This is a genomic window from Brevundimonas sp. KM4, assembly GCF_000964075.1.
In the GTDB taxonomy this organism is placed as follows: Bacteria; Pseudomonadota; Alphaproteobacteria; order Caulobacterales; family Caulobacteraceae; genus Brevundimonas; species Brevundimonas huaxiensis.
The window spans coordinates 54,892-110,543 of the sequence record NZ_JZRG01000010.1 but is presented as its reverse complement, the minus strand read 5'-3'; the positions used below and the strand labels follow the sequence as shown (position 1 = coordinate 110,543).

General features: G+C 67.2%; 56 protein-coding genes and 1 riboswitch (2 of these 57 only partly in view). Of the genes, 36 read left to right on the top strand and 20 right to left on the bottom strand.

Annotation, left to right across the window (positions count from 1 at the left end; genetic code table 11):
- Nucleotides 1-740: the 3' end of a TonB-dependent receptor gene (locus VH88_RS07370; protein ID WP_045810678.1), read on the top strand. Its footprint begins 2,110 nt before the window's first position; the window shows 740 of its 2,850 coding nt (coding positions 2,111-2,850); its start codon lies beyond the left edge, outside the window; it ends in the stop codon at nucleotides 738-740.
- Between the two features lie 178 nt (nucleotides 741-918).
- Nucleotides 919-2,325, top strand: coding sequence for a dihydrolipoyl dehydrogenase (gene lpdA / locus VH88_RS07365; RefSeq protein WP_045810677.1), 1,407 nt, complete (start codon nucleotides 919-921; stop codon nucleotides 2,323-2,325).
- 59 nt (nucleotides 2,326-2,384) lie between these two features.
- Here the strand turns inward: lpdA and mutS are convergent, their stop codons facing one another.
- A complete protein-coding gene (gene mutS, locus VH88_RS07360; RefSeq protein ID WP_045810676.1) occupies nucleotides 2,385-5,066 on the bottom strand; it encodes a DNA mismatch repair protein MutS in 2,682 nt (893 codons plus the stop codon).
- 50 nt (nucleotides 5,067-5,116) lie between these two features.
- Nucleotides 5,117-5,326: riboswitch (cobalamin riboswitch) on the top strand.
- A 145-nt stretch (nucleotides 5,327-5,471) separates the two neighbouring features.
- Here mutS and VH88_RS07355 point away from each other — a divergent pair.
- Nucleotides 5,472-7,295, top strand: coding sequence for a TonB-dependent siderophore receptor (locus tag VH88_RS07355; RefSeq protein WP_045810675.1), 1,824 nt, complete (start codon nucleotides 5,472-5,474; stop codon nucleotides 7,293-7,295).
- Here the strand turns inward: VH88_RS07355 and VH88_RS07350 are convergent.
- The 3 genes from VH88_RS07350 to VH88_RS07340 form a co-directional block, all read right to left on the bottom strand.
- Entirely contained in the window at nucleotides 7,279-8,199 is a 921-nt protein-coding gene (locus VH88_RS07350; protein ID WP_197071015.1) for an aldo/keto reductase, read from the bottom strand. The genes VH88_RS07355 and VH88_RS07350 overlap by 17 nt on opposite strands.
- Nucleotides 8,200-8,294: 95 nt before the next feature.
- Complete coding sequence (gene maiA, locus VH88_RS07345; protein ID WP_045810674.1) at nucleotides 8,295-8,930, bottom strand: maleylacetoacetate isomerase; 636 nt, start codon at nucleotides 8,928-8,930, stop codon at nucleotides 8,295-8,297.
- On the bottom strand, nucleotides 8,927-9,595 hold the full coding sequence (locus VH88_RS07340) for a fumarylacetoacetate hydrolase family protein (RefSeq protein ID WP_045810673.1): 669 nt from the start codon (nucleotides 9,593-9,595) through the stop codon (nucleotides 8,927-8,929). The genes maiA and VH88_RS07340 overlap by 4 nt, the downstream gene beginning before the upstream one ends.
- 137 nt (nucleotides 9,596-9,732) lie before the next feature.
- On the opposite strand from VH88_RS07340, the gene VH88_RS07335 reads away from it, so the two are divergent.
- From VH88_RS07335 to VH88_RS07305, 7 genes are all read left to right on the top strand, one after another.
- A complete protein-coding gene (locus VH88_RS07335) occupies nucleotides 9,733-10,077 on the top strand; it encodes a YqjD family protein (protein ID WP_017506144.1) in 345 nt (114 codons plus the stop codon).
- Nucleotides 10,077-10,487 carry a hypothetical protein gene (locus VH88_RS07330; protein ID WP_045810672.1) on the top strand — a complete coding sequence of 137 codons (411 nt, stop codon included), beginning with the start codon at nucleotides 10,077-10,079 and terminating at the stop codon, nucleotides 10,485-10,487. The genes VH88_RS07335 and VH88_RS07330 overlap by 1 nt, the downstream gene beginning before the upstream one ends.
- Before the next feature lie 97 nt (nucleotides 10,488-10,584).
- The gene (locus VH88_RS07325; RefSeq protein ID WP_039243970.1) at nucleotides 10,585-10,764 is read left to right on the top strand and encodes a DUF1328 domain-containing protein; all 180 of its coding nucleotides are present in this window, start codon (nucleotides 10,585-10,587) and stop codon (nucleotides 10,762-10,764) included.
- A 140-nt stretch (nucleotides 10,765-10,904) separates the two neighbouring features.
- Nucleotides 10,905-11,528 (top strand): hypothetical protein, encoded by a 624-nt coding sequence (locus VH88_RS07320; protein WP_045810671.1) that lies wholly within the window; start codon nucleotides 10,905-10,907, stop codon nucleotides 11,526-11,528.
- 2 nt (nucleotides 11,529-11,530) lie between these two features.
- Nucleotides 11,531-11,833, top strand: coding sequence for a transcriptional regulator (locus VH88_RS07315; protein WP_045810670.1), 303 nt, complete (start codon nucleotides 11,531-11,533; stop codon nucleotides 11,831-11,833).
- Between the two features lie 21 nt (nucleotides 11,834-11,854).
- Nucleotides 11,855-12,634 carry a tyrosine-protein phosphatase gene (locus VH88_RS07310; protein WP_045810669.1) on the top strand — a complete coding sequence of 260 codons (780 nt, stop codon included), beginning with the start codon at nucleotides 11,855-11,857 and terminating at the stop codon, nucleotides 12,632-12,634.
- Nucleotides 12,631-13,938: an anthranilate synthase component I family protein gene (locus tag VH88_RS07305; protein WP_045810668.1), complete on the top strand. Its 1,308-nt coding sequence runs from the start codon at nucleotides 12,631-12,633 to the stop codon at nucleotides 13,936-13,938. The genes VH88_RS07310 and VH88_RS07305 overlap by 4 nt, the downstream gene beginning before the upstream one ends.
- A gap of 2 nt (nucleotides 13,939-13,940) precedes the next feature.
- On the opposite strand, the gene VH88_RS07300 is transcribed toward VH88_RS07305, so the two are convergent.
- From VH88_RS07300 to VH88_RS07290, 3 genes are read right to left on the bottom strand one after another with little or no spacing between them, the layout of a single operon-like run.
- Entirely contained in the window at nucleotides 13,941-14,492 is a 552-nt protein-coding gene (locus tag VH88_RS07300) for a TadE/TadG family type IV pilus assembly protein (RefSeq protein WP_045810667.1), read from the bottom strand.
- Nucleotides 14,482-15,027, bottom strand: coding sequence for a TadE/TadG family type IV pilus assembly protein (locus tag VH88_RS07295; protein WP_045810666.1), 546 nt, complete (start codon nucleotides 15,025-15,027; stop codon nucleotides 14,482-14,484). The genes VH88_RS07300 and VH88_RS07295 overlap by 11 nt, the downstream gene beginning before the upstream one ends.
- An 8-nt stretch (nucleotides 15,028-15,035) precedes the next feature.
- Nucleotides 15,036-15,458 carry a pilus assembly protein N-terminal domain-containing protein gene (locus tag VH88_RS07290; RefSeq protein ID WP_045810665.1) on the bottom strand — a complete coding sequence of 141 codons (423 nt, stop codon included), beginning with the start codon at nucleotides 15,456-15,458 and terminating at the stop codon, nucleotides 15,036-15,038.
- Nucleotides 15,459-15,695: 237 nt separating this feature from the next.
- Between VH88_RS07290 and VH88_RS07285 the strand changes: the two genes are divergently transcribed.
- From VH88_RS07285 to VH88_RS07245, 9 genes are all read left to right on the top strand, one after another.
- Nucleotides 15,696-15,878, top strand: coding sequence for a Flp family type IVb pilin (locus VH88_RS07285; protein WP_045810664.1), 183 nt, complete (start codon nucleotides 15,696-15,698; stop codon nucleotides 15,876-15,878).
- 99 nt (nucleotides 15,879-15,977) lie between these two features.
- Nucleotides 15,978-16,496, top strand: a complete 519-nt coding sequence (locus tag VH88_RS07280; RefSeq protein ID WP_045810701.1) for a prepilin peptidase — start codon at nucleotides 15,978-15,980, stop codon at nucleotides 16,494-16,496.
- A 118-nt stretch (nucleotides 16,497-16,614) separates the two neighbouring features.
- The gene (gene cpaB / locus VH88_RS07275; protein WP_045810663.1) at nucleotides 16,615-17,532 is read left to right on the top strand and encodes a Flp pilus assembly protein CpaB; all 918 of its coding nucleotides are present in this window, start codon (nucleotides 16,615-16,617) and stop codon (nucleotides 17,530-17,532) included.
- An 11-nt stretch (nucleotides 17,533-17,543) separates the two neighbouring features.
- Nucleotides 17,544-19,079, top strand: a complete 1,536-nt coding sequence (locus VH88_RS07270) for a type II and III secretion system protein family protein (protein WP_045810662.1) — start codon at nucleotides 17,544-17,546, stop codon at nucleotides 19,077-19,079.
- A gap of 8 nt (nucleotides 19,080-19,087) precedes the next feature.
- Nucleotides 19,088-19,765, top strand: coding sequence for a CpaD family pilus assembly protein (locus VH88_RS07265; RefSeq protein ID WP_045810661.1), 678 nt, complete (start codon nucleotides 19,088-19,090; stop codon nucleotides 19,763-19,765).
- Nucleotides 19,766-19,767: 2 nt separating this feature from the next.
- The gene (locus tag VH88_RS07260; RefSeq protein ID WP_052689522.1) at nucleotides 19,768-21,354 is read left to right on the top strand and encodes a cellulose synthase operon protein YhjQ/BcsQ; all 1,587 of its coding nucleotides are present in this window, start codon (nucleotides 19,768-19,770) and stop codon (nucleotides 21,352-21,354) included.
- A 3-nt stretch (nucleotides 21,355-21,357) separates the two neighbouring features.
- On the top strand, nucleotides 21,358-23,025 hold the full coding sequence (locus tag VH88_RS07255) for a CpaF family protein (RefSeq protein ID WP_231576611.1): 1,668 nt from the start codon (nucleotides 21,358-21,360) through the stop codon (nucleotides 23,023-23,025).
- A 4-nt stretch (nucleotides 23,026-23,029) separates the two neighbouring features.
- Nucleotides 23,030-24,007: a type II secretion system F family protein gene (locus VH88_RS07250; RefSeq protein ID WP_045810659.1), complete on the top strand. Its 978-nt coding sequence runs from the start codon at nucleotides 23,030-23,032 to the stop codon at nucleotides 24,005-24,007.
- Nucleotides 24,008-24,017: 10 nt separating this feature from the next.
- Nucleotides 24,018-24,998, top strand: a complete 981-nt coding sequence (locus VH88_RS07245) for a type II secretion system F family protein (RefSeq protein ID WP_045810658.1) — start codon at nucleotides 24,018-24,020, stop codon at nucleotides 24,996-24,998.
- On the opposite strand, the gene VH88_RS07240 is transcribed toward VH88_RS07245, so the two are convergent.
- Together VH88_RS07240 and VH88_RS07235 are read right to left on the bottom strand one after the other, a co-directional pair.
- Nucleotides 24,995-25,429 (bottom strand): SRPBCC domain-containing protein, encoded by a 435-nt coding sequence (locus VH88_RS07240; RefSeq protein ID WP_045810657.1) that lies wholly within the window; start codon nucleotides 25,427-25,429, stop codon nucleotides 24,995-24,997. The genes VH88_RS07245 and VH88_RS07240 overlap by 4 nt on opposite strands.
- 46 nt (nucleotides 25,430-25,475) lie before the next feature.
- Nucleotides 25,476-25,832, bottom strand: coding sequence for a hypothetical protein (locus VH88_RS07235; RefSeq protein ID WP_045810656.1), 357 nt, complete (start codon nucleotides 25,830-25,832; stop codon nucleotides 25,476-25,478).
- Between the two features lie 90 nt (nucleotides 25,833-25,922).
- Between VH88_RS07235 and VH88_RS07230 the strand changes: the two genes are divergently transcribed.
- Complete coding sequence (locus VH88_RS07230; protein ID WP_045810655.1) at nucleotides 25,923-27,224, top strand: amidohydrolase; 1,302 nt, start codon at nucleotides 25,923-25,925, stop codon at nucleotides 27,222-27,224.
- Between the two features lie 171 nt (nucleotides 27,225-27,395).
- On the opposite strand, the gene VH88_RS07225 is transcribed toward VH88_RS07230, so the two are convergent.
- Complete coding sequence (locus VH88_RS07225) at nucleotides 27,396-28,238, bottom strand: hypothetical protein (RefSeq protein WP_045810654.1); 843 nt, start codon at nucleotides 28,236-28,238, stop codon at nucleotides 27,396-27,398.
- 188 nt (nucleotides 28,239-28,426) lie between these two features.
- Nucleotides 28,427-29,614, bottom strand: a complete 1,188-nt coding sequence (dapE, locus tag VH88_RS07220; protein WP_045810653.1) for a succinyl-diaminopimelate desuccinylase — start codon at nucleotides 29,612-29,614, stop codon at nucleotides 28,427-28,429.
- 82 nt (nucleotides 29,615-29,696) lie between these two features.
- Here dapE and VH88_RS07215 point away from each other — a divergent pair, with 82 nt between their 5' ends.
- Nucleotides 29,697-30,986 carry an MFS transporter gene (locus VH88_RS07215; protein ID WP_369796271.1) on the top strand — a complete coding sequence of 430 codons (1,290 nt, stop codon included), beginning with the start codon at nucleotides 29,697-29,699 and terminating at the stop codon, nucleotides 30,984-30,986.
- A gap of 63 nt (nucleotides 30,987-31,049) precedes the next feature.
- Here VH88_RS07215 and VH88_RS07210 read toward each other — a convergent pair whose 3' ends face one another.
- Complete coding sequence (locus tag VH88_RS07210) at nucleotides 31,050-32,075, bottom strand: 2'-deoxycytidine 5'-triphosphate deaminase (protein ID WP_045810652.1); 1,026 nt, start codon at nucleotides 32,073-32,075, stop codon at nucleotides 31,050-31,052.
- 81 nt (nucleotides 32,076-32,156) lie between these two features.
- Here VH88_RS07210 and apaG point away from each other — a divergent pair, with 81 nt between their 5' ends.
- Complete coding sequence (gene apaG / locus VH88_RS07205) at nucleotides 32,157-32,564, top strand: Co2+/Mg2+ efflux protein ApaG (protein ID WP_045810651.1); 408 nt, start codon at nucleotides 32,157-32,159, stop codon at nucleotides 32,562-32,564.
- Between the two features lie 186 nt (nucleotides 32,565-32,750).
- Here apaG and VH88_RS07200 read toward each other — a convergent pair whose 3' ends face one another.
- Entirely contained in the window at nucleotides 32,751-33,287 is a 537-nt protein-coding gene (locus VH88_RS07200; RefSeq protein WP_045810650.1) for a GcrA family cell cycle regulator, read from the bottom strand.
- A 273-nt stretch (nucleotides 33,288-33,560) separates the two neighbouring features.
- Between VH88_RS07200 and VH88_RS07195 the strand changes: the two genes are divergently transcribed.
- The 4 genes from VH88_RS07195 to argF all read left to right on the top strand — a co-directional run bounded on the left by VH88_RS07195 (nucleotide 33,561) and on the right by argF (nucleotide 37,825).
- Nucleotides 33,561-34,391 carry an ABC transporter permease gene (locus tag VH88_RS07195; RefSeq protein ID WP_045810698.1) on the top strand — a complete coding sequence of 277 codons (831 nt, stop codon included), beginning with the start codon at nucleotides 33,561-33,563 and terminating at the stop codon, nucleotides 34,389-34,391.
- Nucleotides 34,392-34,433: 42 nt separating this feature from the next.
- Nucleotides 34,434-35,459, top strand: a complete 1,026-nt coding sequence (locus tag VH88_RS07190; RefSeq protein ID WP_045810649.1) for a M28 family metallopeptidase — start codon at nucleotides 34,434-34,436, stop codon at nucleotides 35,457-35,459.
- A gap of 117 nt (nucleotides 35,460-35,576) precedes the next feature.
- Nucleotides 35,577-36,770: an aspartate aminotransferase family protein gene (locus VH88_RS07185; RefSeq protein WP_255360404.1), complete on the top strand. Its 1,194-nt coding sequence runs from the start codon at nucleotides 35,577-35,579 to the stop codon at nucleotides 36,768-36,770.
- A gap of 140 nt (nucleotides 36,771-36,910) precedes the next feature.
- Nucleotides 36,911-37,825 (top strand): ornithine carbamoyltransferase, encoded by a 915-nt coding sequence (gene argF / locus VH88_RS07180; protein WP_045810647.1) that lies wholly within the window; start codon nucleotides 36,911-36,913, stop codon nucleotides 37,823-37,825.
- Nucleotides 37,826-37,832: 7 nt separating this feature from the next.
- Here the strand turns inward: argF and VH88_RS07175 are convergent, their stop codons facing one another.
- From VH88_RS07175 to VH88_RS07165, 3 genes are all read right to left on the bottom strand, one after another.
- Nucleotides 37,833-38,618: a hypothetical protein gene (locus VH88_RS07175; RefSeq protein WP_045810646.1), complete on the bottom strand. Its 786-nt coding sequence runs from the start codon at nucleotides 38,616-38,618 to the stop codon at nucleotides 37,833-37,835.
- A gap of 93 nt (nucleotides 38,619-38,711) precedes the next feature.
- Nucleotides 38,712-39,209, bottom strand: a complete 498-nt coding sequence (locus VH88_RS07170) for a pyridoxamine 5'-phosphate oxidase family protein (RefSeq protein WP_045810645.1) — start codon at nucleotides 39,207-39,209, stop codon at nucleotides 38,712-38,714.
- A 61-nt stretch (nucleotides 39,210-39,270) separates the two neighbouring features.
- Nucleotides 39,271-39,489, bottom strand: coding sequence for a hypothetical protein (locus VH88_RS07165; RefSeq protein WP_045810644.1), 219 nt, complete (start codon nucleotides 39,487-39,489; stop codon nucleotides 39,271-39,273).
- Nucleotides 39,490-39,705: 216 nt separating this feature from the next.
- On the opposite strand from VH88_RS07165, the gene VH88_RS07160 reads away from it, so the two are divergent.
- From VH88_RS07160 to VH88_RS07150, 3 genes are all read left to right on the top strand, one after another.
- Nucleotides 39,706-42,561 (top strand): hypothetical protein, encoded by a 2,856-nt coding sequence (locus tag VH88_RS07160; protein ID WP_231576609.1) that lies wholly within the window; start codon nucleotides 39,706-39,708, stop codon nucleotides 42,559-42,561.
- 97 nt (nucleotides 42,562-42,658) lie between these two features.
- On the top strand, nucleotides 42,659-43,582 hold the full coding sequence (locus VH88_RS07155; RefSeq protein ID WP_017506607.1) for a sulfite exporter TauE/SafE family protein: 924 nt from the start codon (nucleotides 42,659-42,661) through the stop codon (nucleotides 43,580-43,582).
- Entirely contained in the window at nucleotides 43,582-44,391 is an 810-nt protein-coding gene (locus VH88_RS07150) for a TIGR02186 family protein (RefSeq protein WP_045810643.1), read from the top strand. Before VH88_RS07155 ends, VH88_RS07150 begins: the two co-directional genes overlap by 1 nt.
- Here the strand turns inward: VH88_RS07150 and gluQRS are convergent.
- Nucleotides 44,375-45,238 carry a tRNA glutamyl-Q(34) synthetase GluQRS gene (gene gluQRS, locus VH88_RS07145; RefSeq protein ID WP_045810642.1) on the bottom strand — a complete coding sequence of 288 codons (864 nt, stop codon included), beginning with the start codon at nucleotides 45,236-45,238 and terminating at the stop codon, nucleotides 44,375-44,377. The two genes, VH88_RS07150 and gluQRS, sit on opposite strands and share 17 nt — an antisense overlap.
- 78 nt (nucleotides 45,239-45,316) lie before the next feature.
- On the opposite strand from gluQRS, the gene VH88_RS07140 reads away from it, so the two are divergent.
- The 3 genes from VH88_RS07140 to VH88_RS07130 all read left to right on the top strand — a co-directional run bounded on the left by VH88_RS07140 (nucleotide 45,317) and on the right by VH88_RS07130 (nucleotide 47,337).
- Entirely contained in the window at nucleotides 45,317-45,967 is a 651-nt protein-coding gene (locus VH88_RS07140; RefSeq protein WP_045810641.1) for a DNA-3-methyladenine glycosylase, read from the top strand.
- Entirely contained in the window at nucleotides 45,964-46,623 is a 660-nt protein-coding gene (locus VH88_RS07135) for a trimeric intracellular cation channel family protein (RefSeq protein ID WP_039244011.1), read from the top strand. The genes VH88_RS07140 and VH88_RS07135 overlap by 4 nt, the downstream gene beginning before the upstream one ends.
- Nucleotides 46,624-46,776: 153 nt before the next feature.
- Entirely contained in the window at nucleotides 46,777-47,337 is a 561-nt protein-coding gene (locus VH88_RS07130) for an HNH endonuclease (protein WP_026108602.1), read from the top strand.
- Here the strand turns inward: VH88_RS07130 and VH88_RS07125 are convergent.
- The 3 genes from VH88_RS07125 to VH88_RS07115 form a co-directional block, all read right to left on the bottom strand.
- Nucleotides 47,334-47,795, bottom strand: coding sequence for a hypothetical protein (locus VH88_RS07125; RefSeq protein WP_045810640.1), 462 nt, complete (start codon nucleotides 47,793-47,795; stop codon nucleotides 47,334-47,336). The two genes, VH88_RS07130 and VH88_RS07125, sit on opposite strands and share 4 nt — an antisense overlap.
- Before the next feature lie 93 nt (nucleotides 47,796-47,888).
- Nucleotides 47,889-48,653 (bottom strand): ligase-associated DNA damage response endonuclease PdeM, encoded by a 765-nt coding sequence (gene pdeM / locus VH88_RS07120; protein ID WP_045810639.1) that lies wholly within the window; start codon nucleotides 48,651-48,653, stop codon nucleotides 47,889-47,891.
- Nucleotides 48,650-51,172: a ligase-associated DNA damage response DEXH box helicase gene (locus tag VH88_RS07115; RefSeq protein ID WP_045810638.1), complete on the bottom strand. Its 2,523-nt coding sequence runs from the start codon at nucleotides 51,170-51,172 to the stop codon at nucleotides 48,650-48,652. Before VH88_RS07115 ends, pdeM begins: the two co-directional genes overlap by 4 nt.
- A gap of 58 nt (nucleotides 51,173-51,230) precedes the next feature.
- Between VH88_RS07115 and VH88_RS07110 the strand changes: the two genes are divergently transcribed.
- A complete protein-coding gene (locus VH88_RS07110) occupies nucleotides 51,231-54,086 on the top strand; it encodes an ATP-dependent DNA helicase (RefSeq protein ID WP_045810637.1) in 2,856 nt (951 codons plus the stop codon).
- A gap of 1 nt (nucleotide 54,087) precedes the next feature.
- Nucleotides 54,088-54,561, top strand: coding sequence for a Cys-tRNA(Pro) deacylase (gene ybaK, locus VH88_RS07105; protein WP_045810636.1), 474 nt, complete (start codon nucleotides 54,088-54,090; stop codon nucleotides 54,559-54,561).
- Nucleotides 54,562-54,593: 32 nt separating this feature from the next.
- On the top strand, nucleotides 54,594-55,652 hold the full coding sequence (locus tag VH88_RS07100; RefSeq protein WP_045810635.1) for a DUF2125 domain-containing protein: 1,059 nt from the start codon (nucleotides 54,594-54,596) through the stop codon (nucleotides 55,650-55,652).
- A protein-coding gene (locus tag VH88_RS07095; RefSeq protein ID WP_045810634.1) for a hypothetical protein crosses the window boundary here: on the top strand, nucleotide 55,652 shows a 1-nt sliver of it. 686 nt of this gene lie beyond the right edge of the window; a 1-nt sliver of its 687-nt coding sequence is all that appears in the window; the start codon is cut by the window's right edge — 1 of its three bases falls inside, at nucleotide 55,652; its stop codon lies off the right edge, out of view. The genes VH88_RS07100 and VH88_RS07095 overlap by 1 nt, the downstream gene beginning before the upstream one ends.

The following is a 55,652-nucleotide window of genomic DNA, read 5'->3' as shown; positions in this document are numbered from 1 at the left end:
ATACCGACATCGTTCCGCGCGTTCTGGAAACCACCGACAGCGGCCGCACGACGGTGACGCGCGGCAATCCCGATCTGAAGCCGACCCTGTCGAACAACGTCGATCTGGGCCTGGAATACTATCTGCGTCCGCTGGGCGTCATTTCGGCCAACGCCTTCTACAAGGACCTGTCGAACTACCGCTTCACCCTGGTGACGGACGGCGTGCCCTATGTGACCCCGACCACCACGGTCGCCCAGGTCACCGAGGCCCGCAACGCCCGTGACGGCCATATCGCCGGCATCGAGTTCAACTGGCAGCAGACGTTCGACTTCCTGCCGGGCTGGGCTTCGGGCTTCGGCGTCTTCGCCAACTACACGCTGACGGATGCGGAGATCAAAACCAGCCGCGCCTTCGCCGGTCGCGACACCTTCGTGCTGCCGGGTCAGTCGGACGAGACCTATAACGCCGCCCTGTTCTACGAACGGTACGGCTTCAGCGCGCGCGTCTCCTACACGCACCGCAGCGACTTCCTGGAGGCGATCGACGCGACCAACCCCGGCAAGGATCTGTATGTCGAGGGTCGCGGCCAGCTGGACTTCACCGCCAGCTACGACTTCGGCAACGGGGTGGAAGTGTTCGGCGAAGCCAAGAACCTGACCGACAGCGCGGGCGTGCGCTACTACGGCGTCAAGGAGCGGACCTATGAGTACGAGAAGTTCGGCTACAACGTCTTCCTGGGTGTGCGCTTCAAGCTCTGAGCGCGGCGGTCAGACATGATCGAAGGGGCCGGGCGGCGACGTCCGGCCCTTTTTCGTGGTTTCCGCCTCTCCAATTGGTCGAAACGCGGCCCCATATGGGCTCCAGCGGTTGACCCGTGCGGGGTCGGCGCTAGTGTCCGCGCGCCTTTCCCCGCGCGCCAGAAGACCAGAGGATACCATGGCCGAAGCCACCGCCGCCTACGACGTCGTCATCATCGGCGGAGGCCCTGGCGGCTATAACGCCGCGATCCGGGCGGGCCAGCTGGGCCTGAAGGTCGCCTGCGTGGAGATGCGTTCGACGCTGGGCGGCACCTGCCTGAACGTCGGCTGCATGCCGTCCAAGGCCCTGCTGCACGCCTCGGAACTGTGGAACGCCGCGAATACCGAGTTCGCCAAGATCGGCATCGAGGTCCAGCCCAAGCTGCACCTGGACCAGATGCACAAGGCCAAGGACGACAGCGTCACCGCCCTGACCAAGGGGATTGAGTTCCTGTTCAAGAAGAACAAGGCTGACTGGATCAAGGGCAAGGGCAAGATCGTCGGAAAAGGCAAGGTCGAGGTGACCGCCGCCGACGGTTCGGCCCAGACGCTCGAGGCCAAGAACATCGTCATCGCCACCGGCTCGGAGCCGACCCCGCTGCCGGGCGTCGCCTTCGAAGAGGGCAAGGTGATCGATTCCACCGGCGCCCTGTCCCTGCCGGCCGTGCCCAAGAAGCTGATCGTGGTCGGCGCCGGCATCATCGGCCTGGAGCTGGGCTCGGTCTGGCGCCGTCTGGGCGCCGAGGTGACGGTGGTCGAGTTCCTGGACCGCATTACGCCCGGCATGGACACCGAGGTCGCCACCGCCTTCCAGCGCACCCTGACCAAACAGGGCATGACGTTCAAACTGGGCGCCAAGGTCACGGCCGCCAAGTCGGGCAAGGACGGGGTGGAACTGACCGTCGAGCCGTCGGCCGGCGGCGCCGCCGAGACGATCAAGGGCGATGTGGTGCTGGTCGCCATCGGCCGTCGTCCGTACACGGATGGTCTGGGTCTGGAGAGCGTCGGCGTGACGCCGGACAAGCGCGGCTTCATCGATCATGACCACTTCAAGGTCGCCGATGGCGTCTGGGTGATCGGCGACGTGACCCACGGCCCGATGCTGGCGCACAAGGCGGAAGAAGACGCGGTCGCCGTGATCGACACCATCGCCGGCAAGTATGGCCACGTCGACTATGCGCTGGTCCCCAGCGTCGTCTACACCTTCCCCGAAGTGGCCTGGGTCGGTCAGACCGAGGACCAGCTGAAGGCGGCCGGCGTTCAGTACAAGAAGGGCAAATTCCCCTTCACCGCCAACAGCCGCGCCAAGATCAATCACGAGACCGACGGCTTCGTGAAGGTTCTGGCTGACGCCGCGACCGACAAGGTGCTGGGCGTCCACATCATGGGCCCGCAGGCCGGCGAGATGATCCACGAAGCAGCCATCACCATGAGCTTCGGCGGCGCGTCGGAAGACATCGCCCGCACTTGCCACGCCCACCCGACTCGTTCGGAAGCCGTCCGTCAGGCGGCGATGGATGTCGAAGGCTGGATGATGCAGGCCTGATCCGAAACGGATCGAGACTTAAGCTAGGCCCGGACGGCGACGTCCGGGCCTTCGTCACATCAGGCCAGACCCTTCAGCCGATAAAGCGCCTCCAGCGCCTCGCGCGGGGTCAGGTCGTCAGGATCGACGTCGCGTAGGGCCAGTTCCAAGGGCGAGGGGCCGCGCATCGGTTCCGGCTCGGCGACGGCGAACAGGGGCAGGTCGTCCAGGCGGGCGGCGGCGGCCTTTTCGCCTTCCAGCCGGTTCAGCACCGAGCGGGCGCGGGCGACGACGGAGGCGGGGACGCCGGCCAGTTTCGCGACCTGGACGCCGTAGGAGCGGTCCGCCGCGCCCGGCGCCGCCTCGTGCAGGAAGACCAGTTCGCCGTTCCATTCGCGCGCGACCATGGACAGGTTGCAGACGTGGTCCAGTCGCGTCTCCAGCTGGGCCAGCTCGTGATAGTGGGTGGCGAACAGGGTGCGCGCCCGGTTGGTCTCGTGCAGGGCCTCGGCCGTGGCCCAGGCGATGGCCAGACCGTCGTAAGTGGCGGTGCCGCGCCCGATCTCGTCCAGAACGACGAAGCTGTGGGGCGTGGCTTGGGTCAGGATGGCGGCGGTCTCGACCATCTCCATCATGAAGGTGGAGCGGCCGCGGGCCAGGTCGTCGCCGGCGCCGACACGGCTGAACAGCCGGTCCACGACGCCCAGCCGCATCGCGCGGGCAGGCACGAAGGCGCCGGCCTGGGCCAGGATCACCAGCAGGGCGTTCTGGCGCAGGAAGGTCGACTTACCGGCCATGTTCGGCCCGGTGACGATGGCCAGGCGTGAGCCGTCCTGGCCCGACCCGTCCAGCCGGGCGTTGTTGGGGGTGTAGGGATCGCCGCCCGCCTTGACCGCCGCCTCGACCACCGGGTGGCGGCCGGCCTCGACGCAGAAGGTCAGGGTGTTGTCCACGATCGGGCGGGTCGCGCCGACTTCCTGGGCCCATTCGGCGAGGGCGGCGTGAGCGTCCAGTTCGGCGAGCGCCTCGGCGACGGCCTGCAGCGGCTGGGCCAGGCGGGCGGCCTCGCGTCGCCAGCCCTCGAAGGTCTCGCCTTCGATGGCGAGAGCCCGGTGGCCGGCCTGGCTGATCTTGGCGTCCAGCTCCGACAGTTCGACGGTGGTGAAGCGGACCTGATTGGCCAAGGTCTGGCGATGGATGAAAGGACTGTCGGGACCGGCGCGGAGCAAGGATTCGGCGGCCTTGGCGCTGGTTTCGAGGAAATAGCCCAGGACGGCGTTGTGCTTGATCTTGAACGGCACGCCGGACTCGGCGACGGCGCGGGCCTCCAGATCGGCGACGACGCGGCGGCTGTCGTCGCGCAGGGTGCGGGCGGCGTCCAGTTCGGGGCGATAGTCGGGGCGCACATAGCCGCCGTCACGCGCCAGATGCGACGGCTCGTCCACAAGGCCGGCGATCAGGTCGGCCTTCAGCCGCGAGACGTCGGGGGACAGGGTCAGGCGGTCCAGCGCCGAGGCGATGCGGGGAGGCTGGCCGGTCAGGGGATCGACCTGGCCCACGAACAGCCCGGCGACGCCCTCGGCGATCGACAGGCCAGTGCGCACGGCGGCCAGATCGCGCGGGCCGCCCCGACCCAGCGCCAATCGTCCGACGGCGCGGGCGATGTCGGAGGAGGCTTTCAGCGCGTCGCGCAGATCGCGACGCAGGTCGCGGCGCTCCAAGAGCCATTCGACGGCATCGAGCTGTTCGTTGATGGCCAAAGGATCGCGCAAGGGCCGGGCGATGCGTTCGGCCAGGGCCCGGGCGCCGCCCGAGGTGACGGTGCGGTCGATGCAGGCGAGCAAACTGCCCTCGCGCTCGCCGCGCTGGGTGCGGTCGATCTCAAGGCTGGCGCGGGTCGCCGGGTCGATGGCCAGAAAGCCGCTTTCGCCCAGGCGGCGGGGCGGGGCCAGGGCGGGGACCTTGCCGGCCTGGGTCGTCTCCAGATAGGCGGCGATCAGACCCAGGGCCGAGACCTCGGCCTCCTCGAAGGCGCCGAAGCCGTCGAGCGCCGAGACGCCGTACAGCCGTTCGACGCGGGCGCGCGCGGCCTGGGGTTCGGCGATGGCCGAGGCCAGCGCCTGGACCACGCCGCCCGAGCCGTCCAGGGCGTCGCGGGTGGTCTCGTCGGAATACATCCGGTCGGTGACCAGGACTTCGGACGGGCGGAAGGCGGCCAGGGCCGCGCCCAGGTCTTCGATAGAGCAGGCGACGCTGTCGACCGCGCCGGACGACAGTTCGACCACAGCGACGGCGGCTCGACCCTTACGCACCGCGACCGCCGCGAGACGATTGGCGCCGCGCGCGTCCAGCAGGCTGTCTTCGGTCAGGGTGCCGGGGGTGACGACCCGGACCACGCCGCGATGCACCACGGCCTTGCCGCCGCGCTTCTTGGCCTCGGCGGGGTCTTCCAGCTGTTCGCAGATGGCGACCTTGTGGCCGATGCGGATCAGGCGGGCGAGATAGCCCTCCATCGCATGGACCGGCACGCCGGCCATCGGAATGTCCTCGCCCTGATGCTTGCCGCGCTTGGTCAGGGTGATGCCGAGCGCCGCCGCCGCGACCTCCGCGTCCTTGAAGAACAGCTCGTAGAAGTCGCCCATGCGGAAAAACAGGATGGCGTCGGGCTGGCCCGCCTTGGCGGTCAGATATTGCGCCATGAACGGCGTCGCGCCCTCCAGCGAGGCGGCGATTTCGGGGGGATGAGAGACGGGGGCGTTCATGTGGCTGCAGGGTGACGGATCGCGCCCGGCGGCTCAAGGCCGTTGACCGGCTCTTGCACAGGCTTGTCGGCCCTGCGATAGGCCGCGTCAGGCGGTTAAGGGAACACGGTCTGACGCCGTGGCTGTGCCCGCAACTGTAGGCGGCGAGAGCGTCGTCCGTCCGGGGTTTCGATCCCGGCGCCACTGGGTGACTGGGAAGGCGAGGACGGCGGTTTACGACCCGCAAGCCAGGAGACCTGGCCGCCGACGTCGCTCGCTCCTGTCCGGGACCAGACAGCAGCGCGGTTTCTCCGTGGAAGCGACCCGACCTTGCGCCGTCCAGACCCTGAAGCGGTCTGGCGGGTCGGTTCGCTCATGACGGTCTCTCGCGCGCATTCGCGGGACCGAACACGGGGGTATCGCTCAATGAAGCGTTCCATTCTTCTTTCGACGGTCGCGATTGCGGCCGCCTTCGCCGCGCCTGCCTTCGCCGAGGACGCGACCCAGCTGGACGAGGTGATCGTCACGGCCACCCGCATCCCGGCCATCGTCGCCGATACGCCCGGCGCCCGCATCATCGACGGCAAGACCATCGAACAGCGCGGCGCCATCTTCGCCGCCGACATCCTGGCCGATGTACCGGGTCTGTCGGTGACGCGCTCGGGCGCTTTCGGCGGCGTGGCCCAGGTGCGGATGCGCGGTGCGACGCCCGGAAAGACCCTGGTCCTGGTCGACGGCGCGCCGGTCAACGACGCGGCCGAGCCGAACGGCGCCTATGACTTCTCCAGCTTCGAACTGGCCGATATCGCGCGGATCGAAGTGCTGAGCGGCCCGCAGTCGTCTCTGTGGGGATCCGACGCCATCGGCGGGGTGATTTCCTTCACCACGCAAGAGATCGACGGCCTGCGCGCCGAGGCCGAGGCCGGCAGCTTCGACACCGTGCGCGGCCGCGTGTCGGCGGGCGTCGCCAACGAGACCTATGCCTTCAGCGCCTATGCCTCGCGCTTCGACACCGACGGGATTTCGGCGGCGGACGAGGCCGATGGCAACACCGAGGCCGACGGGTTCCGCAGCACGACGCTCGGCGCCAAGGGGCGATATGTCCTGTCCGATGCGGTCAAGGTCGATGGATCGGTGCGCTGGAACAAGTCCAAGGCCGATATCGACGGCTTCCCGGCGCCGACCTTTGCGTTGGCCGACACCGACGACACGCAGGAAAGCGAGCAGTGGTCGGGCCTTGGCCGGGTGACGGCCAAGGCGTTTGGCCTGACGCATCAGTTCAGCGTTTCGGCGTCGGATCTCGATCGCAGCTCGGTCAGCGGCGGCTTCGGCTCGTCCTTTACCGGCGACCGTCAGGCCTATCGCTGGCAGGCGAACGGCCAGGCGCAGGACATCGACTATGCGTTCGGCGTGGAGCGGAACGAGGCCTCGGCGGCGCTGTCGTCGGGCCTGTCGCGCGACCTGTCGATCACCTCGGTGTTCGGCGTGGCCCAATACGATGTCGGCGCGCTGAACCTGACCGGCGGGCTGCGTTACGACGACACCGACGATTTCGGCTCCAAGACGACGGGGCGGGTGTCGGCGGCCTATGATCTGGCCGGCGGCTTCATCCTGTCGGGCGCCTACGGCACGGGCTTCAAGTCGCCGACGGTCAGCCAGGCGGTCTGCGACTTCTGCTTTGCGCCTCGGCCCTATCCCGAGCTGAAGCCGGAAACGGCCGACAGCGTCGAGCTCGCCTTGGGCTGGGCGTCGGCCGATGGTCGGTTCGACGGGCGGGCGACCCTTTATCGCCTGAACGTCGAGGACCAGATCACCTATTCGGCCGGTCGCTACATCAACGTCGCCAAGACGCGTTCGGACGGGTTCGAGCTGGAAGGCCGCGCCCTGCTGGGCGGCGGGTTCGACCTAACCCTGGCCTATGCCTGGACCGACGCGACGGATCGCACGACGAGCGCGCGCCTGCTGCGCGTGCCGGAACACGCCGGTTCGGCGACCCTGGGCTGGACGGGCGACCGTCTGTCTGGCGCGTTGACGGTGCGGGCGGAAGGCGATCAGGACGACAGCGGCGGCTTCTCGACCGTGGCGCGCGACGGTTTCGTCACCGCCAATCTGAACGCGGCCTATGAACTGACCGACCAGGTCACCCTGACGGCGCGGATCGAGAACCTGGGCGACGAACACTATCAGCAGGTGTTCGGATACGGCGAGCCGGGACGGTCCGGCTATGTCGGGATCAGGCTGCGCTACTGATCCGGGCGCGGGCGTCGGCGGTGAAGGCCGCCGGCGCCTCGAGCGCCAGGGCCGCCCAGTCCAGATTGGGGCAGGGGGCGTGGGCGGCGGCCAGTATGGCGCGCAGTTCGGCGGCGGAGGCGACGCTGGCCACGACCTTGTCGACGCCGGGCAGGGCCAGGGCGTAACCCAGAGCCGCCTGCATCGGATCGCAACGCTGCTCGGCCAGACGCCGGCGGGTGCGCGACAGGGCTTGGGCGTGACTTGCCAGTTCGGCGGGCAGATCGTCGCCGCCGGCGAACAGCAGGCCGCCAGCGAAGACCGAAGACAGATGGACCGAGGCGCCCGTGTCGGCGATGGCTTCCAGCACGCCGTCCTGGGCCGCGCGCTGATCCAGCAGGCTGCACGGCACTTGGACCACGTCGGCTTCCAGACGACGCGCCAGAAGCGCGGGCCCGTCCTCGATCGTGGCGCAGAAACCGATGCGGCGGAACAGGCCGCGATCCTTCAGGCTGCGGGCACGGTCCCACAGGGCGCGGCCCTCGGCGCCGGCCAGATCGGCGGCGTTGGAAATCAGCAGAACATCGCCGCGCGGCAGGCCCATCCGCTCCAGCGAACGACGCGCGCGGGCCTCGACCCGGTCCAGACCTTCGCTGAGCGGCACGGTGCGGACCGTGACCTGGAAAGGCGAGGGGAAGGGCCAGGCCTGGCCCAGCAGGCGTTCGCCGTCGCCCTCGGGCCGGGTGGCGATCAGTTTGACCCCGGCGTCGGCCCCGGTTTGCAGCAGGAAACGCATGGCTTCTTCGCGAGCGCCGGAGGGCGCGCTCATGAAGGCGCCGGGCGCGCGCTCGGGCTCGGTCACCACGGCGAGGGCCAGGCGATGGATGGGCGACGACGCCGAAGGTGTGGCGGGGGAATACGACACGTCCGGCACTATGATCGCCAATGCTTAAGGGACGCTGAGCGAGACCTTAAGCGAACCCTACTTATCCACCGCTGATATGCGCTCTGAGGCGAAAATCAGGCGTCGGCGTCAGGCTGCAAGTCCGGGTGGGCCGAGGCGAAGGCGGGGTGGGCCAGGGCGGTCTGTTCGACCGCCAGCAGGCGGGGCCAGGGCGACAGGTCCATGTTGAAGCGTCGTGCCGAATACATCTGTGGAATCAGATAGCAATCGACCAGGGTCGGGGCGTCGCCGAAGCTCCAGCCGGCGCCGTGACGCGCGACCAGCGCCTCCAGTGCGTCGAAGCCCGGTGCGATCCATCCTGCGGCCCAGGCGTCCACGGCGGCCTGATCGGCGTTGAACTCAGACCGAATGGCCTTCAACACGCGCAGATTGTTGAGCGGATGAATGTCGCAGCCGATCAGCGCGGCCATGGCGCGCACGGTCGCCCGGTCGTTCGCCCCCTTCGGCAGCAGGGCCGGTGCGGGGTGGGTTTCCTCCAGCCATTCCAGAATGGCCGGGCTTTGGGTCAAAATCAGATCGCCATCCTGAAGCGCGGGGACCATGCCCTGCGGGTTCAGCGCCACATAGTCGGCCGCCTTCTGCTCGCCCTTGCGCAGGTCGTGAGCGGCGTTGTCGAAGGCCAGCCCCTTAAGGTTCAGGGCGATGCGAACGCGGTAGCTGGCCCCCGACCGCCAATAGCCGTGCAGGATCATGGCTGGATCTCGAAATTGAGCGTCTCCAGACCGTCGATGGTGACAACGACGCGGTCGCCCGCCTGAACCGGGCCGACGCCGGACGGCGTGCCGGTGAAGATCAGGTCCCCGGGTTGCAGCGACCACAGGGCGGCGGCGGCCGCGACGATCCGGTCGGGGTTCAGAATCATGTCGTTCAGGACGCTGTCCTGTCTGGTTTCGCCATTGACGCTCAGGCGGATGGCGCCGTCGGGCGACGGCAGGGCGCCCAGGGTGATGGACCCGCAGGGCGCGGACTGATCGAACCCCTTGGCGGCGTCCCAGGGCCGGCCGGTCTTTTTGGCCTCGGCCTGAAGATCACGGCGGGTCAGGTCGCAGCCGACGGCCCAGCCGATAATGGCGACTCCGCCGTCTTCACTCGGCCCGATCGCGGCGACCAGTTCGGCCTCGTAGTGCAGGTTTGCGGTCGCAGACGGATAGGACGGGTTTGCGCCGTCCGAGACGATGGCGTCGCCCGGCTTGGTGAAGAAGAAGGGCGTCTGCTTGTCGGGGTCCGACCCCATTTCGCGCGCATGGGCGGCGTAGTTCTGGCCCACGCACAGGATGCGGCGAACGGGGAAGCGCTGGTCCGATCCGACGATCGGCAAGGACGGGGCGGGGCGGGGCGCGAACAGCCATTTGGTCATGGCGACCGTTCTAGTGCGGCGAAAAGCCCGTGGCGAGAGGCGCACGTCCGACCCAACTAAAGGAACCTCGTTGCGCATGTGGCGTTGCAACACGGGGTTCTCTATTCTACCGCCAAGCTTTCAACGGAGCGCGCACCATGGCCACCACCAAGGCCCGAGAAGATATCAAGGCCGACCTGAAGACCCTCAAGGAGGATCTGAAGACCGGCGCCCGCGAAGAGACCCAACGCCTGCGCGACAAGGCCGCCGAGGCTGAAGCCAAGCTGCGCGCCAAGAGCGACGAAGTCCGCGAGCAGGCCCGCAGCTATTACGACGAGGCCCGCGTGAAGGGTCGCGAGTATTACGACGACGCGGCCGAACGCTTCGACGAGGCGCAACGCTATGTCGTCGAACGCGTGCAGGAGCGTCCGCTGCAATCGACCGCCGTGGCGCTCGGCGTCGGCGTCATCCTCGGCATGCTGCTGGCCGGCCGCCGCCGCTGATGTTCAAGAGCATCGTCAAAAAGCTGGTGGCGACGGCTGTCGTCGCCGCCAGCGTGTTTCTGGCCGTCGTGTTTCTGGGCGTGGCTATCTTCTATGCGCTCAGCCTGGCGCTGACGCCGCTCGGCGCGGCGGCGGTGACATTCGGTCTGTTCGCCCTGGTCGCCCTGATCGTGGCGCTGGTCTTCCTGAAGGGCGACAAGCACGACGAGGCGGACGAAGAGGACGAGCCGGAAGGTCTGCTAGGCAAGATCATCCACATCGTGCGCGAGCGTCCGGTCGTGGGCGCCGTGGGCGGTTTGGGCGCGGCCTTCCTGCTGCTACGCAACCCGGCCTTGGCGGCGATCGTCGCCAGCATGGTCGCGGATCGCAAGATGGATCAGGGCGGCTATTCGCGGCGTCGCCGTCGATAGGCGATGGAACGGTGGGGCGACCCTGGCGTTGATGATACAGACCGACGAACGGCTCCCGGGTCGCCGACGGCAACATCAACTCAGGAGAGCTAAACCCATGATGCGCTGGGCAATTATCTTCCTCGTCGTGGCCCTAGTCGCGGCCGTTCTCGGCTTTGGCGGCATTGCGAACTTCTCGTTCGAGATCGCCAAGTTCGTCGCCGTCGTGGCCATTATCCTGTTCGTCATCGCCCTGGTGGCCGGCGGACTGCGTGGACGCGGCGCACCACGACTTTAGGCTGCAGACACGAAGTCGAATGAGGGGCGGAGCCGAAGGCTTCGCCCCTTTTTCATGCGCAGCGTGGACGCGAAAGAAAGAACTTTACAACACAAAGCAAATGGGCGATCCTGTCTCAACGGTTCGAGGAGGAGAGCATCATGACCCGCGAGACCCAAGCCATTCAGGACGACATCGCCTATATGCGCAGCCTGGCCCACGAAGGGCGGCACGCACCGCTTTTGGCCGGCCCGATCCTGGTGACGGCCGGCATCGTGTTCGGAGCGACCAGTCTGATCCAATGGGCCATCCAGTCGGGCCTCATTCGGCTGAACCCCTGGTCCCAACTGTGGGTTTGGATCGTCGCCGGCGTGGTGTTCGCCATCGCCCTGACCGTCCTGATCGGCCGCATCAAGTCCAAGCCCGGCGTCAACTCCGCCGGCAACAAGGCGGTCGGAGCGGCGTGGGAGGGCGTGGGTTACGGGATCTTCGTCACCTGGCTGGCGCTTGTCGCTCTATCCCTAAAGACCGGCCAGTGGTCCTGGATGGCGGTGATGCCCACAGTGGTTCTGGTCGCCTATGGTTCGGCCTGGATGATCGGCGCGGCCATGACCAAAACGCGCTGGATGTCCTACACGGCCTTGGCTTCCTACGTCGGCGCCGTCGCCGTCGCCTGGTTCATGGGCAGCGCCACGATCTATCCGGTCTTCGCCGTGATCCTGTTGGCCGTGGCCCTGGTCCCCGGCATCGTCCTGATGCGTCAGGAACCGTCGGAGGTGGTCTGAGCATGGCCGACGACTTCGACATCAGCCGGATCGACGACGTCATTCACGGGCGCATCCGGCTGGGGATCATGGCCTATCTGTCCGGGGCCGGATCGGCCGACTTCACCACCCTGAAGACCCGGTTGCAGACCACGGACGGCAATCTGTCGGTCCACCTGCGAAAGCTGGAAGAGGCGGGGTTCGTCGCCGTCTCCAAAAGTTTCAACGGTCGCAAGCCGCTGACGGAGGCCAGTCTGACCGATCAGGGACGCGACGCCTTCGTCGCCTATCTGGACGCGATGGCAGGCCTGCTGCCACAGCGGTGAACATAGGCTAGAAGCGCGGTCATGACCGACCGCCTTCACGCCTTCGAGGCCATCGACAACTTTCGGGACTATGGCGACTACGCCAGGGCGGCCGGGCGGCGCATAAAGCCCGGTCGACTGCTGCGTTCGGCCCACCACGCCCGGGCCAGCGAGGCGGACCTGGAGCGGCTGAAGGCGCTGGACATCGGAGCCGTGGTCGATCTGCGCCGCCCCGGCGAGCGCCGCGACCAGCCATCACGCCGGCCCGACGGCTTCAGCGGGCAGATCATCGAAGGCGGCGTGGACGACGGCGCCGAGGCGCCGCACATCACCTTTCTGAAGACCGCCGACCTGACGCCGGACTCCGGGCGGCGCTTCATGACCCAGACCTATCGCAGCCTGCCGTTCGACGCCTCGCATCAGGACGTGTTCGGCCGCTATTTCCAGGCCCTGGCGGATCAGGACCGGACGGTGGTGATCCATTGCGCGGCGGGCAAGGATCGGACGGGTTTTCTCGCCGCCCTGACCCACCACCTGCTGGGCGTGTCGCGCGACGACATGGTCGAGGACTATCTGCTGACCAACACCGCCGTCGATCTGGCGGGCCGGGCGCCCGGCATCGCCAAACAGTTGCACAAGATGACGGGTCGGGTGGCGTCGGACGACGCGATCGTGGCCTTCCTGGGGGTCGAGGTTGCCTATCTGGACGCCGCGTTCGCCGAGGTCGAGGCGCGGCACGGGTCGGTGGACGCCTATCTGAAAGAGGCGCTGGGCGTCGATACGGCGCGTCGCGATCGGATCGTGGAGCGGCTGACCGCGTGAGCGAGGTTTTCAGCCACACCGTCACGCGCGACGCGCCCTGGATCGATCCGGTCGCGGTGGCGGCGGGTCTCGGCGGCGATGACGGCGCCTTGGCCCTGCTGTCGGACGGCGGGCCGGGCGGCCGGTGGTCCCACGTCGCCCAGGCGCCGGACGTGGTGCGGGTTGGCCCGATAGATGACGCCGCGCCGTTCGAGGCGCTGCGGGATCCGCTGTTCGCCGCCGGCGTCGTGGGTCTGGCCGCCTATGACGCGGGCGCCCGGCCGGCCACCGGACCGCGCGAGACGGTCTGGCCCGACCTGATGCTGGCGCGCTATCCCGCCATGCTGAGTTTCGATCATCTTGAGCGCTCAGTGTGCGCCACGGGAAGAGGTGCGACGGCGGAGCAGGCGACAGCGGCGGCCGAGCGGGCCCTGGCCTGGCTCTCGACGGCCGCACGGGTCGTGACACCCTCTGCGCCGGCCGACCAGTTTGAGGCCGAGGCGCCGGCGAGCGCCTACCGCGACGCGGTCGCGGATGTGGTGGAGCGCATCGGGGCGGGGGAGCTGTTTCAGGCCAATATCGCCCGGGCCTGGTCCGGGAAGCTGAGCCCCGGCCGCGATCCGTTCGACGTGTTCCTGCGACTGCAAAAGGAGCGGGCGTCGCCGTTCGGGGCCTATTGGCGGGTCGGGAATCGGGCGCTGGTGTCGAACTCGCCCGAACTGTTCCTCGCCTTCGATCCCGCCAGCCGCCGCATCGAGGCGCGCCCGATCAAGGGCACGCGCGCGCGTGCGAGCGACCCCGATCAGGACCAAGCTCTGGCGAGCGAGCTTCGGGCCAGCCTGAAGGATCGAGCGGAAAACCTGATGATCGTGGACCTGATGCGCAACGATCTGGCGCGCGTGTCACGGCCCGGATCGGTCCAGGTGGAGACGCTGTTCGAAGTCGAACACCATCCGACGGTGCATCATCTGGTCTCGACCGTGACGGGCGAGGCCCAGCCCGCAGCGGGTCCAGCCAACTTGCTTGAGGCGACCTTCCCGCCCGGCTCGATCACCGGCGCGCCCAAACATCAGGCGATGAAGGTGATTGCCGCGCACGAACGGCCGCGTGGGCCTTGGTGCGGTTCATTGTTCCTGATCGCGGACGGCGGCGCCCTGACCGCATCGGTCTTGATCCGAACCGCCGGTTTCGAACGGAAAGACGGCGTCTGGAAATATCGCACCCTCGCCGGCGCCGGCATCGTCGCGGACAGCGATCCGGCCGCCGAAGAGGCGGAAACGGACGTCAAGATTTCAGCAATGCGACAGGCGCTGGTCGGCTTTTGAGCCTAGCAGTCAGTGCAGACGATCAAATCTGTGGTGCGAGGACGCAAATAGGCCATTCGCTTGAAGCGAGTGGCTGAGGGCGCGATCTGATCGAAGGGCGAGTCGAAATCGTAGTTGGCCTCGGCGATGATGACCGACTCGTTGGCGGCCAGCATGTCGGCGGGGATCTTCGCCTCCGCCACTGTCAATTTGTTCGTAATCCCGTCCCCAATGCTCCAATCGACCCGGTAGCTGTTGGTGTCTACGCGGGTGACGCTGCTCACCCTCTGCCTCAGGGTCGTTGCAGCAAAGGGCGACATAATCACATTGCCGATGGCGAAGACGTCACCCATCTGGGCCTTAGTAATCCTGTCATTCTGCGATGTCAGATCGGCGACCATCGCCGCGACGTGGTCAGTACGTTTCAACGCCATATAGGCCTGACAGTATTCGACCATGCTGAAATACATGATGATCAGGATCGGGGCGAGGAAGGCGAATTCGGTTGCAGCGACACCGCGGGTATCGAGCGCTAGCATACGCCAGCCAAACTGCCTGCTGGGTTTAGGACGCATTCCACGGCTCGTTCTGGAAAGCAGTGGCAGCCGTCAGCAAAACTTTGCCGGTGCCAACGCGCGACACGGCTTGGCTAACGAAGGGTGTGGCGAGGGGATGCACATACCAGACACGCACCAGAACGATGTTTCCTGGTTTGCCGCCATTGTAGATAGTTTTGGTGTCGTCCAGGCCGCCATTCGCAACCGGATCGGTGGTGTCCGGCTTCGAGAACGCCGGGATGACCCGCACATCGACGGTGGCGCGGCTGGTGCAATCGTTCTTGAACAGGATCATGCGATTGCAAAGTTCGGTCTTGAACGCCGCCTTGTCGAACCCCTTCGCCTCGGCCTGTCCCGTTCGGATCAGGCGACCGCTCTCCATCGTCGCCGTTTCCAGAACGGAATCCAGAATGAAGACGACGCCCAGTTCCAGGATCGAAAAGATCATGAGGAAGAAGGGAATGGCGACCATGGCGAACTCGACCGCAGCCGCGCCTTCGCGTTTGCGCTTCGAGCGCGCCGGATGCGATGTCGATGATCTCCAGGCCGGCATGACGGAAGTCAGGGCGCGGTCGAAGCGGCGGCGGCCGACGAGGATGAGGATCGGACGCTGGGCGTGCAGGAGGCGCCGCAGGCCATTTCTGTGGCCTGGGCTCCGCGCCAGACCCGAACCGAACCGGTCGAGCCGCCTGTCACCACGACCTCGCGCTGGAACAGGGTGCGACCCACGCCGTCGACAGCGACGACTTCGGTCACGCCATAACCCTTGCCGACGATGAACATGGTGTTGGCGTCCACCAGCGAGACATCGGCGATCTGGGGGTTGCCGACGATGATGGACGCCGCTGCGCCGCGAAGCTGAACGCGCGCCGAGCGATCGATCTCGACGTTCAGCGCGCCATCCTGGGCGTTGACGGCCATGGGGGCGGCCAGGGGGGCAGCAACGAGGGCGGCGGCGATCAGGAAAGACGGGATGCGAGACATCGGCGGCTCTTGATAGTGGCGCGTGTGAACGCGGACGCGCGCATGATGCAGCCGTGATCCTCAACAAAGGCTGAAGCGTCGGTATGAGAATTTTCTTTGGTAAATCTGCGCGTAACCAAACCTCGTGACTCAGATTTAACGGGCCTCGTGCATTTTGATCCTGCGTTTGGGGGTCAAGCGGGCTACCGGCTCCCCCCGCCAAGTTGCTCGCTAGACCATTTGAAAAAGGAATAACCCATGACCAAGTTCATCTCGCGCTTCGCCAAAGACGAATCGGGCGCCACCGCCATCGAATACGGCCTGATCGCTGCTCTGATCGCCGTCGCCCTGATCACCGTCCTTGGCACCATGAGCGGAAGCCTGAAGAACACCTTTACGAAGGTTTCGACCAAGCTGGACGCCGCAAACAACGCTGCATAACAGCGAAGATTGCTACATTGCGAGGGCCGGGACGCAAGTCCCGGCCCTTTTCGCATGGTGGAAACCCAACCTTAAGTCCTGTCGAACAAGATGCCGGTCATGGATATTCTGCTGCTCACCCTGCTCGGCGTCTTTCCGGCCCTGGTCATCGTCGGCGGTCTGCACGACCTGATCACCATGAAGATCCCAAACTGGATCTCGCTGGCTCTGATCGGAGCCTTCTTCCCCATCGCCTTTCTGATCGGCGCCGCGCCGATCGATGTCGCCGTCCATGTCGGCATCGGGTTCGCAGCCTTGCTGGTCGGCATGGGCATGTTCGCCGCCGGCTGGATCGGCGGAGGCGACGCCAAGCTGTTGGCCGCGAGCTGCCTGTGGATGGGGATGAGCGGCGTCGCGCCCTTCTTGATCTACACCGGCATCGCGGGCGGGGCCTTCTGCCTGCTGCTGATGACCGCGCGTCAGTATTTTCCGATGGTCGCCCCGTCGGTGTCGCAGGGCTGGGTTATCAATCTGATGCAGCCCAAGGGCGACATTCCTTACGGCGTCGCCATCGCCATCGGCGCCCTGCTGGCCCTGCCCGAGAGCGGGCTGCTGCTGACCTTCGCCTCGGGTCGCTGACACCCCGTTGACCGGCGTTCGCGGCGCTTAGGAAGCGTTAACCCGCAAGGCCCATGATCGTTAACGGTAGGCGTCGGGGGATGAATCCGAAACACAGCGCCTGCTGGAGACATCCTGGATGAAGCCCGCCCGCATCGTTGTCATCTGCATCGCCGCCGTCTCGGCCATTGGTCTGGCCCTGGTGGTCCGGGCCATGGGGTCATCGTCGAACGAACCCGCTGCACCCGCCGCCGCCGCTCCCGTCGAAGTCCGCCCGATGGCCAAGGTTCTGGTCGCCGCCAAGGACCTGGAACCCGGCAAGCGTCTGGTTGAGGCTGACCTCGAATGGAAAGATTGGCCCGTCGATGAAGTGAATCCCGTCTTCATCACCGATGGCTCCACCCCGGTTCCGGCCAAGCCCGCTGCGGAAAGCGCGGCAGAGAAGGCGACGGACGCCGTGAACCGCGTGACCAAGGCGGCGACGGAGTTGGCCACGACCGGCGCCAAGTCCGACTATATCGGCTCGGTGGTCCGCGAACCCATTCTGGCCGGAGAGCCGATCGTGTCGCGCAAGATCGTGCGCGCCGGCGACAGCGGCTATCTGGCCGCCTATCTTGAGCCCGGCATGCGGGCCATGGCCATCGCCGTGACGGTCGAATCCGCCGCCGGCGGCTTCATCCTGCCGGGCGACCGGGTCGATGTGGTGCTGACGGCCGAGACCAATCGCGACGGCGCCGTCGAGGGCGCGACCAAGTCCAAGTTCGCTTCGGGCGTCGTGCTTCAGAACATCAAGGTCCTTGCCATCGACCAGGCCACCCGCGTCGGCGACGACGCCCAGGCGGTGGTTGGCGCTACCGCGACCCTGGAAGTCCGACCGCAGGACTCGGTGCTGCTGGCCCAGGCCAAGTCCGAGGGCGAACTGTCGCTGTCGCTGCGATCCTATGCCGACACCGCCGGGCCGTCCGGCGCCACGCGCCGCCCTTCCGCAGCCGTTTCCCAACCCCAGGCCGTGCGCATCTATCGCGGCGGCGCGCCCGAAGTGGTGGCCGTGCCATGAGGACCCAACCGATGCGCCGACCCACGATGCGCAAGGCCGCCGCCGCAGCCGCCTGCGCCCTGCTCGCCACCCTGGCCGCCGCGCCTGCCGGCGTCGCCCAGACCCGCGCCGCCGTATCGACGGGTGCGGCGCAGCGACTGATCAACCTGCCGCGCGGCACCTCGTTCGCGGTGGATCTGCCGGCCGACGCCCGCGACGTGATCGTCTCCAATCCGCAGGTGGCCGAGGCCATGCTGCACTCGCCGCGCCGCATCACCGTCATCGGCATCGCGCCGGGTGAGACCGACGCCGTCTTCTTGGACGCAGCCGGCCGCACCATCCTGAGCCTGCGCGTTCGGGTTGACGCCGGCACCAGCGCGCTTCAGGACACGCTGGATCGTATGATCCCAGGGGGCGGCGTCAGGGCCGAGGCCGTCAACGACAGCATCATCCTGAGCGGCGTCGCCGAAAATCCGGCCCAATCGACTCAAGCCAGCCGCATCGCCGCCGCCTTCGTTTCGGCGCCGGAGAAGGTTCTGAACCTGATTACCGTGCCGGGCTCGGATCAGGTGACCTTGAAGGTGCGTGTGGTCGAGGTGCAGCGCAATGTCATCAAGCAACTGGGCTTCAATACCTCGGCTGTGCTGGGGCAGTTGGGTGATGCACAGTGGCTATTGGGCAATGCCGCGACCTGGGGCGTCAACGGCGCCCTGCTAGGCGGCATCAGCGCCGGAACGTCGATAGACACGACGAAAAACTATCAGATGCAGCGTCCATGCGTTGGAGCGGGCTGGCAGCCCGGAGCCCTGTGCCCGTTCACGGTCAGAGGCCCGGAGGATTCTGTGAACTGGGATACCGCTCAACCCGGCACGGGGCCTGGATCGGATGGGCTGAACAAGGGCGAGGCTACCCTCAAGGCGTTTGAGCGTGTGGGCCTGCTGCGCACCCTGGCTGAGCCGAACCTCACTTCCGTCAACGGCGAAGCCGCAAGCTTCCTGGCCGGGGGCGAGTTCCCTGTGCCGGCCAGCCGCGACTCGCAGGGTCAGATCACCGTCCAGTACAAACCCTATGGGGTCGGCCTGTCTTTCCGCCCGGTGGTTCTGTCCGGAGGGCGCATCAGCCTGCAGGTCAAGGTGGAGGTGTCCGAACTGTCGTCGCAAGGCGGGCTGACGATTGGCGCGGGGACGCCTTCGTCGATCACCTTGCCGGGTCTGACGGTTCGCCGCAGCGAGAACACGATCGAAATCCCCTCGGGCGGATCGATGATGATCGCAGGCCTGCTTCAGGAAAACAGCCGCCAGACGGTGGACTCTCTTCCGGGCGTCACGAACCTGCCGGTGCTGGGATCGCTGTTCCGCTCGCGCGACTACCTCATGGGCGAGACCGAACTGGTCGTCATCGTCGAGCCCTATATCGTCAGCCCGACCTCGCCGTCGCGGATGCAGACCCCGGCCGATGGCCTGCGGATCGCCGAGGACAGCCAGACCATTCTCTTTGGCCAGTTGAACCAGGTCTATGGGCTACCGAATGCGCCCCCGGCGGGTTCAGTCGGCTATGTGATCGAGTGAGCACATCCATGACTCGCACCCTGATTGCCACACTTCTGACGACCACGGCCCTGGCGTTGGGCGCCTGCGTCGGCGGGCCCGCCAGCCTGGGCGGCGAGCCGCCGCTGACGCCGACCTCACGCTACCAGCTTCAGGTCGAGCCGGATCTGGACCGGATCGCGCTCGCGGTTCACGACAACGGCCTGTCGCCGGCGCAGAACGGCGCGTTGCAAGAGTTGGTCAGACGCTATCGCTACGTCGATGCCGTGCCGCTGGTGATCGAAGCCCCGGCCGGGAACGATCCAGTGGCGCTGAAGACCGCCTATGACGTTCAATCGGCCCTAGCAGCCTATGGCGTATCGCCGGACCGGATCACGCTCGTCAGCTACGCCGCGCCGGATCCGCGCGCGCCTGTGGTCGTGGGCTATCAAACGATCCGTGCGGCGGTGCCGCGATGCGGCGCGAACTGGGGCAATCTGAGCCGGACGGGCGACAATCAGTCGGCGTCGAACTTCGGATGCGCCGTGACAGCCAATCTGGCGGCCCAGATCGAAGATCCTCGCGACATCCAGCGCCCACGCGCGATGACGCCGGCGGATGCCGGGCGCCGCACCGTGGTGTTCGATCTCTATCGCACCGGCAAGCCGACGTCGGCCGAGCGTGAGGAACTGATCAGGGATAACTCGGTATCCCGTGCGGTGAACTGACCATGAGCACAGCCCCCGCCCCTCGCGAGTTCGACACCTTCGATGACGCGTTCGATGTCGATATGGAATTCGCGCCCCCAGTTGACGACGGCGCCGCGCCGCGCAGCCCGCTTCAATTCACGCCTGCAGCGTCGGCGCCGCCGGCCGGGGGGGCGCCTCAGCCGCAACCGCCGCTTCATGCTGCGCCCTTGGCGCCGGTCCCGGCCGCCCCGGCCTATGCGCCCGACGCCGCCGGCTTCAATCCGGTCGGTGACGTGGTCGCCCAGGCGCAGGCCAGTCTGATGGACACGGGGCTGGCCTTTACCGGTCTGGCCCCCGCCAGCAACATCGGCGAAGTCTCAGTGCCGCGCATCGCCATCCATGTCTTCGCCGAACGGCAGGACACCCTGGCCTCGGCCGAGCGAGCGGCCCAGGATCGGCGCCTGTCGCGCGCCACGACCCAAATCCGCATCGGCGGCGTCTCCGCGGCCGTCGAGACCTATCAGCATGAGCCGACGCCGCCGCTGATCATCGTCGAGTGCCTGAAAGACCCCCAGACTCTGCTGTGGGAAGTCGATCAGCTGGCCGAAGTCTGCGACGCCGGCACAAAGGTCGTGGTGATCGGCGCGACGAACGACATCATCCTGTTCCGCGAACTGATGCGGCGCGGGGTCAGTGAATATCTGGTCGCGCCGGTACAGCCGCTGCAGCTGATCGCGGCCATCGGCGGCCTGTTCAACGATCCGGCCCAGCCTTTCGTGGGGCGCACCATCGCCTTTGTCGGCGCGCGGGGCGGGGCGGGGGCCTCGGCCGTGGCGCACAACACGGCCTATGCGATTTCCGAGCGGATCGGCGCCAATACGGTCATCGTCGACTACGACCTGCCGTTCGGTACCGCCGGTCTGGACTTCAATCAGGATCCGCTGAACGGCGTCGCTGACGCCTTGGGCCAGCCCGACCGGCTGGATTCGACGCTGCTGGACCGGATGATGGTCCGCTGCACCGACAAGCTCAGCCTGTTTGCGGCGCCCGCCAGCCTGGATACAGACTGGGACATCTCCACCGAGGCGTTCGAGGAGGTCACCAACCAGATCCGCGCCACAGCGCCCTTCGTCGTGCTGGACCTTCCGCATCTGTGGTCGCCGTGGATGCGCCGCACCCTGATCAGCGCCGACGAGGTGGTGGTCGTGGCCACGCCGGACCTGGCGTCCCTGCGCAACGCCAAGAACATGATCGACCTGATCCGCCAGGGCCGCCCCAATGACGCGCCGCCGCGCCTGGTGCTGAACCAGGTCGGGGTGCCGGGTCGCCCCGAGATCTCGGCCAAGGACTTCGGCGCGGCGCTCGGCGTGCATCCCAGCCTGATCATTCCGTTCGACGCCAAGACCTTTGGAGCCGCGGCCAATAACGGCCAGATGATCCTGGACGCCGGCGCCAAGACCAAGTCGGCCGAGGCCTTCCAGACGCTGGCCCAGATCGTGTCGCGCCGCGAACTGCCGATGGTGGCCGGACCCAAGGCCAAGCCGGCGAAGGCTGGCAAGGCGGAGAAGGCCAAGCCGGCGGATGGGGCGTCGAAATCCCTGTTCGCCAATATGTTCAAGAAGCGCTGACGGATGTTTGGCAAACGCACAGGTCAGCCCGGCGCCGCCCCTGCGCCGCTGCGGCCGGCCCCGGCCCCCGCGCCGGCATCCGCGGCTGGCGGCGAACCTGTGTCCGTGTTCAGCATGCAGGCGGCCGCCGCGCCGACGGCGGCGACGACCAACGCATCAGCCTTTGCCTATGCCGACGAGGATCTGGAACCGGCGGCCGACGCCTTCGACCGCGCGTCTGCCCCAACCCAGCCGGCGCCGGCCAATCGTCTGGACGCTCTGGCGTCGCGTCCCAAGCCCAAGCCGGCGCCTGAGGCCCCGCGTCCCACCGGCAACGTCGCCGGCACCGGGCCGAAGGCCACGGCGGGTCTCGAGCAGCTGAAAAAGGCCCAGGCGGTCGCCGAGATCGTCCGCGAACAGAGCGACTATTATCACGCCACGAAGACGACGATCTTCAACGCGTTGATGAACACTATCGACCTGGCCCAGCTGGCGCATCTGGACCAGAAGGCGGCGTCGGAAGAAATCCGCGACATCGTCGCCGAACTGGTGGCGATCAAGAACGTCTCCATGTCGGTCGCCGAGCAGGAGCATCTGGTTCAGGACATCGTCAACGACGTCCTGGGCTATGGTCCGCTGGAGCCGCTGCTGAGCCGCGACGACATCGCCGACATCATGGTCAATGGCGCCGGACGGGTCTTCATCGAGGTCGCGGGAAAGGTCCAGCTGACCAATGTCCGTTTCCGCGACAACACCCAGCTGATGAACATCTGCCAGCGGATCGTGAGCCAGGTCGGCCGCCGCGTGGACGAGTCGAGCCCCATCTGCGACGCTCGCTTGCCGGACGGTTCGCGCGTCAACGTCATCGCTCCGCCGCTGGCCATCGACGGCCCGACGCTGACGATCCGGAAGTTCAAGAAAGACAAGCTGACGATGAAGAATCTGGTGGAGTACGCCTCCATCAGTCCCGAGGGCGCGCGCGTCCTGGGCGTCATTGGCGCGTCGCGATGCAACCTGGTCATCTCGGGCGGCACCGGCTCGGGCAAGACGACCCTGCTGAACACCCTGACGGCCTTCATCGACCCGACCGAGCGCGTCATCACCTGCGAGGACGCCGCCGAACTGCAACTGCAGCAGCCGCACGTCGTGCGTCTGGAAACCCGCCCGCCGAACCTGGAAGGCCAGGGCACGATCACGATGCGGGATCTGGTCAAGAACTGTCTGCGGATGCGTCCCGAGCGGATCATCGTCGGCGAGGTGCGCGGACCCGAGGCGTTCGACCTGTTGCAGGCCATGAACACGGGCCACGACGGCTCGATGGGCACGCTGCACGCCAACAGCCCGCGCGAAGCCATCAGCCGGATGGAGTCCATGATCACCATGGGCGGCTACGGCCTGCCGTCCAAGACGATTCGCGAGATGATCGTCGGCTCGGTCGACGTCATCATCCAGGCCGCCCGCCTGCGCGACGGTTCTCGCCGCATCACCCACATCACCGAGGTCGTGGGCCTGGAAGGCGATGTGATCGTGACCCAGGACCTGTTTGTCTACGACATCACTGGCGAGGACGAGAACGGCAAGATCATCGGCCGTCACCGCTCGACCGGCATCGCCCGTCCCCGCTTCTGGGACCGCGCCCGATACTACGGGCTGGAGCGCGAGCTGGCCGACGCCCTGGACGCGGCGGAGTAGGACGATGCTTCCAATCCTCGCCGCCGTCCTGGCCTTCATCACCATCGGCGGACTGGGCTGGGTCTTCGTCGGCGGAGACGATTCCTCGGCCCAGGCCGTCAAGCGCGCCCAGAGCATGGGCGAGGGCAAGAAAAATCCTGCGCTTGCCCGCAAGGCCGCCGCCGCCAACACGCCCGAGGCGCGCCGCAAACAGATTCTGGTTCAGTTGCAGGACGCCGATCGCCGTGAGCGCAAGGCGCGCACGACCCTGGCGTCGCGCCTGAAACAGGCAGGCCTGAGCCTGAGCGTGACGACCTTCTACATCATCTCGGCTGTGGTCGGGCTGGTGACCGGCTTGGGCGCGCTGATCTTCGGATTGCCGATCCTGGTTGTCATCGGCATCGCCCTGATCTTCGGTCTGGGACTGCCGCGCTGGATCGTGGGCTTCCTCGGTAAGTCGCGGATGAAGAAGTTCTCGCTGGAGTTTCCCAACGCCGTCGATGTGATCGTGCGCGGCATCAAATCGGGCCTGCCGGTCCACGAATGTTTCAAGATCATCGCCCGCGAGAGCCCGGCGCCGCTGGGGCCTGAGTTTCAGACGCTGGTCGAGGGCCTGGGCGTCGGCCTGACCCTGGAGCAGGCGCTGGAGAAGATGTACGGCCGGATGCCGACGTCCGAACTGCGTTTCTTCACCATCGTCATCGCCATCCAGCAGAAGACCGGCGGCAACCTGGCCGAGGCGCTGGGCAATCTGTCGGCCGTGCTGCGCGCTCGTCGCATGATGGGCGAGAAGATCAAGGCTTTGTCGTCCGAAGCCTTGGCCTCGGCCGGCATCATCGCCTCCCTGCCGCCGGCGGTCATGACGATGGTCATGTTCACCACCCCCTCTTACATGATGCCGCTGTTCACCGATTTCCGCGGCAACTTCATGCTGCTGATGGCGGCGCTGCTGATGGCGACCGGCATCTTCGTGATGAAACGCATGATCTCGTTCAAGTTCTGAGGCCGGGATCATGGAAAGCTTTATCCGTTTCATCACCGACCCGCAGAACCTGCTTAGCATCGGCGTGGGTGTGCTGGTCTTCGCCACGGTCGTCACCCTGTTGTCGTCGATGACGGGCGGGGTTGCGCTAGACAAGCGAATGAAGGCGGTTGCGGAACGCCGCGACGACCTGAAACGCCGGTCACGCGCGAACATGGCCGGCGGTCAGGGGGCGCTGCGTCACACCGACGACGGGTTCAAGAAGCGGATTGTAGATCGGCTGAATCTGTCCAAGCTGCTGGAAGATCCCAAGGTCGCGGGGCAGATGGTGCAGGCCGGTTATCGCGGACCGCGTCCGCTGACGACCTTCTACTTCTTCCGCTTCACTTCGCCCTTCATCTTCATGATCGTGGCGGCCTTCTATCTGTTCGTGATCAAGGTCGTGGACTGGCCCACGATGAACAAGGTGACCGCGACGATGGCGGCGGCGGTGGCCGGCTTCTATGCGCCGAACCTGTATCTGAAGAACCGCATCGACAAGCGTCGCACCTCGATCATGCAGGCTTTTCCAGATGCGCTGGACCTGCTGCTGATCTGCGTCGAGGCGGGCATGTCGATCGAGGCGGCGATCGCCAAGGTGAGCCAGGAAATGGGGCCGTCTTCGATCGATCTGGCCGAGGAACTGTCGCTGCTGTCCGCAGAGCTCTCGTATCTTCCGGACCGTCGCATGGCCTACGAAAATCTGGGCAAGCGCACCAACCATCCGGGTGTGAAGTCGGTCGCGACCGCCATGACGCAGGCCGAGACCTATGGCACGCCGCTGGCCACCGCTCTGCGCGTCATGGCGAAGGAAAATCGCGATCTGCGGATGTCCGCCGCAGAGAAGAAGGCCTCGGCCCTGCCGGCCAAACTGACCGTGCCGATGATCCTGTTCTTCCTGCCGGTCCTGTTCATCGTCATCCTGGGTCCGGCGATCCTGAACGTCATCGACATGATGAAGGACGGGCGTTAGGCGCGCTCCGCCGCCGCCTTCAACCCATGGGCGGCGCTTTCGAACGCCGCCTTGATCGCCGGGCGATGCTTGTCGTGGAACAGCTCGCCGCGAATGCCCGAAAAGCGGATGCCGATCGCGACGATGCAGTTGCCGGGGGCCAGCTCCTCGATCTGGATGTAGCGGAGGCTCTGGAACAGGAAGCCGCGCCGTTCGGCCCAGACCAGACGCGCGCGCGGCTGCCATTCCACTACCTGGGCCGCCGACTGGCGTTCGGCCATGTCGGGCCAGGCCTCGGTCATGCTCAGGCGGCCGCCGTAGGCGATGGCGCCCGAGACGTCCCTGTCGATCGGGTTCCAGGCGCCCCAGCCGGACAGGTCCGCGACCAGATCCCAGATGCGGTCCGAGGTCGCCTGAACGCCGACGCGTTTTTCAATGCGAGTGTCATCCATGATTTCGCTGTGACACGGCTGGCCGACGGAAGAAAGGCGCCGAGCCTCAGTCGGCCCCGTCGATCCGCTTCAACCGCCGTCCGTCGTCCAGCCCCAGCCGCGTCTTGACCTCCAACAGGTCGGCGCCGGCCGGGATGATCAGCAGCTTCTTGGGCTGGGCCGTGTTGACGGCGACGACAGCGCCCTTGGGGCAGATGTCGAAACAGTCGGCGCCGACGACCGTCAGCTCGCCCTTTCGACCCTGTTTGCCCTTCTTCAAGTGCAGATATTTTCGCAACGCCTTCTTCAGCGTCAGATCGCCGCCGGGGCCGAAGCCGCCGTCCAGCTTTTTCGAACATTTGCGACAGACCAGAACGACGTCGCGCCATTCCGTCTTTGCGCTCTTGAAGGCCTTCTCACCCATGCGGAAAGAAATCGCCGTTCGTCACCGCTTGCACAAGCGGTCGCGGCGCCGTCACCTGTCGTCGGGCTGAAAATTTCACGGGACCTTCACATGCGCCGACTGTTCGCCGCCTCCACAACGGCGCTGTTGCTCGCCGCCGGCGCCGCTCAGGCCCAGGTCGATACGGCCAGCGTGGACGCCGCCGTGCAGCGCGTCCTGCCAGAGGTCGTGGCCTGGCGGCGCGATTTCCATCAGCATCCCGAACTCGGCTTCGCCGAGACCCGCTCGGCCGGCGTGATCGCCAACCAACTGCGATCGCTGGGGCTGGAGGTTCGCACCGGGGTCGGCAAGACGGGCGTGATCGGCGTGCTGCGCGGCGCACTGCCGGGTCGGACGGTGGCCCTGCGCGCCGACATGGACGCCCTGCCGGTCCAGGAGGCGACGGGCCTCGACTTCGCCTCGAGCGCGACCGGCACCTATATGGGCAACACCGTGCCGGTGGCCCATGCCTGCGGCCACGACATGCATATGGCCATGCTGATGGGCGCGGCCGAGGTGCTGGCGGGAATGAAAGACCGGATCGCCGGCACGGTGGTCTTCGTCTTCCAGCCGGCCGAGGAGGGTGCGCCTCCGGGAGAGCCCAAGGGCGGCGCGGCCCTGATGATCGCCGAAGGGGCGCTGAACGATCCCAAGCCCGAGGCCATTTTCGGCCTGCACGTCGTGCCGGGGCGCCCGGGCAGCGTCTTCTATCGGCCCGAGGGGTTCATGGCCGCCTCCGATCGCGTGGATATCCGCCTGAAGGGCAAGCAGACGCATGGCGCCTGGCCCTGGCGCGGGGTCGATGTTATCGCGGTGGCGGGGCAGGTGGTCGAGACGGTCAACACCCTGACCGCCCGCACGGTTGATCCGACCACGACCCCGACCGTCTTCACCATCGCCACGATCAACGCCGGCGTCCGCTACAACATCATCCCCGACAGCGCGACGCTGTCAGGCACGCTGCGCACCTTCGATACGGCCCAGCGCGACGCCCTGGTCGCCCGCGCCGAAACCGCCATCGACCATGTCGCCGAGGCCTACGGCGCCACCGCCGAGTTCGGCGTCAAACAGAACGCGGCCCTGGTGTTCAACGACCCCGGCCTGTCCGCCTGGCTGGGCCCGGTTTTGACCGAGGCGGCGGGCGCGGGGAACGTCAACCCCGCCACGCCTCCGACCACGGTGGCCGAGGACTTCAGCTATTTCCAGCAGGTCATCCCCGGCGTCTTCTACCATCTGGGCGCCAGTCCCGACGGCGTCGATCCCGCGACCTCGGCCCCCAACCATTCGCCGGAGTTTTCGCCGAACGAGAAGGTCCTACCGCTGGGGGTGAAGGCGCATGTGCTGACGGCGCTGCGGTTTCTGGAGCGGAGTTAGGGAGCGGGCGATTGCAGTGTGAGGCGATGTCGCAAACCGACCCAACGCGGACATCAGGCGTCCGCAGAAAATTGTCCGCGCAAGTTCATTTGCGGCCGGGCGAACAACCACCTCAGGGCAGTATTATCGTTGCCACTCGTTAGTTCCAACGCTTCTGCCGGTTCGACTTTCCTAACTCCGAAGAAGCCGAGGGGGCACGGCGAAAAAATAATGGAAGCGTAGCGACGTAGCGGAGGGAAGATTTCTGAGAATCTCACCGCGCCCGGCCAGCACGTCGGTGCCAAAGCGCGCGATCATGAATGCCACCATGTAGCCGTCTATGACTGTCCGGAGATCTGATCCCACGGCTAGAACATCAGTCATCATCTGCTGATTACCTGCCGTGAGATCGTCGGTGCCGACCAAGTACGACGGCGCGATTGCCGCAATGCTGTCCGCTCCACCGTAGAAAGTCGTTCCCATCTTGCCGGTGTGGAAGTCGTGAAGCGGGAAATCTGGTGGCAAAAGATTGTAGGCCCCCACGAAGCTTGCCCGATCAATATGTGAAGCCAGCTTTTTACGGGCCACTCTCAAAAGTGCCTTATCATCGCTGAAGTAGCTCTCGAGGCGCGCTCGAGCTGCCTCGACTTCAGGGCCGATCGCGGCACGCTCAAGCTCTGGCAGTTCACTCCATAGCGCCTCGAACAGAAGCTTGGATTTGTTGCGACCGACGCGATCCCACCCTTCGTATATCCGGTTACAGAGAAGGCGCGCCATCAGGTAGGCCGTGCCGATTGCAGTCTCTCTTATTGCCTTTGGCCGTCCTTGCTTGTCGGTTTGGAGCGCTTGGATCAGTACCGCTGTCAGGATGCCAATCTCATTGTAAATTTGGCCACACATAAAGAAAAGGAAGCGTTCATCCTCCAAGATCGCATCGAAGTCGGATTTCGTTAGCCTTGTTTCTCGAACTTCGATCTCGTTGGCCTTCAGCCTTCGGGTAAGCGACGGGTTGCTTCGGCTGGACGACTTGGTCATCGCTAAACTTAACGGCGATTCGGCCTGCTGCCGTTGCCAGAATTCAATCGATTACGTCGGTTGAGCGTAAACAAATGCAGGTGTTGGGGCGCACGAGAATGGATAGCGAACCACCCGCTTTCCACCCTTCTCGAACCATTCGAAGGCTGGCTTCGGACCGGGGCAAATCTGGCCGCCAATAAATCTCGCTACAGCCGCTCGAACACCGTCTCGATCACTCGGCGGTAGACCGCCGTCAGCGTCTCCAGCTCCGCCGTCGGCACGCGTTCGTCGATCTGGTGCATGGTCTGGCCGACCAGGCCCAGTTCCAGCACTGGGCACAGGGCGCGGATGAAGCGGGCGTCGGAGGTGCCGCCGGTGGTGGAGGCCTCGGGGCGGCGGCCCGCCACGGCCTCGACCGCATCCTGAACCGCCTCCACGAAGGCGCCCGGCTCGGTCAGGAAGGCCTCGCCCGAGCAAAGGTGCTCCAGAGTGATCTGAAGTCCGGTCTCGGCCTGCATGGCCCCGGCCTCGCGGTTCAGCCAGTCGATCAGGGCGTCGCCGGTATGGCTGGGGTTGAAGCGGATGTTCAGCCGCGCCGTCGCCTGGGCCGGGATGATGTTGGTCGCCGGATTGCCGATGTCGATGGTGGTGATTTCGAGGTTCGACGGGGGGAAGTTCTCGTAGCCCTGATCCAGCACACGGTCGTTCAGGCGGGCCATCAGTTTGGCGATCACCGGGGCCGGGTTGGCGGCGCGCTCGGGATAGGCGACGTGGCCCTGTTTGCCGTGGACGGTGATCCAGGTGTTCAGCGAGCCGCGCCGTCCGACCTTGATCATGTCGCCCAGCTGTTGCGACGAGGAGGGTTCGCCGACCACGCAGGCGTCGATGACCTCGCCCTCGGCGGCCAGGGCCTCGACCACGCGTTTCGTGCCGTGCAGCGCCGGGCCTTCCTCGTCGCCGGTGATCAGGAAGGAGAGGGAGCCGGCGGGTTCGCCGTCCGCCAGCACCTGGGACACGGCGGCGACCCAGGCGGCGATCCCGCCCTTCATGTCCACCGCGCCGCGACCGTACAGGACGCCGTCCTTGACCTCGGCGTTGAAGGGTTGCGACGACCACTGATCCGACGGGCCGGTCGGGACCACGTCCGTATGGCCGGCGAAACACAGGTTGGGCGAGGTGGTCCCGCGCCGGGCGTACAGGTTCTCGATCCGCGCATGAACGCCTTGTCCGCCCGGTCCCTCGAAGGCCAGGCGGCGGCAGGTGAAGCCCAGCGCCGTCAGATGGCGTTCCAGCACATCCATCGCCCCCTCGTCGGCGGGTGTGACGGAGGGAATGCGGATCAGGTCGCGGGTCATTTCGACAGGATCGATAACGGGAGTTGATGCGCGGCTCATGCGGCTATGCTTTTAGGGATAATCCGCGTCTGCGAGAAGACGGTGTGCTGCTGCCGAAGCCGAGACCTTGACTACAGAATCCATCGCTGCCGGCCCCGCCGCCCCGCCCGTTCCGCCGTCTCCATCATCTGGGGGGCCAGAAGGCCCGTCCAGCCCGTGGGGCATTCGCGACTTCCGCCTGTTGTGGTTCGGCCGCGTGGTGGCGGTGCTGGCGATCCAGATCCAGTCGTCGGCCCTGTTGTGGCAGGTCTATGAGATCGCCCGGCGCGATCATCCGATCGAGGAGGCCAGCCTGTATCTGGGGCTGGTGGGGCTGTGTCAGTTCCTGCCGCTGCTGGCCTTCACCCTCCCGGCCGGGGCGATGGCGGATCGGCGCGACAGGAAGCGCACGGTGTGGATCTCGATCCTGGTCGAGGCGGCCTGCGCGGGATCGTTCCTGGCCATGGCCCTGCACGGAAACCCGCCGCTGTGGGGTCTGTTGGCGGTTGCGGCCCTGTTCGGCGCGGCGCGGGCGTTTCTGGCGCCGGCCAGCCAGGCCTTCCTGCCGATGGTCGTGGGGCGCAAGGCCCTGCCGCCCGCCATCGCGGCCCAGTCCATCGCGTTTCAGACCGGCGCCATCGCCGGCCCTGCCCTGGGCGGGGCGATCGTGGGGATCAACGTGCCCCTGGCCTATGCGGTGTCGCTAGGCATGTTCCTGCTGGCCGTCGCGGCCTTCATCCTGATCCGCACCAGCGGCAAGCCCGCCCCCCAGGCCAATTCGCTGTCGCCCGTGGATTCGGTCAAGGAGGGGCTGGCCTATGTGTGGAAGACCAAGATCGTGCTGGGCGCCATTTCACTGGACCTGGTCGTAGTGCTGCTGGCGGGCGTGGCGCTGCTGACGCCCATCTTCGCGCGCGACATCCTCCATGTCGGACCGCAAGGGTTCGGCCTGTTGCGGGCCTCGTTCGGCGTGGGGGCCATGGTCATGGCCATCTATCTGAGCCGCTATCCGATCCGCCAGAACGGCGGGCGCTGGATGTTCGCGGCGGTGGCGGTGTTCGGCCTGTGCACCATCACCTTCGGCCTGTCGCGCATCGTCTGGCTGTCGGGCCTGGCGCTTTTCATCGGCGGGGCGGCGGACATGATCAGCGTCAATGTGCGCCAGACCCTGATCCAGCTGGCCACGCCCGATCACATGCGCGGCCGGGTGTCCTCGGTGTCCATGCTGTTCATCGGCGCCTCCAACGAACTGGGCGAGGCCTATTCCGGCGTCATGGTCCGGCTGCTGGGCGCGGTCGGCGCAGCGGTATTCGGCGGGTTCGGCGCCCTGGCCGCGACCGGGGCCTGGGCGACGATGTTCCCGGGGCTGAGGAAGGCGGATCGGTTGACGTGAGTCGTGAGCGGTGAATCGTGACGACCACGCGCCAATCACGATTCACCAGTCACCGATCACGTTTCACCAGGCCTTGAAGTGCTTCGACAGCTTCAGGCCCTGGTTCTGATAGTGGCTGCCGCTTTCGCCATACAGGCGGCTGGGGCGTTCGGTCAGGGGCTCGTACACCAGGCGGGCGACGATCTGGCCGTGTTCCAGCAGGAACGGCGTGTCGTGGGTGCGGACTTCCAGCACGCCTTTCGAGCCCGCGCCATGCGCCTCGTCGGTGCCGAAGCCGGGGTCGAAGAAGCCGGCGTAGTGGACGCGGAACTCGCCGACCGACGGATCGATGGGCGTCATTTCGGCGGCCTGGTCGACCGGGATTTCGACGTCGTCGGACGAGGCCAGGATATAGAACTCGCCCGGATCCAGCAGCAGTTCGCCACGGCGGAGGCTCAACGGCTCCCAGAAGTCGCGCGGGTCGTGGCCGTCGATGTGGTCCAGATCGACCACGCCCGCATGGCGACGCCCGCGGAAGCCGACGATGTCGCCGCCCTGCAGATCGACGCCGACCGAGCGGGTCTCCAGCTTGGGCGGATCGCCGGCCTTGAGCCGTAGCTGGTTCAGGCGCGTGCCGGGGCGGACCAGGATGGAGAAGGTCTGGGGCGCGACCTCCATATAGAGAGGGCCGTCATAACCCTCGGCCACATCATCGAAACTGGCGCCCTGATCGGTCAGCAGACGCACGAAGACATCGACGCGGCCGGTCGAGCTTTTCGGATTGGCGCGGGCGATCAACCCTTTCGGCAATTTCAGCCGCTCCTGAAGGCGCACGATATAGACGCAGCCCTTTTCCAGCACGACGCCGGCCTCGGTGATCTCGATGGCGTGCATGGCCACGTCGGCGATGCGGTCCTCGACCTTGCGCCGGCCGGGCAGGAAGGAGGCGCGGACCCGCCAGGCCTGATCCGAGAGCCGCAGGTCCAGGCTGGCCGGCTGGACCTGGTCGTGGTCGAAGGGCGTGTCGGACGTGACGGCGCCGGCGGCGATCAACGTCTCGATGGACTGGGCGGGCAGGATGCCGGGACGGGGCGCTTGGAAGGAGCTCATGGCGTCTGTCTCACACGGTTTTCACGACTTATCTCCAAGTCGCGCTTGCAGCCCGCGCGCGGCGGGGCGAGCATATAGCCCATGCACGAGGGTCCTGCCTATACCGCCGAGACGAACGGCATCCTGATCCGGGTCCGGCCCAGCTATCTGGCGGGCCAGTCCGATCCCGACGAAGGGCGCTGGGTCTGGGCCTATCAGATCGAGATCGTGAACCTGACGGGATCGACGGTGCAGTTGATGGCGCGACGCTGGACCATCACCGACGGCCACGGCCATGTCGAGGAGGTGCGCGGTCCCGGCGTGGTCGGCGAACAGCCGGTGATCGAACCGGGCGGCAGCTACGCTTACGCCTCGGGCTGTCCGCTGGGCACCGACAGCGGGTCGATGGTGGGCGCCTATTATATGACGGATGCGGACGGGCGCAGTTTCAAGGCGCAGATCCCGGCGTTTTCGCTGGATACGCCGGATGCGCGGCGGGTGCTGAACTGATCGAAGGGCGGATGGGGCTGCGTCAACCCGGATGAACCGCAGCCCCGCCCCTGAAATCTCGCCGGCCGCTTGCGCGAACCGGCGAGGGGGAAGTGAGCTCAATGGAGAGCATCTGTGACGCGGGCATGACCCGCGCGAAGCGCCGCGCTCAAGTCGCGAGCGACCGCGTCGTGAGCGTAGCGCTCTTTAGATGTAACGCCGCAGGCTGCGGGCCAGGTCGGAACCGCTTTCCTTGGAGCCGCGACGGACTTGCGGCTGGTAGGCGACGCGGGCGTGTTCGACGCAATAGACGCCTTCCGACGAGCGGCGGCCGCAGAAGCTGAACTCGCGCGACGATGGGTCGCCGATCGGCCATTTGCACATGTGGGCGCCCAGGGTCATCACGGTCGCCATGCCCGGCAAATCCGGGATCGGGGCGGGGACGGGGGCTGCGGGTTCGACCGGCTTGGGCTGGACGGCTTCCAGACGGCGCGGGGCCGAAGGTTGCTGCGCCGGAGCGGCCGGCGCCGGGCGCGGACGCGCGGTGCGGAAGGTCGCGGCGACGGTGCGCGCCGGTTGCGACGGGGCGGCCCGGCCCGACAGGCCCAGACGGTGCACCTTGCCGATCACGGCGTTGCGGGTGACCCCGCCGCCCAGTTGTTTGGCGATCTGGCTCGCGGACTGGCCCTCAAGCCAGAGCTTCTTTAGCGCGCCTACGCGGTCGTCGGTCCAGCCTGCGGTCATGCCACCCTCCAGCGAGTTTGGATTCAATATCTAGGTCCAGGCTCCCCCTCCGGGGTCTTGACCTACAACTAATCGTAAACCAGCCGTTAAGAGACGCAAGATGTGCGAATCATCCTGTCCACAGAAACCAGATATTGAATCATCGTTAAGGTTAAGGCGGATTGGTGAATGGCGACGCGTGACTGGTGAGTCAGGACGACTGCGCAGGACAGTCACGATTCATCAATCACCTCGGCCTTGCGAAGCGCGGCGGTCGAGCGCATCTGGCGGGCCATGACCGATACGCCCGATCTGATCTCCACCCGGCCTGCCGGCCTGCCGCAGCCGCGTCGCTATCCGGGGATCAACTGGATCGGGGTGCAGACCCTGTATCTGCGCGAGGTGCGTCGCTTCTGGAAGGTGGGCGCACAGACGGTGGCGGCGCCGGTGGTCACGACGCTGCTCTATATGCTGGTGTTCGTGGTGGCGCTTCAGAACGCGCGGCCGCCGCTGCACGGCACGCCGTTCGCCCTGTTCGTCGCGCCCGGCCTGATCATGATGGCCATGTTGAACAACGCCTTCGCCAACGCCTCGTCCAGCCTGATCCAGGCCAAGATCATGGGCACGGCGACCGACTTCCTGACCCCGCCGCTCAGCCCGCTGGAGCTGACGCTGGGCTTTACGCTGGGCGCCGCGACGCGCGGCCTGGCGGTCGGTCTGGTGACGGCGATCTGCGTGCTGCCGTTCGCGCCGCTGGGCATCGCCAATATCTTCGCCATCGTCTGGTTCGCCCTGGCCGCCTGTTTCATCATGGGCATGACCGGGGTGCTGGCGGGGCTGTGGAGCGAGAAGTTCGACCACCTGTCGGCGGTCCAGAACTTCATCGTCATGCCGATGACCTTCCTGTCGGGGACCTTCTATCTGGTCGAGAACCTGCCCGAGCCGTTCCGGGCGCTGAGCCGATACAACCCCTTCTTCTATCTGATCGACGGCTTCCGCTACGGCTTCATCGGCCATGCCGAAAGCAATCTGACGGTCGGCGTCATAGGGTCGGCCGTGCTGATGGCGGTCATGGGCGTGGTCTGCTGGCTGGTGTTCCGCTCGGGCTGGCGTCTTAAGAGCTAGATCGCTACCTGTTGCGGATCGCTCCCCCGAGAGGTCCGCTTCATGCTGTTTCGTTCGCTCGTCGCCGCCACGGCCCTGTTCGCCGCCACATCCGCTTTTGGTCCCGCCTTCGCTCAGGAAGCGACGCCCCAGGCCGGCGATCGCCCCGACATCGCCGCCGGCGCCGCCCAGTTCATCAAGCCCACCAACGCCGAACGGACCCAGGTTCTGGTCGGTTTCCTGAGGACGTTGGGCTTCACGCCCGAAATCCAGACCTTTGAAGGCGGCAACCAGGCCACCGGCCCGATGGAAGGCTCCAATGTCGTCGTCACGGTGGGCGAGGGCGACAAGGACATCGTCCTGACCGCCCATTATGACGCGGTGAAACTGCGCGACGGGACGCTGTCCCAGGGCATCGTCGACAACGTCGGCTCGGTCATGGCGATGATGGAGGCGGCCAAGACGCTGGACATGGCGCTGGAAGGCCAGCCGGTCGCTCACCGCTTCGTCTTCGTCTTCACCGACCAGGAAGAGCTGGGCCTTCTGGGCGCCAAGGCCTTCCTGGCGAAACACGGCAAGGACCGGATCGCCGCCGTCATCAACGCCGATGTCGCCGCCTATGGCCAGACGGTCATGTATGGCGAGAACAACGGGCCGCAATCGGCCTTCGTGCTGGAGACGCTGCGCAGCCTGTGCGCCGAACGCGGCTTCGACTGCATGCCCTATCCGACCTATCCGCCCAGCGACGACCGCGCCTTCTCGGCCGCAGGCGTGCCGGTGGTGTCGATGGGCACCCAGGATGCGGTCGGCGCCCACCAGATGTGGCTGGCCTTCAACGGCGGCAAGGACAACGGCCTGAAGGAGGGCTTCGTCCCGCCCGTCTTCCAGCGCATCCATACGACTGACGACAAGCTGTCCTATCTGAAGGGCGTCGACGTCGCCCGCTTTGGCCTGTTCATCGCCGACCTGGGCCTGGCCCTGGACAAGAAGCTGGTCGAAATCCAGGCCAAGGACGAAGCGGTCGCCGCCGAAACGGCGCCGGACGCCCCTGCGGCCAGCACGCCCGCGCCGGACGCCGGCAACCCTTAAGCGGCTTGGTGCTCGGTGTTGACTAACACCGTCACTAATCCGACAACGCCTGACCGTATTGATCCGGCTCCGTCGCACACGCGGCGGGGCCGTCTCGCTTTTGGAGGTCTTGGTCCCGTGTCCACTGAGCATTTGATGGGTGTCTACAATCGCGCGCCGCTGGAAGTGGAACGCGGCCGAGGCGCGCGTCTGTGGGCGACCGACGGGACCGAATATCTCGACTGCGTCGCCGGCATCTCGACCAACGGCTTGGGCCACGCCCACCCCGAACTGGTCCAGGCGGTCAAGGATCAGGCCGAGAAGCTGTGGCACGTCTCCAACATCTTCCGCATTCCGGGTCAGGAAGCGCTGGCCGACGCCCTGTGCGAATCCAGCTTCGCCGACGTGGTGTTCTTCACCAACTCGGGCACCGAAGCCGTCGAATGCGCGCTGAAGACGGCGCGCAAATACCACTCGGCCAACGGCGCGCCTGAGCGGCTCGACATCTACGGCTTCGACGGCTCGTTCCACGGTCGAACCTATGGCGCGATCAACGCCGCCGCCAACCCCAGCTATACCGAGGGCTTCGGCCCGCCGATGCAGGGCTTCCACCAGCTGAAGTGGGGCGACCACGAGGCGATCAAGGCCGCCATCGCCAAGCCCACGACCGCCGCCATCATCGTCGAGCCCGTGCAGGGCGAGGGCGGCTGCCGCGCCATGCCCGAACAGTGCCTGCGGGGTCTGCGCGAACTGTGCGACGAACACGGCGTCCTGATCATCTTCGACGAGGTCCAGTGCGGCATGGGCCGGACCGGAAAGCTGTGGGCCCATGAATGGGCGGGCATGGCGCCGGACATCATGGCGGTGGCCAAGGCTCTGGGCGGGGGCTTCCCCATCGGCGCCTGCCTGGCCTCGGCCAAGGCGGCCAAGGGCATGACAGTCGGCGTGCACGGCTCGACCTTCGGCGGCAACCCCCTGGCCATGGCCGTCGGTCAAAAGGCGCTGAGCCTGATCAACAGCCCCGAGACGCTGAACAACGTCAACGAGGTCGCCGGCTATCTGAAGCAGCAGTTCGCCGGCCTTCAGGAACGCTTCCCCGATGTAATCGCGGACGTGCGCGGCAAGGGTCTGCTGATCGGCATCAAGATGGTGCCGAACAATCGCGAGTTCATGGCCTTGGCGCGCGACACGCAGCAACTGCTGATCGCTGGCGGCGGCGATAATTGCGTGCGCCTGCTGCCGCCGCTGAACCTGACGCTGGACGAGGCCCGCGAAGCCGTGGCCCGTTTCGAAGCGGCCTGCGAGGTCGCCCGCGAAAAACTGGCGGCCTGAGCCCGACATCCGCTCATCCCCGCGAAAGCGAGGACCCAGTTCTTTCGAGAACGCGGGATCAACGGATGAAACACCCGACGGGCGGCTGTCGCCCACAGCACTAGGTCCCCGCCTTCGCGGGGATGAGCGGAGCTAGACATATGGTCCGGCACTTTCTCGACATCCACCGGCTGGACGCGGCGGATCTGCGCGCCATCCTGGACGACGCCCATGCCCGCAAGGCCGCCCGCAAGGGCTGGCCCCAGGGGCGCGCCGACGCCGATGCGCCGGGCAAGGACCGCGTTCTGGCGATGATCTTCGAGAAGAACTCGACCCGCACGCGGTTCAGCTTCGACGCGGCGATCCGCCAGTTGGGCGGCTCGTCCATCATCGCCACGGCCTCGGACATGCAGCTGGGGCGCGGCGAGCCGGTGGAGGACACCGCCCGGGTCCTGTCGCGTATGGTCGACGCCGTGATGATCCGCGCCAACGACCACGAGGATGTCGAGCGGTTCGCCCGCGTCTCCACCGTGCCGGTGGTCAACGGCCTGACCGACCGGTCGCATCCGTGTCAGATCCTGGCCGATCTGCAGACGATCGAGGAGCATCGCGGGCCGATCGCCGGCAAGACGATCGCCTGGATCGGCGACGGCAACAACGTCTGCCACAGCTTCATGCACGCGGCGCCCAAGTTCGGCTTCCATCTGAACGTCGCCTGTCCGGCGGAATACCACCCGGACCTGCGCGACCTGGCCAAGGGCGGCGACGCCGTCACCCTGACCAGCGATCCGCGCGAGGCGGTCAAGGGCGCCGACGTCGTCGTCACCGACACCTGGGTCTCCATGGGGGACCAGGACTATGAGGCGCGGCTGGCGGCGTTCGAACACTACGGCGTCGACGAAGCCCTTATGAATCTCGCCGATCCCGAAGCGGTCTTCCTGCATTGCCTTCCCGCCCACCGTGGCGAGGAAGTCACCGACGCCGTCATCGACGGGCCGCGCTCTCTGGTCTGGGACGAGGCCGAAAACCGCATCCACGCCCAGAAGGCGGTTCTGGCCTGGTGCTTCGGGGGATGATCTACGCTCAGTCCTCGCCGCTGATCGGCGGCGAGGCTGTCGACGGTCCCAACGCCAGCAGACCGTCGTAGGCGCCGTCCTCTACTGGGGTCAGAACGACGCCTTTCATCTGGTTGTCATCGCTGGCGAACGAAGGATTCACGCCGCAGGCATCCCGCCCGCAATTCCAAGCAAAGCCGCCTTGCTGTGCGATCCGGAGGCTCAACGTTTCTCTCGCAGGCAAATGGCCGGTCGCGGGAATGCCCATGTCCGGATATCTGGCGAGAGGGGTCTTGCGCGCGTGGATATTGCCGGCCAGTCCGATCACGCGCGCATCGGGTCTGTTCTGGCGCGCCTCGCTGAGAAGCTGACCCATGTTGAGCTCGTACCACGCCTGATCCAGTTCATGCGCTCGGGTCATGCTGGGCTGGAAAAGGTGGACCGAGATATCGCGTCCCGACGCCTTGAGCATCCGCACCTTTTGCAACAAAGCCAGAAGAGCCTTGCTGGTGCGTCCATCCTGACGAGCGCGGTTCAGAAGAGAGCTGCCACTCAACGTGGCCAATGCACTCGCCTCGTCCGTCTGTGAAATGAACACATCAAGGGTGGGTTGGAGCGTGTCTTCAAGTTCCAGTGCGACAACCACGGGCCCTTGCTCCGCGGCAGCGCAGGCGATTTCGCCGACGGCGCGCGGCGCCTCTTCCGTCCCGTGCAACTCGCCGATCATGATGACCCGTTCGGGCCTTTCCAAGAGCGCGGTCGTCCCATCCGGCGGCGAACAGGTCATGATGGCCGCGCTCAGCAGTCCCAGCATTCTCACATCCCCCTGAGGCTATCGAGTTGCGAAAGACGCAACCTTAAGGGCGGAATTGTGGTGGGCTGGGACTGCTTACTTGCGTCAGTCTTCTTACAGCTTCACGTCCGACACGCCGCCGACATTTGGGACGCTTTTGGTCAGGTTGGCCTTGAGGACTTCGTATCCGAAGCCCAGCGCGCCCTTGTCGGACACCCACACGCGGCCGTCGTCGGCGTCGAAACGGACCAGGGTCAGGTGGGCGTCGTCCTTGCCGTCCGGATACCAGGCGGCGACGACGGGGTTCCAGTATTTCTCGATGCGGCTGCGGTCCTGATCGATGGCCAGGCGGCCGTGGATGCAGGCCTGAACCTTGCCGTCCTTGGCCTGGTAGCAGAACATGCCGTTCTGGCCACCGCCGGCGACGTCACGGGCGAAATCGGTGTCGTCGCGGGTGAAGAACCAGATGGTCCCCGTCTCGTCCTCGCCGAAACCGGTCATGGGTTGGTGGTGATAGCCGGGGCGATCGATGCCCAGCATGCCGGTGTTGGACTCCTTCAGGCTCTTCCAGAATTCCTTCTCGGCCTCGGCGGGGGTCAGTTTGTCGGACACGCGGTCTCTCCTTGAGTGGTTCGCAAGGTTCAACCGACCGGCCGTGATCGGGTTCCCGCCTCTAGGCGCCGGGTATCCAGGGCGCACGCTCGGCGCCGAACAGCGTCGCCAGGTGGATCAGCAGCAGCATGGCGATCGCCGCCGCGCCGACCATCAGGAACCGCCACGGCATCAGGCGCGGTCCCTTGAACGGATCCGGCGGCCGGGCGCCGCGCCATCCGCAAAAGACCATGACGGCGAGGGCGACGCCAAGCAGGACGAGGGTGGTGGTCAGGCTCATGCGCCGCAGGTGGCGAAAGCCGCGCCGCTTGGCAAGCGAACCCTTGCCGGGAGGTTAATCTTCATGTCGCGTTAACCGAGATGATTCACAAATCCGGCTGTCTGGCGCGATGTCCACAGGATTGGGATACCGCTGCTAGATGTTGCGGTTAACCATCAGTTTACACCCTCGATATTGACGGTATAGCCTTCGTCACATGGGCTGGGAGACGAATCAGTGAGCGCTGCAGCGCCGTGGAGCGTTAAGGGAATCGATCCCAAAGCACGCGAGGTCGCCAAGGATCTGGCGCGCCGGTCCGGCATGACGCTGGGCGAATGGCTCAACTCCATGATCATGGAAGACGAGGAGGAGGGCTACGCCACCCTGCCGCGTCGCTCCCAGGCCGCCGAATACGAACGCCGCAACCGCAGCCGCCGTCTGGACGACGCCTATGAGGTCGAAGACAGCCAGCAGCGGATCAGCGCCTCCATCGATGTGATCGCCGCGCGGCTGGAAGCCGCCGAACGTCGCTCGACCGTCGCCATTCAGGGCGTGGACCAGGCCGTCGCGGGCCTGATGCGCCGGCTCGACGGCCAGGAGGCCGAGGCCCAGGGCGCCGCCCGCCGCATCGACGACATCGCCGAGGAGCTGCGCGAAGGGCATCGCCGCCTGCGCGCCTTCGAACGCGACACCGGCCCGTCGACCCAGGAAGCCTTCGGCAAGATCGAGACCTCCCTGGGCGCCCTGACCGGGCGCCTGTACGACATCGAGGAACGCCAGCGTCTGGGCGTCAGCGATCTGCGCGAGCGGATGGAGGCGGTCGAGAAGGCCGCCGGCCCCGGCGTCGGCACGGAAATGCTGGCTCAGGTCAGCGCGCGTCTGGACGAGGCCCAGAACCGCACGACCGAAGCCCTGAAGACGCTGGAACGCTCGTTCGCTGCGCTGGACCAGCGGATGCGGACGGCCGAAAGCCGCGTCGAGCCGGAAGGCGCGCGCGACCTGGCCCGTTTCGAGAAGCTGGCCGAAAGCCTGTCGCGTCAGATCGACAACAATCGCGCCGAGATGATGCAGCGTCTGGACGCCGCCGAAACCGGCGCGCGCATCGACCGTATTGAACGCGCCGTCCAGGCCGTCGGCGATCAGTTGAAGGCGTCCGAAGAGAAGGGCGCCATCGGCCTTGAGGCCATGGGCCGCGAGGTCCTGCGCATCGCCCGCAACCTGAATGCGCGCGTCAAGAAGGTCGAGACGGACAACGACGGTCGCACTGACGCCGTCGCCCGCGCCGCCGCCGACGTCGTCAGCCAGACCATCGAAACCGAGGTCACCCGCCGCGCCGCGCGTCTGGACCAGGAGTTCGCCCGCCACGTCGACCGCGTCGACCAACGCCTGACCGCCAGCGACGATCGCCACGCCATCGCGCTGGAGAAGCTGGGCGGTGAGATCACCCGCATCTCGGACCAACTCAGCGATCGCATCGCCCAGTCCGAGCGCCGCTCGCAGCAGGCGCTGGAAGACATCGGCCGACGCCTGTCGGAAAGCTCGGACAAGATCGAGCAGCGCTACGACCGCGCGTCCGGCGAACTGGCCGAGCGGATGCGTCTGAGCGAGGAGCGCACCGCCCGTCTGCTGGCCGAGGCCCGCGAAAGCATCGACGCCCGCGCGCCGACGCCGATCCGTGACAAGCCGCTGGACAATGAGCCGGCGTGGACCCCGGCGCGACAGGTGCTGGAACGCGCCGCCTCGGCGACCATACAGGCGCCGATCCAGTCCGCATCCATCGAAGGCGACTGGCGCGCCGCCGCCTTCCCCGATGAGACCTTCACCGACCAGGACGCCTGGTCCAGCGATCCGGTGACGCCCGAAGTCGCGACCGCTGCGCCCTTCCCGTCGGCGCCCGTCGTCCAGACCGAGGCCGAGCCCGTCGAGGCGCTGGCCGACGACATGCCGATGCGCCAGGTCGATCCCGACGGCGTCGAACCCATCATCCAGCCCTTCAGCGGTTTCGGCGGCGCCGACGTCGAGGACGCGCTGGAGGCGACGTCGCCGGGCTTCTCGACCGCACCGGCCGAAAAGCGCAGCGCCGACGTCCTGGACGCGGACGACGACGATTTCGGCGGTGAGACCGAGTTCGTGGATCCGCGCCGGCTGCGCTCCAGCATGGAAGCCGCCGCCGCCGCAGGCCGCGCCGCCTCGACCCGCAGCACCATCGACGCCGCACGCGCCGCGATCACCGCGCCGGCCGAGCCGGAACCTGCGCCCCGGTCGGGCTTCGGCCTGAAGCGCGGCGGCAAGTCCAAGCTGCAGGAACGGTTGGACCGGCAGGCGTCCAAGGACGGATCGACGGTCAAGAAGACTTTTCTGGCTTCGGTCACGGCGGTCGCCCTGACCGGGGGCGTCTATGGCTATCTGTCCCTGACCGACGGCGGCGCCCCGGACTTCGAGATGCCCAGCTTCGGCGGCTCGACGACAAACGGCGCCGTGCCTCTGGCCGCGTCGGCTGTGACGCCGACCGGCCCGAAGGCGACCTTCGACATCGGCGGCCCTGGCGCGGCGGATTACGAGGCGGCGATCGGCAAGTTGGAGGCCGGCGACAACTCTGGCCTGGACGGCATGAAGCGCGCGGCCAACCTGGGTTACGCCCCCGCCCAAACCTATCTGGGTCAGCTGTATCTGGACGGCGCCAACGGCGTGCCCGCCGATCCGGTCCAAAGCCGTCAGTGGGGCCGTCGCGCGGCCGAGGGCGGCGATCCGCGCGGGATGCATCTGTATGGGATGCAGCTCTATGAAGGCGACGGCGGCGCGACAAATCAGGCCGAGGCCCTGACCTGGCTGCTGAACGCGGCCGAACGCGGCCTGCCGGACAGCCAGTACAATGTCGCGCGCATCTACGAGACCGGCGCCGACGGCGTGGCCAAGAATCCGACCGAAGCGCTGAAGTGGTATATGATCGCCGCGCGTGGCGGCGATGCGGAGGCCCAGGCCGCCGTGACGCGCCTGCGCCCGACGGCCAGCGCCACGGCCCAGCGCGCGGCCCGCACCGCCGCCGACGCCTTCGTGGCCCAGTCGCAGGCCCAGACTCAAGCGACAGGCTAGATTCCCAGGCGCTGGGCGGCTATCGGTCGCCCGGTCGTCCCCGACCTCGCCCGCCTGACGGCGATTTTTGTGTCCGCTCCAGACGAAGGCGCGTCCTTTGGACATCTATCTGCCGATCGCCGAGGTTTCGGTGAACTGGCCGACCCTGGTGATCCTGGGGGCGGTGGTCGGATTCGTGTCCGGCCTGTTCGGCATCGGCGGCGGTTTCCTGATGGCGCCGATCCTGGTGTTCCTGGGCATCCCCCCGACCGTCGCCGTCGCCAGCCAAGCCAGCCACGTGGTGGCCTCCTCGACGTCGGGCGTCATCCGCTATGCCGGGGCGGGTTCGGTCGATTTCAAGATGGGGTCGGTGATGGCGGCCGGCGGCGCGGCCGGCGCCCTGGCGGGGGTCGAGCTGTTTCGTTACCTGCGCCTGCTGGGCCAGGCCGACCTGGTCGTGGCCCTGTCCTATCTCGTCTTCCTGGGCGCCATCGGCATTCTGATGCTGAACGAGAGCCTGACCGAGATTTTGCGTCGCCGCCGGGGACTGCCCGCGCCGCACAAGCAGCGTCGGCGGCCGATGTGGCTGTACGGTCTGCCGCTGAAGATGAAGTTTCCCAAGTCGGGTCTCTATATCAGCGCCCTGCCGCCGTTCGGCCTGGGCGTCTTTGCGGGCGTCCTGTCAGCCATCATGGGGGTGGGCGGCGGCTTCATCCTGGTGCCGGCCATGCTCTATATCCTGCGTATGCGCGCAGGCGCGGTGGTGGGCACCAGCCTGTTCCAGATCATCATCACCACCGCCATCACCACCATTCTTCAGGCCGGGCGCAACCAGACGGTCGACATCGTCCTGTCCACCATCCTGCTGCTCGGCGGGGTGGTCGGGGCGCAGATCGGCGCGCGCTTCGCCGGGCGGTTCCGCGCCGAGGAACTGCGGGCGGCGCTGGGCCTGATCGTGCTGCTGGTCGGGATCCAGATGGGACTGGATCTGTTCGTGCGGCCCAACGACATCTTCATGATCGCGCCGGGGATCGCCGACTGATGCAGGCGCTTCCTCCCCCTCCGCCCGCCGTTGCCGCCCCGCCGCTCGATCGGTCCGAAGCGACGACCGGCGACCTGCGCGTCGCCGCCGCCCTGACCGACGCCCAAGTCCGGGTCGACAGCAGTTTCCGCGGCGCGTCCATCGTCCTCTACGGCGCCGTATTCAATCCGACGACTGAACCAGCCGACGTAGTGGTCGTGGTGCGGGGACCGGACGCGCCGATCCGCCTGGTCAAGAAGACGCGCACGTCCGGTGTCTGGCTGAACAGCCGGCCCGTGCTGTTCGAGGGTGCGCCCGGCTTCTACATGACCGCCTCGACCCGCCCGCTCAGCGATATCGCGGACTTCGGCCAGCTGCGCCGCCTCGGCGTCGGCGTCGATCACCTGCGCATCGACGCGCCTGAGGAAAGCCGCGCCGTCACCCGCTACGGCGTGCGCGACGTGGTCGTCAGCCGTCTCGGCGACGACTATCTGGACTGGCGCCGCGCCGTGATCCGGCTGAAGGAGGCCGCCGCACTCTACGATACCGATTCCGAGGGCGTCGAGTTCGTCGACCGGGGCCTGTTTCGCGCCGAGGTCAAACTGCCGACCGTGGCGCCCACCGGCAAATACTACGCCGAGGTCTGGCTATTTCAGGACGGCGAGCCGCAGTCGGTGTCGAACCTGACCCTGACGGTCGAGAAGGTCGGGTTGGAGCGCGACATCTATGAGTTCGCACACCGTCGGCCGTGGCTGTACGGCGTGTTGTGCGTCGTGCTGGCCGCCCTGACCGGCTACGGCGCCTCGCGCATCTTCAGCCGGCGGAGTTGAAGCCTAAATCGGCGCGCAGGGCCTCGGCCGTCAATCCGCCGGCCCTCAACTCGGCCAGGGTGATCGAGCGATCGCGCTTGGCGTAGCGCCGCCCGTCCGGCCCCGCCAGCAAGACGTGATGACGATAGGTCGGCGCCGGCCAGCCCATCAGGGTCTGGATCAGCCGCTGCACATGGGTCGCCTCGAAAAGATCCTGACCCCGGATCACATTGGTGATCCCCTGCAGGGCGTCGTCATGGGTCACGGCCAGATGATAGGCGACGCCGGTATCCTTGCGCGCCAGGACGACATCACCCGCCGCCTCGGGATCGACGGCGATGACGCCGGTTTCGCCGTTCGGACCCTGGCCCTCCTCGACGAAACTCAGGCCGTTCCAGGCCGCCTCGCCCAAGGCCTCCCGCGCCCGGTCCAGCGACAGCCGCCAGGCGAAGGCCGCACCAGAGGCCAGCAGATGCGTCTCCTCGTCCGCCGTATGCGGACCGGGCTTCGCCGCCTCCATCGCCCCGTGCGGCGCCTCGCCGATGGCGCTCAGGAGCTCCTTGCGCGTGCGGAAACACCGATAGAGCAAGCCGCGCGCCCGCAGGCCCTCGATCACGGCGGCGTAGTCGTCCAGATGATCCGACTGGCGCCGGACCGGCGTGTCCCAGTCCAGACCCAACCAGGCCAAATCTTCCAGAATGCCCGCCTCATGTTCCAGTCGGCATCGCGTCGGATCGATATCCTCAATGCGCAGCACGAACCGCCCGCCCGCCGTCTTCGCCGCCGTCCAGGCGGTCAGGGCCGAGAAAGCGTGGCCCTTGTGCAGGCAGCCGGTCGGCGAGGGGGCGAAGCGGGTGGCGAACATCAAGACGCTCTTTAGCGGTTTGCGGCCCTCAACGGCGCCCCCGCTCTTTCCGACAAGCGCGACGGGCCGTAAGCATGGCGCATGCCGTTCGCACCCACGCCTGATGACATCGCCGCCGCGCGCCGGGCGCTGGTCGCCGCCGATCCGGCGCTCGTTCGCGTGGACGCCCAGACGCCGCCGCTGGAATGGCGGCTGAGAGTGGGCGGGTTCGAAGGCTTGTTCCGCATGATCGTGGAGCAGCAGGTGTCGGTGGCCTCGGCCGCTTCGGTCTGGGCGCGGCTGCGCGAAGGCATGGGCGGGATCACGCCCGAGCTGTTGCTGGCGCACGATCTGGATCAGCTGCGCGGCATGGGTCTGTCGCGGCAGAAGGCGACCTATGGTCAGGGGATCGCGCGGGCGCAGATCGCGGGCGAGATCGATCTGGAGCATCTGGCCAACCTGGATGACGAGGCGGCGATCGCGTCCCTGACGGCGCTGAAAGGCGTGGGGCTGTGGACGGCCGAGGCCTATCTGATGATGTGCGAGGGGCGGCTGGATGTCTTCCCCGGCGGCGACGTGGCCTTGCAGGAGGCGATCCGCTGGGCGGACGGCGCAGAGGTGCGACCCGATCAGAAGGGCGCCTATGCCCGCGCCGAGGTCTGGCGGCCTTATCGTGCGGTCGCCACGCACCTGCTGTGGGCCTGGTACACGGGCGTGAAGCGCGGCGAGATCGCACTGGATGCCTCGGCATGACCCCGCTCGATCCGGCTCTGACCGAACCGCTGCGCAATCCGCAGACCGTGCTGACCGCGCTGGATTTCGCCGGCGTGGCGGTCTTCGCCGCCACCGGCGCCCTGGCCGCAGCGCGCGAGAAGCACGACGTGGTCACCTTCGCCTTCTTCGGCGCCATCACCGGCGTGGGCGGCGGGACGCTGCGTGACCTGTTACTGGGCCTGCCGGTCTTCTGGGTGCAGGACTGGCGCTATCTGGCGGTCTGCCTGTTCGCCTCGACGGCCCTGTGGCTGGTGGGGCAGCGCGACTGGCGGTTTCGCGCCCTGCTGTGGCTGGATGCGGTCGGGCTTGCGGCCTATGGCGTGATGGGCGCGGCCAAGGCCGAGGCGGCCGGGGCGCCGGCCCTGATCTGCATCGTCATGGGCACGCTGACGGCCTGTTTCGGCGGGGTCGTGCGCGACACCCTGGCGGGTCAGCCGTCGATCCTGCTGCGGCGAGAGATCAACGTCACAGCAGCGATCCTGGCGGCGACGGTCTATATGGTGCTGAGGGCGCCGGGCGTCGGCGTCTGGCCCGCCGCCATCGTCGCGGCGCTGTCCGGCTTCCTGCTGCGCGCGGCCGCCCTGCGCTGGGGCTGGACCCTGCCGGGGTTTCCGACCCACGCGCGCGGGGTCTGAGGCAGAACGTCACGAAAACGCTGCACACTGGTCATGGCGATGAGCGGGAATCAGGGTTAGGTTAAATCGACAAGACCAAGGCCAAGACTAGGGAAGGAGACGTGTCCTCACCTCTGTCGCCTCAAAATCCCCCCGTCTGAGCGGGAGGGCCTGATGCAGGTTCTCCATCGACCGCCCTCCGGTTTTCCCGCGTTGGTGCTGAACGCCGACTTCCGGCCGCTGTCCTATTATCCGCTGTCGCTGTGGCCGTGGGAGGAGGCGGTCAAGGCGGTCTATCAGGACCGCGTGGACGTGGTGTCCCTGTATGACAAGGTCGTCCGCTCGCCGTCGATGGAGATGCAGCTTCCCAGCGTGATCGCGCTGCGCAGCTATGTGGATCAGGACCGCAGCCCCGCCTTCACCCGCTTCAACGTCTTTCTGCGCGACGGTTTCGCCTGTCAGTACTGCGGTCAGTCGGCTGAGTTGACCTTCGACCACGTCATCCCGCGCTCACAGGGCGGACGCACGACCTGGGACAATATCGTCGCGGCCTGCAGCCCCTGCAATCTGGCCAAGGGCGGACGAACGCCGCGCCAGGCCATGATGCCGATCCGCCGCGAACCCTATCGCCCCAACGCCTGGCAGCTTCAGGACGCCGGCCGACGCTTCCCGCCGCACTATCTGCACCAGAGCTGGCTGGACTACCTCTATTGGGACATCGAGCTGGAGCCCTAGGGGCGCAGGACGGCGACGCCCGGACGGCTGGTTTCGACGCGGCGACGGCGCAGGCGACGATCCAGGCGGTCGATCTCGGCCAGGGTCATGTCCGGATGGCGGCGGAAGGCCTGGCGCAACTGTTCGATGCGGCCGGGCGCCCAGGCGGCGGCGACGCCGGCCGCGCCCGCCAGGAAGTCGATGACCGAGACGCTGCGGCCGGTCAGGGCCTGAAGCAGTTCAGCCCCGAAGGCGGCGGCGATGACATAGAGGGCCAGGTCGTCGCGGCGCTGGTTCGGCGCGATCAGGAACAGGCCGCTGGCCACGCCATAGAAGGCGATGACGTGGGCGGCCTTGTCGTTTAGGCCGAAGACCTGTTCCAGACCCTGGAACGGTCCCAACATCAGGACGGCCATGCCCAGCGCCGCAAGGGCGAAGCCGAGGCGAGCGGCCATGACGATGCGGCGGGGCGTGAACATGAGGCGGGTGTCCGTGACCTTGATCCGCCGTCATCCTGCATCGCCGTCCGCCAAGATGCGGTGAAGCGACGTGCTGAACGCTTTACAAACAGACTATCGCAGAATCGCCCAATCTAGGGCGTGGACACGGTCGCGTCCCAGGGCGGCGGCCATAGGAGGGGTGGCGAACAGGTCGGCGATGGCGGGATCGCGCACGTTCAGCCCGCCGGTGAAGGCGCCGAAGGCCGGCAGGACGATGCGCGATCCGTCGGTGACGAAGCACGGACGGCGCACGCCGCGTCCATAGGCGGCGATCTTGGCGGCGGGATGCAGGTGGCCCGCGACCTCGCCACGCCGGTCGTCGTCGGCCGTCAGCGGTTCCGGTTCGTGGGTCAGACGCAACGCGCCGAGCATCATGTCGCCGACGATCCGGCCGGGCAGGCGGACGGTCGCCTCCGCATCGCGCACCATGCTGCGGTTCAGGGCCTCGCGGTCGTGATTGCCTTCCAGCCACAGCCAGTCGCGCCCCGCCGCCAGCCGGTCCAGCCGCTCCCGGTCGTCGGCCGCCATGCGGGGAATGGCCTTCGCATCATGGAAGCTGTCGCCCAGCAGCACGACCAAGGTCGGGTTCAGTTCGACGATCTCGGCTTCCAGCCTGTCCAGCGTGGCGCGGCTGTCATAGGGCGGCAGCAGTTGGCCGCGCACGGCGAAGGCTGAGCCTTTTTCCAAATGCAGGTCCGCGACGATCAGGGCGCCGTGGGCCGGCACCCACATCGCCCCGGAACATCGCAGCACACAGGCCTCGCCCGCGATCCGCACGCTCAGCGAACCGCAGATCTTGCGGGCGGGGGACAGGGTCTGGCGCAGGGCGGCGTTCATGCGGCGGCCCCCGACTGGCTGGGCGGCTCGGCGTCGTCCATGACTTCGGCGATCAGCAGGTCGGCGCTCTCATCCAGAATCATTTCGGCGGCGTCTCCGCTGACCCGCTCGCGTCCGATCTGAACCAGCACGGGCACGCAGAAGGGCGAGGCGCGGCTTAGGGGTTGGTGGCGGATGCGCCCCTCAATGCGCGCCAGCATCTGGCCCAGGCGCGCCACGTCCAGCAGGCCCGAGGCGGCGTCGGCGCGGGCGGTCTTCAGCAGCAGATGGTCAGGTTGGTGGCGGCGCAGCACGTCGTAGATCAGGTCGGTGGAGAAGGTCACCTGCCGGCCGGTCTTTTCGGCGCCGGGCTGGCGGCGTTCGATCAAGCCCGAGATCAGGGCGCAATTGCGGAAGGACCGCTTCATCATGAAGCTTTCCTCCAGCCAGGCTTCCAGATCGTCACCCAGCATGTCCGGCTGGAACAGGGCGTCCAGATCGATCGTGTCCATCGGCTTGATCGACCAGATCGCCAGTGAATAGTCGGTCACGACGAACCCCAGCGGCCCGACGCCCATCCGGTCCAACCGCCGGGTCAGCAGCATGCACAGGGTGGTGTGGGCCAGATTGCCCTCGAACGGATAGGCCACCAGGAAATGCCGACTGCCGCGCGGGAAGGTTTCGACCAGCATGGATTCGGCGTCGGGAATGACCGAGCGGGTTTCCTGCAACTCCAGCCATTCCTGCACGTCGGGCGGCAGGACGCGCCAGTGGTCGCGGTCGTGGATCATGGTGCGCACCCGGTCGGCCAGCGAGGTCGACAGCGGGAACTTCGATCCGCCCCACGACGGAATCTTGGGGTCGCTGTCATTGGCGTGGGTGACCAGGGCGTCGGTGCCGGTGATGCCCTGGAACGCCCAGGTCTGACCGGCGAACTGGAAGGTGTCGCCGGGCGTCAGCTGTTCGAAATACCACTCCTCGGCCTCGCCCACCTTGCGGCCGCCGATCAACTGGCGCGAGGCGCCGCCGCGACGGCTGGCGACGCGGACGTTCAGCGTTCCCGCCGAGACGATGGCGCCGACGTTCATGCGGTGGCGCTGGGCGATATGCGGGTTTCTGACCTTCCAGCGTCCATCCGGCGTGCGCACGATCCGGGCGAACCGGTCGTAGGTGCGCAGCGCATAGCCGCCGGTGGCGACGAAATCGACCACCTCCTCGAACTGCTCCCACGTCAGGTTGCGATAGGGGCCGCAGCCGGTGATCTCGTCATACAGGACCTGCATGTCGAACGGCTCGGAACAGGCCACGCCCATGACGTGCTGGGCCAGGGTGTCGAGCGTGCCGATATGGACTGGCTCCCAGTCGAAGGCGTTGTCGGCGACGGCCTCGCGCGCCGCTTGGCACTCCAGCATCTCGAACCGGCTGGCGGGCACCAGAAGCGCGCGCGACGGCTCGTCCAGACGGTGGTTGGCGCGGCCGATCCGCTGGACCAGACGGCTGGAGCCCTTGGGCGCCGCCATCTGGATGACCAGGTCCACATCGCCCCAGTCGATGCCCAGATCCAGCGTCGAGGTGCAGACCACGGCCCTGAGGTCGCCGCGCGCCATGGCCGCCTCGATCTTGCGCCGCTGCTCGGCCGCCAGCGAGCCGTGGTGCAGGCCGATGGGCAGGTTCTCGTCGTTGATGGCCCACAGCTGCTGGAATACGAACTCGGACTGCCAGCGGGTGTTGACGAAGATCAGGGCCAGGGTCGAACGCTGGATGGCGGCATAGACCTCCGGGATCGCGTGCTGGCCCGTGTGGCCCGCCCACGGCACCTTGCCCTCGGAGATCAGCACGTCGATGACGGCGGGCGCGCCGGGGTCGCCCTTGACCAGAGTCACCACATCAAGAGCCCCTCCGCCCGGAGCCAACCACCCCCGGATCAGATCGGGATCCTCGATGGTCGCGCTCAGACCCACCCGGCGCATGTCGGGGGCGAAACTCTGCAATCGACCCAGACCTAGAGACAATAGGTCCCCGCGCTTGCCGCTCCAGATCGCATGGACCTCGTCCAGCACGACGCATTTCAGATCGGCGAAATAGGACCGGGCGCCTTCCCAGGCGCAGAACAGGGCCAGCTGCTCGGGCGTGGTCAGCAGGATGTCGGGCGGAAAGTCGCGCTGTCGCTGGCGTTTGGACTGTTTGGTGTCGCCGGTGCGCGTCTCGACGTGGATGTTCAGCCCGATCTCGCGGATCGGGGTCATCAGATTGCGCTCGACGTCCGTCGTCAGGGCCTTCAGCGGCGACAGATAAAGCGTATGCACGCCCGACCCCGGCCCGGTCGCCGGCTTCGGTCCGCGCTCGGCCAGGTCGATCAGGCTGGGCAGAAACCCCGCCAGCGTCTTGCCCCCGCCGGTCGGCGCGACCAGCAAAGCGTGGCGGCCGGCCTCCCCCGCCGCCACCATCTCCAGCTGATGCCGCCGGGGCGCCCAGCCGCGCGACGCGAACCAGTCGGCGAACAGGGGCGGAAGCGTTGCGGGAGCGGCGGCGGTCGTCACGGACGGGATATAGCATGTTCCCGTTCCGTTTCAGCCCCAGGCTCGCTATCTATCGGACGTGTCCGACGAATCCGTCATTTCCGAAATCCGCCTGGCCGGCGCCCAGCCGTGGGCGGACTTGCCGCCGGCGCTCGCCACGCCGCCGGGCGCAGGGGCGGTGTGCGACGAGGCGGGGACCCGGAAGATCGGGCGCGGGGCGGCCGAGGGGTTCTTCAGCACCGGGCCGGTGCTGGTCGCCCATGCCTCGCTGACGGCGCGCCGGCTGGGGCTGACGCCGCCGCCGCGATCGACTGATCTGATGGATGTGCTGGAGCTTTACGCCTTCGTGCGACCGGCGCGCTTTTGTGCGCCGTCACCGACGGGCTTGGCGCTGTCGCTGGGTCTGGCCGAGCCGAAGTCGGCGGAGGAACAGGCGGCGGGCCTGCGTGAGGCGGCGGGGCTGCTGCTGCGCGAACTGGCCGATCCGGCCTACCGGGAGCGCGAGGCGGCCTATGTCCTGGCGCTGACAATGCAGCGGGCGGGCTGGGCCTGGGGCGAGCGGGTGGTTCAGGCGCTGGAGGCCGGCGGCGTAAGGGCGCGCCAGCATCGCGGGTCGGGGCTGGATGTCTGGTCGCGCCTGACCGAATGGGAGGACGAGGCGCCGCGCGGCGAGGCGGGATCGGCCCCGGTCGACAGCGAGAGCGCCCGCATCCGGCTGGAGAAACTGCTTCAGGCCTCGGGCCTGGACGAGACGCGGCCGACGCAATCGGACTACGCCGCCGAAGCCGCCTTCGCCTTTTCGCCGAGGAATGAGGAGGGGCGGCCCCGCATGCTGCTGGCCGAGGCGGGAACCGGCACCGGCAAGACCCTGGGCTATCTGGCGCCCGCCTCGCTTTGGGCCGAACGGAACCAGGGAGCGGCGTGGATCTCGACCTATACCCGCGCGCTGCAACGGCAGATCGACCGCGAAAGCCATTCGCTGTGGCCCGATCCGGCCGAGCGCAAGAAGAAGGCGGTGATCCGCAAGGGGCGCGAGAACTATCTGTGCGTCCTGAACCTGCAGGACATGGTCCAGGCGGCCCAGCTGGGGAATGGCGACCTGATCGGCCTGGCGCTGGCCGGGCGATGGGCGCTGCATACGCGCGACGGCGACATGACGGGCGGGGACTTTCCCGGCTGGCTGCCCGGCCTGTTCGCCATGCCGGCGGCTCATGCGGCGGGAGCGGCCAATCTGGTGGACCGGCGCGGCGAGTGCGTCCACGCCGCCTGTCCGCACTACCGCACCTGTTTCGTGGAAAAGACGATCCGCGCCAGCCGCCGCGCGGATCTGGTGATCGCCAATCACGCCCTGGTCCTGACCCAGGCGGCATTCGACGGCGCGCGCTCGGCGCGGGGCCAGAAGTCGGACGGTGAGACGGCGGCGCTGAAGCGGATCGTTTTCGACGAGGGCCACCACCTGTTCGACGCCGCCGACAGCGCCTTTTCCGCCTGTCTGTCGGGCCAGGAGGCGGCCGAGCTGCGTCGCTGGATTCGTGGGCCGGAAGGGCGGGGGCGTCGCGGGCGCGGGCTTCAGCAGCGGCTGGGCGACATGGTCGGCGACAATGACGCGGCGCTGAAATCGCTTCAGGACGCCATCCGCGCCTCCGCCGCCCTGCCGGGCGAAGGCGTGTCGGGCCGCGTCGCCCCCGCCTCAGGCGAGGTCAATCCGATCGGACCGATCGAGGCCTTCCTGGCCGCCGCGCTGGATCAGCTGCGCGCCCGCACGGCGGAGACCAATACGTACGGCGGCCCCGAGTTCGGCATGGAGTGCGCGCTGAAGCCGGTGACCGATCCGGTCGCCGAGACGGCGCGCGCGGCGGCCCAGGCCCTGGCCGCCATCGAGGCGCCGCTGCTGGCGCTGTCGCGACATCTGGAAGACATCCTTGACGACGAGGCGGCAGAGCTGGACGGGTCGCAACGGTCGCGCATCGAAGGGGCGCTGCGCGGACTGGATCGGCGCGCGCGCATGACCCTGCCGGGGTGGCGGTCGATGCTGGCGGCGCTGGAGGACGGGGGCGATCAGCCCGATCCTGATTTCGTCGATTGGCTGTCGGCCGACACGGCGTTCGGCCGTATCCACGACGTGGCGCTGCGTCGCCACTGGATCGACCCGACGGTTCCGCTGGAGGCCGCCGTGATCGTGCCGTCGCACGGGGTGCTGGTGACGTCGGCCACCCTCTCCGATCCCTTGCAGGAAGACCCGTTCGATCTGGCGCGGATGCGGACCGGCTCGGCGCGTTTGATCGAGCCGCCTCGCACCCTGAAGGTCGAGAGCCCGTTCGACTATGCGGCCAACAGCCGGGTCATCGTCGTCAACGATCTGGTCAAGGACGATCCGCGCCAGACGGCGGCGGCGATGCGCGAACTGTTCCTGGCGGCGGGCGGCGGGGGGCTGGGCCTGTTCACCGCCATTCGCCGATTGAAGGCGGTCTATGAGCGGCTGGGGCCGGATCTGGCGAAGTCGGGCGTGCCTCTGTATGCCCAGCACGTCGATCCGCTGGAGGTCGGGGCGCTGGTGGACATGTTCCGGGTCGAGGAGAATTCCTGCCTTTTGGGCACCGACGCCGTGCGCGACGGGGTTGACGTGCCGGGACGGTCGCTGCGGGTGCTCGCCTTCGACCGTGTGCCGTGGCCGCGCCCGGATTTGCTGCACAAGGCGCGGCGCGAACGGTTGGGCGGCAAGGGCTATGACGATGCCCTGGCCCGCGCCCGCATCGCCCAGGCGTTCGGCCGGCTGATCCGGCGCGGCGACGACAAGGGTGTCTTTCTGATGCTGGACGCCGCCACCCCCACCCGCCTGTTCGCCAGCCTGCCGCCCGGGACCGAGGTCCAGCGCATGGGCCTGGCCGATGCGGTCGAACTGACCCGCACTTTCCTGAACCCCGAGACGACGTAGGATGTCCAAGACCACGCCTGCCACCGTCGCCCTGACCAAGGCCGGCGTCGCCTTCGATCTGTTTCCCTACGACTATGATCCCGACGCGCCGCGCGTGGGATTGCAGGCCGCCGAGGCGTTGGGCGTGGCGCCAGAGCAGGTGTTCAAGACCCTCATGGTCCTGATCGACGGCGCTCCGGCTTGCGTCATCGTGCCGTCCGACTGCGAGGTCAGCATGAAGAAGCTGGCGGCGGTGCTGGGGGCTAAGTCGGCCCAGATGATGAAGCCGGCCGACGCCGAACGTCTGACCGGCTACAAGGTCGGCGGGGTCAGCCCGTTCGGCCAGCGAAAGGCCGTGCCTACTGCGATCGACGAAACCGCCATCCTGTTCGATCAGGTCCTGATCAACGGCGGTCAGCGGGGGCTTCTGCTGGGCCTGGCGCCGGACGATGCGCGGCGGGCGGCGAAGGCGGTGCTGGCCGACCTGACCGCCTAGAAGGTCGGGGTGCGGCGCGCTATAGGTCCGGCATGACCGAAGTCTCGACGACCAAGCGACACAGCCGCAAGGGCCTGTATGCGCCCTTCATCCTGGTGCTGATCGCGCTGGCGGCCTGGACGGGATGGTGGATCTTCCTGACGCGCCAGATCGACACGCGGCTTGAGGCTCAGGTCCAGACCCTGCGTCAGGACGGCTGGGACATCCGCTTCGCCGACAAATCTATAAATGGCTGGCCGTTTCGCACCCGTGTGGCCTTGACGAACCTGATCGTTCAGGCGCCGTCGGGCCATGCGATCAAGGCGTCCGATCTGACCGCAGAGGCCAACGCCTATCAGCCGACCAAATGGGTGGTGGTGGCCCCGCAAGGCCTGATGCTGACCCGCGCAGGCAAGGGCGAGGTCGCGGTCAAGGGCGACGCCATCCGCATGAGCGCCAGCGGCATCGATCAGCGTTGGCCCAATCTGGCGCTGGAGATGGTCAATCCGGTCTTCACGGCCCAGACCGGCGCCGAACCCTTCCCCATCGCCCGGGCCGCGCGGATCGAATTCTATGCTCGGCCGCATCTGGAGGGCTCGACCGCGCCGACCGACGACGTCGATGTCATGTTCCGTCTGGTGGATGGGCAGGGGCGGGCGGACGGCCCCGTCGAGGGCTTCGCCCAGGACGGCCGCCTGACGACCCAGCTGGAGGCCGAGATCGGCCACGCCAGCCTACTGAAGACCGGCGGCGATGCGGCGGGTGTCTTCTCCGCCTGGACAAAGGCGGGCGGGACGTTCCGCAATGTGCGCGGCGATCTGCAGGCGGGCGACAGCCGTGCGACCCTCTCCAGCGATGTCTTGCGAGCCGATGCGAACGGCCGGCTGACCGGCCAGGTGCAACTTCAGGCGCAAAAGCCTTTGCCCGCCCTTGCTGGTTTGATGGCGACCCGACAGGGGCCGGTGAACCGCATCGGCGCGGCCGGGGCCGCCGCAGCAGCGGGCGCGGCCGAGGCGACGGGACAGGAGCAACTGCCCCTGACGCTGGTCTTCCGCGACGGCCGCACCTGGCTCGGCCCCTTCCCGCTGGCCCCGGCGCCCAAGCTGTTCTGA

Coding starts and splice junctions, on each gene's coding strand:
- VH88_RS07300 (WP_045810667.1), bottom strand. CDS start 14,492: ATGCGTCCTAAACCCAGCAGGCAGTTTGGCTGGCGTATGCTAGCGCTC.
- VH88_RS07340 (WP_045810673.1), bottom strand. CDS start 9,595: ATGACCAAATGGCTGTTCGCGCCCCGCCCCGCCCCGTCCTTGCCGATC.
- VH88_RS07235 (WP_045810656.1), bottom strand. CDS start 25,832: ATGGGTGAGAAGGCCTTCAAGAGCGCAAAGACGGAATGGCGCGACGTC.
- pdeM (WP_045810639.1), bottom strand. CDS start 48,653: ATGAACGCCGCCCTGCGCCAGACCCTGTCCCCCGCCCGCAAGATCTGC.
- VH88_RS07200 (WP_045810650.1), bottom strand. CDS start 33,287: ATGACCGCAGGCTGGACCGACGACCGCGTAGGCGCGCTAAAGAAGCTC.
- VH88_RS07100 (WP_045810635.1), top strand. CDS start 54,594: ATGACCGAAGTCTCGACGACCAAGCGACACAGCCGCAAGGGCCTGTAT.
- VH88_RS07335 (WP_017506144.1), top strand. CDS start 9,733: ATGGCCACCACCAAGGCCCGAGAAGATATCAAGGCCGACCTGAAGACC.
- VH88_RS07255 (WP_231576611.1), top strand. CDS start 21,358: ATGTTTGGCAAACGCACAGGTCAGCCCGGCGCCGCCCCTGCGCCGCTG.
- VH88_RS07285 (WP_045810664.1), top strand. CDS start 15,696: ATGACCAAGTTCATCTCGCGCTTCGCCAAAGACGAATCGGGCGCCACC.
- VH88_RS07230 (WP_045810655.1), top strand. CDS start 25,923: ATGCGCCGACTGTTCGCCGCCTCCACAACGGCGCTGTTGCTCGCCGCC.
- VH88_RS07150 (WP_045810643.1), top strand. CDS start 43,582: ATGCAGGCGCTTCCTCCCCCTCCGCCCGCCGTTGCCGCCCCGCCGCTC.
- VH88_RS07175 (WP_045810646.1), bottom strand. CDS start 38,618: ATGCTGGGACTGCTGAGCGCGGCCATCATGACCTGTTCGCCGCCGGAT.
- VH88_RS07320 (WP_045810671.1), top strand. CDS start 10,905: ATGACCCGCGAGACCCAAGCCATTCAGGACGACATCGCCTATATGCGC.
- VH88_RS07260 (WP_052689522.1), top strand. CDS start 19,768: ATGAGCACAGCCCCCGCCCCTCGCGAGTTCGACACCTTCGATGACGCG.
- VH88_RS07310 (WP_045810669.1), top strand. CDS start 11,855: ATGACCGACCGCCTTCACGCCTTCGAGGCCATCGACAACTTTCGGGAC.
- VH88_RS07190 (WP_045810649.1), top strand. CDS start 34,434: ATGCTGTTTCGTTCGCTCGTCGCCGCCACGGCCCTGTTCGCCGCCACA.
- dapE (WP_045810653.1), bottom strand. CDS start 29,614: ATGAGCCGCGCATCAACTCCCGTTATCGATCCTGTCGAAATGACCCGC.
- VH88_RS07140 (WP_045810641.1), top strand. CDS start 45,317: ATGCCGTTCGCACCCACGCCTGATGACATCGCCGCCGCGCGCCGGGCG.
- VH88_RS07130 (WP_026108602.1), top strand. CDS start 46,777: ATGCAGGTTCTCCATCGACCGCCCTCCGGTTTTCCCGCGTTGGTGCTG.
- VH88_RS07330 (WP_045810672.1), top strand. CDS start 10,077: ATGTTCAAGAGCATCGTCAAAAAGCTGGTGGCGACGGCTGTCGTCGCC.
- ybaK (WP_045810636.1), top strand. CDS start 54,088: ATGTCCAAGACCACGCCTGCCACCGTCGCCCTGACCAAGGCCGGCGTC.
- VH88_RS07250 (WP_045810659.1), top strand. CDS start 23,030: ATGCTTCCAATCCTCGCCGCCGTCCTGGCCTTCATCACCATCGGCGGA.
- VH88_RS07135 (WP_039244011.1), top strand. CDS start 45,964: ATGACCCCGCTCGATCCGGCTCTGACCGAACCGCTGCGCAATCCGCAG.
- VH88_RS07265 (WP_045810661.1), top strand. CDS start 19,088: ATGACTCGCACCCTGATTGCCACACTTCTGACGACCACGGCCCTGGCG.
- mutS (WP_045810676.1), bottom strand. CDS start 5,066: ATGAACGCCCCCGTCTCTCATCCCCCCGAAATCGCCGCCTCGCTGGAG.
- apaG (WP_045810651.1), top strand. CDS start 32,157: ATGCACGAGGGTCCTGCCTATACCGCCGAGACGAACGGCATCCTGATC.
- VH88_RS07355 (WP_045810675.1), top strand. CDS start 5,472: ATGAAGCGTTCCATTCTTCTTTCGACGGTCGCGATTGCGGCCGCCTTC.
- VH88_RS07315 (WP_045810670.1), top strand. CDS start 11,531: ATGGCCGACGACTTCGACATCAGCCGGATCGACGACGTCATTCACGGG.
- argF (WP_045810647.1), top strand. CDS start 36,911: ATGGTCCGGCACTTTCTCGACATCCACCGGCTGGACGCGGCGGATCTG.
- VH88_RS07225 (WP_045810654.1), bottom strand. CDS start 28,238: ATGACCAAGTCGTCCAGCCGAAGCAACCCGTCGCTTACCCGAAGGCTG.
- VH88_RS07125 (WP_045810640.1), bottom strand. CDS start 47,795: ATGTTCACGCCCCGCCGCATCGTCATGGCCGCTCGCCTCGGCTTCGCC.
- maiA (WP_045810674.1), bottom strand. CDS start 8,930: ATGATCCTGCACGGCTATTGGCGGTCGGGGGCCAGCTACCGCGTTCGC.
- cpaB (WP_045810663.1), top strand. CDS start 16,615: ATGAAGCCCGCCCGCATCGTTGTCATCTGCATCGCCGCCGTCTCGGCC.
- VH88_RS07195 (WP_045810698.1), top strand. CDS start 33,561: ATGACCGATACGCCCGATCTGATCTCCACCCGGCCTGCCGGCCTGCCG.
- VH88_RS07325 (WP_039243970.1), top strand. CDS start 10,585: ATGATGCGCTGGGCAATTATCTTCCTCGTCGTGGCCCTAGTCGCGGCC.
- VH88_RS07240 (WP_045810657.1), bottom strand. CDS start 25,429: ATGGATGACACTCGCATTGAAAAACGCGTCGGCGTTCAGGCGACCTCG.
- VH88_RS07210 (WP_045810652.1), bottom strand. CDS start 32,075: ATGAGCTCCTTCCAAGCGCCCCGTCCCGGCATCCTGCCCGCCCAGTCC.
- VH88_RS07280 (WP_045810701.1), top strand. CDS start 15,978: ATGGATATTCTGCTGCTCACCCTGCTCGGCGTCTTTCCGGCCCTGGTC.
- VH88_RS07245 (WP_045810658.1), top strand. CDS start 24,018: ATGGAAAGCTTTATCCGTTTCATCACCGACCCGCAGAACCTGCTTAGC.
- VH88_RS07165 (WP_045810644.1), bottom strand. CDS start 39,489: ATGAGCCTGACCACCACCCTCGTCCTGCTTGGCGTCGCCCTCGCCGTC.
- VH88_RS07290 (WP_045810665.1), bottom strand. CDS start 15,458: ATGTCTCGCATCCCGTCTTTCCTGATCGCCGCCGCCCTCGTTGCTGCC.
- VH88_RS07295 (WP_045810666.1), bottom strand. CDS start 15,027: ATGCCGGCCTGGAGATCATCGACATCGCATCCGGCGCGCTCGAAGCGC.
- VH88_RS07270 (WP_045810662.1), top strand. CDS start 17,544: ATGCGCCGACCCACGATGCGCAAGGCCGCCGCCGCAGCCGCCTGCGCC.
- lpdA (WP_045810677.1), top strand. CDS start 919: ATGGCCGAAGCCACCGCCGCCTACGACGTCGTCATCATCGGCGGAGGC.